The organism is Vibrio sp. 10N.247.310.23, assembly GCF_041467155.1.
In the GTDB taxonomy this organism is placed as follows: domain Bacteria; phylum Pseudomonadota; class Gammaproteobacteria; order Enterobacterales; family Vibrionaceae; genus Vibrio; species Vibrio crassostreae_C.
The window spans coordinates 1-57,671 of sequence record NZ_JBFSTZ010000031.1 but is presented as its reverse complement, the minus strand read 5'-3'; the positions used below and the strand labels follow the sequence as shown (position 1 = coordinate 57,671).

Sequence of the window (57,671 nt, the reverse complement as noted above, 5' to 3'; positions counted from 1 at the left end):
GTCTGAGATACGTGCCCATTCGCCTTGTTTCTCGAGTACCTCCACCTTTTCTCCTTTATAGAGGTAATCTGTTATCAAGCCATCAATTTCAGGTTGCTCGACCACTTCAAGCTTTCTCTCCAAAACGTAAAATTCCGTCTGCTCGGGTTCAGGCTGAAGATCCATGGTAGGTACAAGGTCAGATTCAGATTGCTCGGTAGCTTCTAACGCCGGCTCTTCCGTTTTCTCTTGTGGGATTGGTGCTTTATTCATGACCAAGAAGTAGTATGCCGCTCCTCCCCCTCCGCCCAACATCAACAACAACACAAGTAAAGCGATCAGCGCTTTTTTCATCAAATCCACCAGCTCTTCCGTTATAGGTATGTCTCAAGTGTACATCAACTCATGCTGCTGCTCATCTATACTCTCAATAGAGCGCACGGTAAGTAGAGGAAAGTCATGAGTTTTTGGGGGAAGATTATCATTGTAAGCGTAACTTTGAGTGCCAAGGTCGCTCTAGCGAATCATTGTGACCGTGAAAACTGGCAAACACTGTTGGATCGTCAGCTCTCTTTTGAAGGTCGCTATAATCAGTACACCAAAGAGTTCAACCAAGTTCTTTCAACCTATGAGTCACAGACATTGTTATCTAAACACTTTAATGAAAAGCAGATCATTGAGCTTTGGGCAAAGTATGAAGAAAGGTTTAATGTGCAGCTCAATAGTCATATGAATACCGCGTATGACGTCTCCGAGGTTTTGCTACAACAGGCGTATGTTGTGTCTAGTGAACTTGAAGGCGCTGACTCTCTAGCGTATTCATGGCAAGCCGTCGCCAAACACTGCACCAAAGCAAGACTCCCGCGCCAGGCAGAAAGCGCAAAGGTGCACGTACAAAGCTCACAATCACTCTCCCGAGATCTCCATACACTCAGTGAAAAATTCCGTCAGCTGTCTTCAAAATACCGCAGAGAAGCGACGATGATTGATGAAGCGCGCCACATAAACCAACCAGCAAACGATGCATCAAACTGAAATCACCATTAGATTCTCTCACTCGTTCGACTGGACTTTTTCGATAAATATGCTCAATCCCATTCATAATATTCTAAGAACTCGTTAATCAAAGCTTTATCAATAGGTTGTAAAAGTAATGTGCTATCTATCAACAATGAAGTTCAATTTCCGACCAATGCAAGCGAGTATGTGAGATATTCATCACAAAATAGATTTACAAACGCCAGAAAATTGTTATCATGAATCTTCATATAACTTAATAACAAGAAACATTTTGGCTAGGTAATATGCAAAAGACTATGGCTTTCAACTGCTTGAGTAACACGGAATGGACTGCAGAGATAAGAGGTAAACTTTTATCTGTAGCTAAACACATGGAAGAGTTCGGTTCAGTAAGTGAGCTAGAGCTATGTAAGATATTTGGAGAGACAATTTGGAATGACGGCGTGGATTATCATTCACATGCTTTTTCATTCAGAATTAATGCACAAACTGGGGATTGTTCAATCTCTAACTTTAAGTATCACTAAGTTTTGCACCTATCATATACGGAGTACCTTTCACGAGGTGCTCCGTTTTTTATTGCCTGAAGCCTGACACTTAATGGATGATTTTTGATATTGACCGCGCTTCTACTTCAGGAGTAAACCATTTCGTTTTCAGCTCATTCTGCCTTCGTGTTACTGCTCAGAGTTTGGCTTAATCGGTATAAATTGGCAGTGGTGCATTGCCTTTTACTTGTCTTATCGCAAGGTGGGTATGAATATCTTTCACGTTAGAGAGCCTTTGAAGTTTTCTTGTAAATGCCTCGTAGGCCATCAAGTTCGGGCTAACCACTTCTAGCAAATAGTCATAAGCCCCAGATACAACGTGGCAACTGATCACCTCTTCCATCTCTACAACAGCCGCCTCAAACTTATCTATCGACACTTCTTGGTGGTTGTTTAGGCTCACCTCAACAAACACACTCATTGCGATGCCGACTTGTTCTCGTGACAAGCTCACACGATAACCGTCAATAATGCCCTTTTCTTCTAGCCTTTTGACTCGTCTTGCACAAGGCGAAGGTGATAAACCCACTTCATCAGCAAGTTCAGCCGTGGTTAACCTGCCATCTTTTTGTAGCAGTTCGAGAAGATGCCTATCAATTCTATCCATAGTAAATGCCAAACATTAGTTAAATCCGTTAATTATTTGGTGAATATTAGCAGAAATCATCAACGATAGTTCAAGTTTAGCCAAAACTTGCCAACCTGTGGCACACCAACTGTTCCATAATGAGTCATCACCCACTCTCCTTCTATATTATGAATCTTGGCTACTTATCTATTACTGTCACCCTACTCATTTGGGCGAGCTTTTTTCTTTCTCTTAAAGGCGGCGCAAATTCAGATTTAACACCTGCCGATATCGCTCTCACAAGATTTCTCATACCGGCTTTGGTGTTATTGCCTTTGATGTGGAAAGCACGCAGCGCAATTGCCGTCGTCCCTAAACGGTATCTAACGGGTATGTTCGTAGGTAGCGGATTACCTTATCTGCTTGTTGCCGGAACGGCCATGCAGTTTGTTCCGGTATCTCATGGCAGTGCTCTTGTTCCGGGCACGCTTCCTCTGTTCGTTACAGGAATTGCGGTACTCTTTTTTAAGCAGCCACTCAGCCGACATCGTGTTGTTGGTTTAGGTTTGGTTTTGCTCGGCATACTGTTGTTTTTAGGGAGTAGCTTAAGCAGCTTCAACTTCGAATACACCAAAGGTCATTTGTTGTTTTTATGCGGAAGCTTAATGTGGGCGATGTTCACCATCTCAGCCCGTGTCGCTAATCTTAATGCGTTAGTCAGTGCCGGTTTTATTTCTCTCTGTTCTACTTTGCTTTTACTCGTCCTAATCCTGACTGGAACCCTCCCAAGCCACCTAATGGACACACCAATCGCTAATTGGCCCTTCACGGAGCTTGCCGTTCATTCAACAGTGCAAGGCGTTGGGGCGGGTTTAATCGCTGCGTTCACTTACCTTTATGCGGTTAATACCTTAGGGGCTGAACGCTCTGCCGCTTTTGGCAGTGCAACACCCGCAGTGGCGACCTTGTTGGCGATCCCACTATTCAACGAGATTCCTGATGCGATGACTTGGCTCGCCCTTGGTTCTATTTGCATCGGCAGTTTGGTCGCGAGCAACATATTCATGAGAAACGACCAGTCGATGCAGTACCAACCGCCAAGCCATAGCAAAGCCTGATACTGCGTTCAAACCTAAATACAGTTCCCCTAAGCATCGATTTTAGGGCTTGTAGTACACAGATAAGCCTGCCAACGCAGGCTTATCTAAAATCTGCTTTTTCTAAACTCGCTTCTCCATTAAACTGTCCGACCTTTTTGCAGATCCAAGAGAACACCATGCAACGCGACTACACCTTAAATTGCTTAATCACCATGCCTCGCCATGAACTAGAAGAATTTAGTTTAAGAATGATTCATCGCCTTGTACCTGAAGATGCAATGACGGAATTGTTTACGTTCGAGCAAGAAGAAGTCACCAGCGAAGAACGCATGCAATCAGCGAAATTTGACGCAATGCTTCGAATGACAGCTATCGCGCTTGGTGAAGTAAACCTAGCCTTCTCAGAGTCGGATAACTCGCAACAGAACATCGAGCGAATGACTCGCCTACTGCTTTGGCACTTCTACTCAATTTCTTTCAACCTTGAAGAAGCAATCGCAATCGAAGTGCACTGTGAGAAAGTAGAAAAGATCTTAAACAACGCACCTAAAGATGCGTTTGGCTGGGTTAAAGAATTAACTGAGCTACTTCACTTCTACGCGAAAGTGAACGAAGGCAACGAAGGCAACGAAGACAGAAAAGACGCTTAACGTTAGTTCTACGTAAGTATACATCGAGCTAAACGAAGGCAGACAGAGCTATACCGAAGGCAAATAAAAGCTTTGCTGAAAGGAGTTCTCTGCCTTTGTTGTTTCTAGCACGCTGTGATGTAACATCAGTATCGACTGCGCGATCTTGGTTCCTATTCCCAAAGAACCATTCGGCGCTTCCAGTTCAACCTCATTATGAATCACCACCTTCACCCGTTTGGAATCCGCTTCAAAACCAACATCTAACGACACCACAGTGCCACTTGGGCTATGCCTCAATGCATTATCTAACAGATTCAAAATCAACCTCTCAAGCAGATCACTGTCACCCACAGCCTTGATTCCAATAGGCATATTAATGTTCAACTCAACATTTTTATGGCGATATTTGCTTTGTATCGTTTCTAAGCATTCGCTCATCAGCCCATTGAAATCGATTGAAGCGTATTGATATGTGGGTACCGGGTTATCTTTCTTGGCGCTATCTAACAGCGAATGGAGCTGTTCAGATAACTTGTTGCCATTGCGATATGCCACATCTATGAGTGGATCCGAATGTGGGTTTTGAATCCTCCACGTTTCTAGATACCCCAATACACTCGACAATGGCGTTTTCAAATCATGACTGAGCTGTAATAAGCTTTGTCTGCGGTGTGACGACTGATATTCAAGTTGCAAAAATTGCTGTTGAATGTGCTTCGCCATCAACTGATACGAGCGTGCAATCGGCACCAATTCTGGTACTTGATGAATGAAGTTCGGGTCCAATCGAAAATCTTGCTCTGCTTGTTGTTGCAGCTTGTTTGTAACTTCTTCGATAGGGTTTAAGAGGCTGCGCTTCACGAGCAGGTAAGCCCCAATCGCAAAACCTAAGATAGAGATCAGCATAAGTCCTGCTAGCGCCATATAAGGTGTGTCGACTTGCGAATTAGCAATCACGGTATGGCGATTACTGCCAATCAACACATACAGATAGCCAACGGTCGAACCTAGCTCTTCAATCGCTGCCACGGAAAATACCTTGCGAGCCCCCGGATTTATCGGATCTTCCCCCAGAATGGGATAAGGCTCGTCGTTTAAAAACTGTTGAATGGGTGCTAAGTCTATCTGGTTGGCTAACACAGTGCCTTCTGGCGCAGCGTGCGTCGTGATGTTTCCTTGGCTGTCGAGAAAATAAATGTCGAAATCGGGACCAATCAACATCAAGGTATGAAATATGGATTTAAGGGCTTTGGGGTTGTAGTCAGTCCCTATCATCAGAGGGTTATCATCGCGCATATGAACCGCGAGCTCTTTGTGTAAGCTCTGCTTAGTTCTTTGTTCTATGGTCTCTTTTTGCCAATTATAGGTATAAGCAATCACCACACTCACGAGCAGAAACCACAAACTGGTGAACAACACTAAACGCGATTTGAAACTCATGTTCTCTCCTCGATGGCTCTTAGGTCTTACTGGCCTTTTAGTAAACTTCGGACGCGACACATAGGCCTAAGCTTTCGACTCAAACTTATAACCAACACCCCAAACGGTTTTAATGAAATCATCATCACTATTCGGCATCGCAAGCTTGGTTCTTAGACGGTTGACTGTGCTACACACGGTATGGTGATAGCCAGAGTGATGAGTATTCCAAACATGATCGAGCAGCTCGTCTTTGCTATACACACGCCCCGGGCGGGTTGCTAAGAAATGAAGTAAGGTAAACTCGGTAGCTGTCAGCGGTACGTCTTGGTTATTGAGTGACACCTGATGGCGTTCAGGTTGAATAGTGAGCACACCAAAATTCATAATCGATTCTGCTGTCACAACCTCTTGAGTCGCTGATTCGACATGGCTTAAACGGCGAAGCACGTTCCTCACTCTTGCTTGAAACTCGAGAACGCTGAAAGGTTTCGTTATGTAGTCATCAACACCGGCTTCTAAGCCTGACACCTTATCTAACTCAGCGTCTCTTGCGGTTAGCATGAGTACTGGCGTCCAATCCTCTTGCTGACGCAACATTCGACAGAAATCGAGTCCGTCACCGTCTGGTAAGCCACGATCCAGTACGATCAAATCGAAATGACCCTCTTTATAGAGCGCCTGAGCCTTTTCAATCACATTAGCTCTGATTACGTTATGCCCTTGGAACTTAAGATGCATCTGCACCAGTTCAGCCAAGTCATCATCGTCTTCAACCAACAATATGTTTGCCATCAAATTTACCGCAGCACTATTCATGATCCCTGCTCTATTCTGAGTCCGCCCACCTTTCAATTGACCGGAACAGAGCAGGAATTCTTTCATCGTGCTTTCAACCTGTTACTGAGTTCGAGTAATGGTGATTCTTGCACCGGGGTTAAGGAAACGATGATTTGCACTTAAAGTAGAGGTCGTAAGGCCATCATCTTGGCTGATTACGCCAGAGTGAAAACTCACTATATCGGTGTCGTCTCGTGTGGTATTAAAACCTTCACCACCGCCTGCTGGTCCCGGAATGGTTGCAGCAAGCTCATCGTTCAGCTCAGTTCCCGAATCCCAAACATTCATGTTCATGGTAAAGGTATCACCCACCGCTAATGACTTGAGCGATAATCCGGATTCGCCGACAAACGCATCATTGGTGTTCACCAACATGGAAGCAACTGAGATATATCCTTCTTGATTTGGGTCGACACGAATCGACACCGTGTCTTGCTCACCTGAAAGAATCAGTCCATTGCCTGAGGTGCCTTGATAAACATTGGCGTCACTGTCACTGAGCGCAAGCAATTGTGCATTACTACCCCCTTCCGCCAAGTATTCCAGATCGACAGAGGCACTTTGCCCAACTTCAAACAGATCAAAATTCGTATTGTGAGTCAACACCGCGAGTGGTGACATTGGTTGATTGGGGGTGAGGTTAGTAACACTCACATCATAGCGATAGTAATCGTCGTCATCGTCCGGACAACCCGCTAACACAGCTACTGATGCAGCGATAAATAGAATTCTAGCTTTCATACATCCCCCTTACTTCACAACAATGGTGATAGTTGCAACAGGGTTTAACCATCGATGGCTACTGCTATCGAGGTCACTGATGCCGCCCGCCGCATCACCATCACCAATGTTACCTGGATGAATATGAACCTTAGCGTTTGATACTGCCGTTTCTACACCGGTGCCACCAGCGCCAAAGGTAATGAATGGAGGGTTCGGCATACTGCCCGCCAGCTCATCATTGGCTTCTGTGCCTGCGTCATAACCATTTAGAGTCGCTTTGTAGGTGCCCGCTTGAGTTGGGATCTTCCAGCTATCTAGACCAACAAAGCCGTCGTTTGTCGGCAGCAACATTGCACCCAATGATAGGTACTCTAAATCACCAGTACTGATATCAAACGTAGTTGCGACGCCTGGATTGAGGATGCCGGCCGCTGGGTTCTCAACCACCACGCCTCCCGCGTTGGCAATGACACCAGATAAACCTGAAATATCGCCACCTTCGGCCATGGACTCTAGTTCCGAAGAAGCCGTTTCACCCGTTCTAAACATGAACAAGCTTGAGTCATGAGCCGCCGCTAAGATAGGCGTAAAGTAGATCCCTTTCGTTGCATTAGTGACAGTGACTTCAAGCTCAGCAGCCTGAACTTGAGCCGCTCCGAAGGCCAACATAGCCGAGCTGATCACTAAGCTGATTTGAGTACGTTTATTCATTTTGATTCCATCCTTTATCGAGTCCTATCGTTGCCAACAAAACGAATAACAGCGATATACCGTTACCTTTGCCAGAACGAACTGTGGTGTTGTTGACTCTAAGAATAACGATCAAATCTATCAGCAACTTCATTGAATTCTCATAAAACTCTCACAAGTTTATCCAAACTTATTACTGCAAATAAAAATAGCGATAAAGTACTAATATTTAATCGAAAAATATCAATTTATCATTTACGTCAGAAGGGATAGAAAAGAAGATAAAGAATAGAAATGGAACGAATAAAACGCAAAAAGGCCGAATCGATTTAACGATTCGGCCTTTATTCTAGCGTACTGTTGTTACTCTTTCCTAAGCCGTATTTGGCCTTTCAATCGAGCTAACAACACAACATCAAATTAGAACGCGTAGTTTGCGTCAATCAGTTCGCTAACTTCCACTTTGCTTACTTCAGCACGAGCTTCAAGCCATTGAGCAACTTGCAGTTGTTCTGCTTCTGTTACTGAACGGTAGCGCTCAATTGAGCATAAGAAACCTTCAAACAGCTCAAGGCCGCCGCCACCAAAGCACAGACCGATGCTGTCGATGAAATCGATAAATTCATCGATGAACACATCGTATTGGTCAAAATCAGCAATCGAAGTCGTGCAGCTTACTTCAAAACCTAGAATAGCGAATTCACCTAGGTATAGCTTTTTGCGTAGGCGACGATTTTTGTTTTCGATTTTATCTAATTTCATAACTGCCTCTCTTTTCGTTTGATAAAGAATTTATACACAGTTCCACATCAATCCCCAAGAGTTTTGTATTACACAAGGGTGTTAATGGCAAAAATCGTGCTACAGAAACAAAACCTTAATCAAATCTATAAAAATCTGTCACTTAACTGCTTCACGATTAGTCACACATTGACCCAACTTATTAACCAATTAGTTAGTAGGTGGGTAAGTCATGAATAACGAATAATAAAATCAGCCAATAGGAAGCAGTAAAGATGAGCAAGGAAACATTTGATAGCACTCGTTTTAATAAGAGCAAAAACAAACCCTTCGAAGAAGTTTTAGATGCGAACCTTTCAAGAAGAAATGTTCTCAAAGGCGGTTTAGGCATCAGTGCAATGACGGCGTTTGGTGCTTTTGGTTTAGCAGGCCACAGCACAGCGCACGCGGCGACAGCATCATCTAGCGCACCGCAAAAAAGCACTGCTACACTTGCATTCGAATCGGTTAAAGGCTCACTGACAGACAGTGTCGTTGTGCCAAAAGGCTATACAGCACAAGTATTGGTTCCTTGGGGTACTCCACTTAACAAGCAAGGCAATGCTTGGTTAAAAGATGGAACCAACAACGCACAAGATCAAGCAAACTCACTGGGCATGCACCACGACGGCATGCACTTCTTCCCGCTTAATGGCAACAGCAACGACGGTTTGTTGGTGATTAATCACGAATACATCGACCAAAAAGCACTGCACGCTAATGGTCCTACATACGATGAAGGCAACCGCCCTAGCCTTGATGAAGTACGTAAAGAGATCAACGCACACGGCGTGAGTGTGGTTCGTGTAAAACTTGAAGGCAACCAATGGGTGATGGTCGATAACGATCCACTTAACCGCCGCTACACAGGCGCGACCGTAATGGATCTGTCTGGTCCTGTTGCTCACAGTGAATTTACCAAAACCAAGTTCTCACAAGACGGCAGCCAAGCTCGTGGCACGTTGAACAACTGTGGTAATGGCTACACACCATGGGGCACTTACCTAACGTGTGAAGAAAACTGGCCGGGTTATTTCGTTAACAAAGGCGAGACAACACCAGCGCAAGAACGTATTGGTATCGCTACTGACAAAACACGTTACGGTTGGGACACGCTTTCAGGTAACAAACAAGAACGCCTAGACGAATTTGCTCGCTTTGACGTAACACCAACAGGTGAGTCAGCAATGGACGATTACCGTAACGAAGCACACGGTCACGGCTACATTGTTGAAATAGACCCATACACAGCAAACTCTCGCGCTAAGAAACGTTCTGCACTGGGTTGTTTCCGTCACGAAGGCTGTACGTTTGGTAAGTTGACCGAAGGCGAGCCAATCGTATTCTACTCTGGTCACGATTCTCGCTTTGAATACCTATACAAATTTGTTTCTGAAGAGAAATGGGACCCGCGTGACGCAGAACCGAGTAATCGCCTAAGTGCGGGTGACAAGTACATGGATAAAGGCACGCTGTATGTGGCTAAGTTCAACGATGATGGTTCAGGTACTTGGCTACCACTAACGTTGGGCAGCAAGACTACAAACGGCGGTAAGCTAGGTGATTCATTTGACTCTCAAGCAGCGCTTATCATCAATACAGCAGGCGCTGCCGACCTTGTTGGTGCAACGCCAATGGATCGCCCTGAATGGTGCTCTGTTGACCCAATGACGGGTACGGCTTACCTAACGCTGACTAATAACAACAAGCGTAAAGAAGCGAACTCTGCGAACCCTCGCGTAGACAACAAGTTCGGTCATGTTATCCGTTGGGATGAAGGCAAAACGGCAGGCGAGTTCGATTGGGATATCTTCGTATTTGGTTCACCAGCAGTGGAAGACAAGTCTATTAACCGCTCTGGTCTAACAGACATGAACCAATTCGCGAGCCCTGACGGCTTAGCGTTTGATGCTCGTGGCATCTTGTGGATTCAGACAGATAACGGCGCAGACGAAGTCACTGGCTACACCAATGACCAAATGCTGGCAGTGGTTCCATCTCAGTTAACGGATGACAACGGCAACAGTGCGGTGATTGATGCAAACAACCAAGCACAGCTTAAACGCTTCTTTGTGGGTCCAAACGGTTGTGAAGTGACTGGCTTTACCATCAGCCCAGATTTCAAATCACTGTTTGTGAACATTCAACACCCTGCAAACTGGCCATCGTCTGAAGATGCAACAGCACAAACTCAAGGCAATGTTCGTCCAAGAGCATCTACGGTTGTGATTCGTCGTGAAGACGGCGGTGAAATCGCGGTTTAATACGCAAATCTAGCTAAGATCAGAAACATTTCTGTTATCTAGTTTCTGTTCGCTAGCTCAGTAAAATCAAAAAGAGCGATAAGGCCAAATGCCCTATTGCTCTTTTTATATTCTATGCATTCTTCGGTTTAAGTAAGGAACCAAGCCTTAAAAACTTATCATCATCCAAAGAGCTCGTCATACCAAGCTCTAGTCATCCTCGAGAAGGAGGGACGACTGAGTCGGAGATCTCTAACCGTTATCGCTTTTCAGAATTAACTCACGAACAGCCACACACCAACACCCATCATCAACGTACCAGCAATACGGTTCATCAACTTAACGTTATCCGCCTTGCCGAGCATATGTTTTAAGCTCTTACCGCCGGTCGCGTATAAAGTCATGCAAACAAACTCAGAAACCAGAATGATCGACACGAGAATGAGTAACTGCGGTGCTAAGTCTTTATTGCTGTTAATAAAAGGAGGCAGCAAAGAAATCATAAACGCCCAGCCTTTTGGGTTCGCAATTGCAGTGACAAAACCTTGAACCACCAAGTCCCAATCATTGCTGACTTTTGTTGTTTGGTTGTCAGTACTGATCGCCAGTTTGCCTCTCGAACGCCACATCTGAACGCCTAAATAAAACAGGTAACCCGCACCAACAAATTTAAAGCCCGTAAATAGCCATGGGTAATTCAACATGATCGAAGCGATACCCAATACCGCGGCAATAGAAACCACAGCGACACCAGCCAGTTCACCGATCATCATCCATAATGTACGCTTGTATCCAACACTCATTCCAAGTGTCAACGCCAAAGTCATACACATACCAGGCGTGATTGACACGAAGAAAAACGTGGGAATAAAAGCCCAAAGTAGTGCGCTATCCATATTATTACCTTATCGACTTATTTTTATTTAATAGTTCTTGTTTCTTGATCGGGCTTGAAATGAAGCGAGGTTGAAACGAAGCAGTAATGACAATAAACAATATTGCGATCAATACAAACAAAAAGAGCCACATAACAGTGGCTCTTTTTCATTACCAACCGTAATTTTACTTACGACGGTTTTTAATTCGCTTCATCATAGTCAAACGACGTTCAGCGCTTGCTTGATCTTGTGGCTCTTCGTTCGCGTTGTTCTTACGACCCTGACGGTTTTTGTAAGCCGATTTAGTGTTCAGCTTCTCGATGTAAGCATCACGTTTCTTCGGTTCGTAACCCGGTTGTTCAACACGGCGAATACGTTGTTGAATCAGTTTTTCAACTTGAACAACAGTCAGCTCTTCTTCGCGGTTAACGAAAGAGATTGCGTGACCTTGTTTACCAGCACGACCTGTACGGCCAATACGGTGAACGTAATCTTCCGCTAGGAAAGGCATGTCGTAGTTAATTACGTGTGGTAAGTCTTCGATATCAAGACCACGAGCTGCAACGTCGGTTGCTACCATCACACGTGCTCTACCTTCTTTGAAATCATCCAAAGCACGACGACGAGCACTTTGCGCTTTATCACCGTGACAAAGTACCGCTTTAATACCGTCAAGCTTAAGCTCTTTAACTACATCATTCGCTGTTTCTTTATAGTTCACGAACACAAGCACTTGGCGCCAGTTTTTACGGCCAATAAGCTCAGAAAGCAGTTCAGTTTTACGTTCTTGATCCACTGGGTAAACCACGTGACCAACAGTAGCAGCCGTAGAGTTTTCGCGCTCAACACTAATACGTTTTGGTTTACGCAGAATATCAACAGACAGTTGGTTTAACTGAGTAGAAGTCGTTGCAGAGAACATCATGATTTGCGGTGATGTTTCTACATCCAACATGATCTTACGAACGGCATTGATAAAGCCCATATCAAGGATACGGTCAGCTTCATCAAATACTAGGAATTCTAGGTTAGCAATAGACACGTTACCCGCTTCTAAGTGCTCTTCTAAACGGCCAGGGGTTGCAACCAAAATATCCACACCCAGTTCTAGTTGACGAACTTGTGAAGACATCTTGTTACCACCGTAAACCGCAGAAACGCTTAGATCCGTGTATTTAACGTAGTCTTTAATGTTTTGAGCGATCTGCGCAGCAAGCTCACGAGTTGGAGCAAGAATAAGGCCGCGAGCCGTTCCTCTAGACGCTTTTTTACCGCTGTTCAAAAGGTGTTGAATAACAGGCAATGAAAATGCCGCTGTTTTACCCGTGCCGGTTTGAGCAGTAGCAAAAATATCATGGCCTTTACGAGCCATTGGAATCGCTTTTTGTTGAATTGGAGTGAGTTTTTCATAACCACACTCAGTCAACGCTTTGACTAATTCAGGAGCAAAACCTTGAGAGGAAAATGACATTGTTACGGGTTCCTTAAGCAGACAGCCTACATTCTTATTTCAGCCGAGCACTATAAAGTAATTAGAGTGATTTATCTCACATTTATCGTGATATAACGCAAACTTTCTCATTTAATCTGGTGTTTATCCCGCCTTCAACGAAGTAAACACCAAGATCCTTGGTTCAAACAGCAAAAACTGGGCTATTTGATGCCACACAGCTTGAGTAGAATCTGCTCTAGATCGCCCCATGGCATGAGCTGCGAGTCGATCACTTCCAATCGAGATTCAAAGCCATCCAGTGTAATTTCGTTCACAGACACGACTTGATTCGCCACATTGAATGCGTAGCAACCTTGGTCGGTGTTCACGACGGCTTTTACACGCTCGGCCGTTAGATCCGACAACATAGAGAATAGCGCATCGAAGTCGAACTTATGCTCTGCGCCAAACAACCAACCACAACTGAAATAGCCCTGTCCTTTATTCTCTTTACGGATGAAAGCTTCACCAGGAGGAAGTTGGAATTGAGGCTCTTGTTCAGCGTGATCGTGATGATGCGCTTCAATATGAGAGGAAGCACTGCCGTATACTCTTTCAATGTCTAACACTTCCAATGGCACTTCACCATCGTGAATTAGCTTATGGAAGACTTTTGCTGGCGTTTGATCCGTCACCCAATCATTGAACACATCGATGTCTTCAGAATGAACAAGGTCAACCTTAGTACCAAGAATCACATCTGCACTATTTAGTTGATCATTAAAACTCTGATTCGAGGTGTACTTTTCATTAGACAGATTTCGTGGGTCAACCAAACCAAGCGTCGCTTTTAAATCGACATATGGTGTGTACTGATCGGAAGTCAGTGTCGCTATAACCTGTTTAGGGTGACCAAGCCCTGTCGGCTCAATCAATAAACGGTCTGGCTTTTGGCGAAGTAAGGCATTAATACCCACTGACATAGGCACGCCCGCAGTACAGCACATGCATCCACCCGGCACTTCTTTAATCAAAGCGCCTTGATCTGTCATTAATGCACCGTCAATACCGATTTCCCCGAACTCATTAACCAGAACAGCCCAGTTTTCATTCTCAGGTTTATTTTTTAGCAGGTTCAAGATGGCTGTCGTTTTACCAACACCCAAGAAACCCGTAATGATGTTCGTAGGAACTTTTTTAGTCATATCAGTTCTCCTTTTTAAGGGAGTATATACTCAATCACCAAAAAGTTGACCCCAATCGATTGTTTACACTGAGATTCGTTAATAGAGGTTGGCGCGAAAATAATCAGAAGAGATAAACAGTAGAGGCAGAATGTGGAAATGGGATGCTCCAGACGAACTAAAGGCGTACTTACTCAGTACGCCTCACCCTCGTTACTCAATCGTGAGTTCGCGAATCAGGAAGCCTTAAATATCGACCTGAACATTTAACGAGGAACTAAAACTTTGTTTCTGAATCCATCCAAATTGTGTGTAAAACCTCACTTCTCCTTGCGGTTCGTTATGTTGCTTTACGATTTAACTATGGTTCATTTTTGGGGATATTCAAGCCGCCGCCAGAGAATCGATCAAAACTGTGACGGTGATTCCACTATTGAGCATATATTCTATTTATGTAACACGTACATTCCATAAATGAAATTCAACTTTTCAACTTTGTTGCTATAGGATATGCAGAGGAAGCGTATAATTTAATGCAACCCCGCCTTAACTCATTCAGGAAACTTATCTTTATGATCAGAAGAGAGAAAATTAAGCAATCCTTATTAGCCAAAATGCCAAGGGATGCTATTAATCAATTTCTCTCAAGAGATAAGACACCCGCTTCCGTTCTCTTTCTTTCTTGTATTGTAGGTGTACTTGCTGGCGTAGTGGGTACCTATTTCGAAGTCGCGGTTCATTTCATCACAGAAACTCGTACCGATTGGCTTAAAGATGAAATCGGTAGCTATTTACCCCTTTGGTTGGCCGCTTTCCTTATTAGTGCTGCATTTGCCTTTATTGGTTACTTCCTCGTTCACCGCTTTGCTCCAGAGGCTGCCGGTTCAGGTATCCCTGAAATCGAAGGTGCAATGGACGGCATGCGCCCTGTTCGATGGTGGAGAGTATTACCCGTAAAATTCTTTGGCGGCATGGGCGCGTTAGGCTCTGGTATGGTTTTAGGCCGTGAAGGGCCAACCGTTCAAATGGGCGGCAGTATCGGTCGTATGGTCACTGATATCTTTCGAGTCAAAGACGATGACACTCGCCACTCACTGTTGGCTTCAGGTGCCGCTGGTGGCTTAGCCGCCGCATTTAACGCACCACTGGCAGGAATCATGTTTGTGGTTGAGGAGATGAGACCACAGTTTCGCTACTCACTCATATCAATCAAAGCTGTCATCATCTCAGCAGTTTCAGCCAACATTGTATTTCGTTCTATCAATGGCCAATCTGCCGTTATCACAATGCCTCAGTACCAGCCGCCTGAACTCGACGCACTTTGGTTATTCTTATTATTAGGTGTGTTGTTCGGCCTGTTTGGTGTGATTTTCAATAAACTGATTACGCTTTCCCAAGACCTGTTTGTGGCGATCCACAAGAATGACCGTAAACGCTACTTGATGACAGGCACCCTACTTGGCGGTTGCTTTGGCTTGTTGCTCCTTTATATACCTGAATTAACTGGTGGTGGTATTGGTATCATCCCGAACATCACGAATGGCAGCTACAGCGCCAATGTGTTGTTGTTGATTTTCTTAGGCCGAGTCCTCACTACCCTGCTTTGTTTCGGCTCTGGTGCGCCAGGCGGTATCTTTGCACCAATGCTTGCGCTAGGAACACTCTTTGGTTATGCGTTCGGGCTTATCGCAGCGGCATTCTTTCCCGAACTGAATATTGAACCGGGTATGTTTGCAATTGCTGGCATGGGAGCATTATTTGCCGCCACCGTGCGAGCGCCTATCACTGGCATACTGTTGGTTATCGAAATGACCAATAACTACTACCTGATCCTGCCGTTGATCATCACCTGCTTAGGTGCGGTAATCATTGCTCAAATGTTAGGTGGGCAGCCAATTTACAGTCAACTGCTTAACCGTACGCTGAAAAACGAAAAACTAAGACAACAAGATCTCCCTCAACAAGAGGAAGTACGTTAATTACAAATGACTCATGAAACAAAAGCACACATTCAACGTGCTTAATCTCCCGATTCCGTATCAAAATCAAAAAAGCAAACGTTAAACTTGGTATCATCCACTCAAAATTAGTTGAGTGCCCTCAAAATCTATTGATGGAAGACCTACACACTCTAACTAAGGCAAATAGTCCAATATTCTGTAATTAACTAAGTCGGAGCAAGTCGTTGAACTGGAGAAGATTAACCCAAGTAAAAAATGTGCCGCCATCTCAGGCGTCTTTAGCACTTGGCGTTATTGGGTTAGGACAAGCTTGGGCGTTATATATCCCGGGCATTGGTGAGATAATTCGTCCCTACCTCGCTGCATTCGGCGCGCTATTATTGCTGCCTGTTTTACTGCGCTATTTAACGAGCTTTAATACCTTCCTTAATGATATTCGCCACCCGTTAAGCGGAAGCTTGATGGCACCAATGAGCATGGCTTTACTGATTCTGTGCGACTATTTAGCCGAGATATCGCCAGCTATCGCCTACCCAGTTTGGTTCTGCGCGCTATTGCTGCACTTTACCATGATGGTGTTGTTCTTCAGTTTTCAGATCATCAACTTCAAAATGTCGAACATTGTACCGAGTTGGTTTCTGTATCCGGTCGGTTTGATCAGCAGTTCCTTAGCTGGCACACAGTTCGGGCACACCGTATTTTCAGAAACACTTGCGGTCACTTGTATTGGTATCTATTTCCTTATGTTGCCAGTGGTGTTGTACCGCTTGGTGTTCGAAGGCAATCTTCCTCGCCGAGCAAGACCAACACTCGCTATCATGGCAGCTCCGGTTAACTTATCTTTAGCCGCTTACTTGGTTAACTTCGACAACCCAGACCCGATTCTAACAGGTGCATTGGCGGGCATTGCCATCACCATGACTTTGTTGATTTACTTGTGTTACATCCGCCTGATGCGTTTGAAGTTCCAACCTTCGATTGCTGCCGTCACCTTCCCATCTGTGATCAGCGCTATTGCCATGCATCGTCTAACTACATTTTTCGGCGCGGAATACCCACAATGGTATTGGCTACACAAGTTTGGTTTCTTTGAGCTAACCATCGCCACCATTCTAGTGATTTGGGTTGCCGGTGGTTACGTAAAAATGTACTGGCCTGAGTTTTTCGATTCCGACTACATGTCCAAGAAGATGAAACGTTCTTAGATAGAAGCGAAAAGATCTTAGCTGAACCATCGTGTTCTGCAGTAGTCGATGATGTCAGACAAAACCAACCAAACCCAAAAAGGCCTCACACTGTGAGGCCTTTGAATAGGCAAGGTATTAATAGTTCAGGCGAGTGTTACTAGAAATGCCGAGACCTATTAGAAGTTAGCGTGAGGGCCGAATACTTCGTAGTGAACGCGTGAACGGTCAACTTTCATTGCATCTAGCTGCTCTACGATATTCTTCATGAAACCAACAGGACCACAGATGTAGAAATCGCTCTCTTCAAAGCCTTTAGTATCAGAGATAGACGCTAGATCCATGTGACCTTGATGCGTGTTTTCACATGCAGATTCATCTTTGTTCATGTACCACGTTTTCGCTTCCCAACCTTTGTCGGCAACAATATCTTTAACACGAGTCGTGAAAGAGTGTTGGCCTACGTTCTCACAAGCGTGAAGGTAAAGTACTGGCTCGTTTTTATCTTCCGTGTTTAGGAACTCAAGCATAGACTGCATTGGCGTTACACCAACACCTGCAGAGATAAGTGTTACTGGCTTGCTGCGCTCTTGATACATGAAGTCACCCGCTGGTGCGTATAGGCTAACCTCATCACCAACAGCAACCGTATCGTGTAGGTGGTTAGATACAACGCCTTGTGTCTCTTGGCCTTGTCCTTCACGTTTAACAGAAATACGGTATTGCTTGCCGTTTGGCTTATCAGACAGTGAGTATTGACGAATCTCGCTGTATTGAGAGCCTTCTGGTTTCACTTCGATACCGATGTATTGACCTGGTGTGTAATCCAGAACTTCACCGCCGTCTTTTGGCTGAAGGATAAAGCTTGTTACTAGCGCTGACTCTTCGATTTTGTCTGCAATCACAAACGCACGCGCTGCTTCCCAACCACCAACAGCTTGCTTACGCTGTAGGTAAAGTTCAGCTTCACGATCGATGAATACTTGCGCCAAGAATAGGTAAGCGGCTGTCCATGCTTCTTCCACTTCTGGAGTAAAGGCGTCAGCAGCTAGTTCACGTAATGTCTCAATCAGGTGCAAACCAACAATTTGGTAGTGCTCTGGTTGAATGTTAAAGCTTGTGTGTTTCTGAGCAATACGTTCAACGGCAGTTGTTAACGCTGCTAGATTTTCAATGTTCTTTGCATATGCCGCGATAGCTTCAAACAGTGCTACGCCTTGGCGACCTGTTCTTTGGTGAGTCATATTGAAGATATCTTTCAACTCAGGGTTATGCGTGAACATACGTTGATAAAAATGCTGAGTTAAAGCTGGGCCTGCGCTCTCAAGTAGAGGAATAGTAGATTTGATGATTTCGATATGTGCATTGTTAAGCATGAATTTACTCCGAACACTGAGCCTTATGACCTATATGTCATTTTGACTACTAAAAATTAAGAATGACTTATCGATTTTCTGAAACCTTAGTTATTTTTAGAAACTGAGTTATTTTGACTCGTTTTCATTTCAAAAAATCGCGAAACCTGATTAATGCAACCTGATTGATTGAGATCAAGAATAGTCTGTTTAATCAGCGCTATAATTGGGCTTCTCTGTATCTTATGCACAATCAGTGCCAACTTTATCAATCCCCGTCATTACTGGTTTTCTTCTCAAAACTCATCTTATAAAAATGTCAAAAAGACCTTTTTTTTAAGTCAATAAGACTCTATTATGTAGATAAACACACAGTTAGAGTTTTTTATGCAAGATATCTCCGCATCTACCCTCATGGAAATGACCATTGGCCTCGCAAGTGGTGTCAACGATCAAGATCGTTTCAATCGCCTGATCGATGCCATTCGCAAAACCATAACGTGTGATTGTGTCGCGCTTTTAAGCCTTCAAGGCGACACGCTAGTACCTATCGCAATGCAAGGGCTCAGCCGAGATACATTCGGTCGTCGCTTTATCATTTCAGAACACCCACGATTTGAAGAGATCTGCGCGTCTCGCTCTCCTGTTCGTTTCGATGCTGACAGCTCCCTACCCGATCCTTTCGATGGTTTGCTTATTGACCATGATGGCGATTTACCAATGCATGCTTGTATGGGCTTGCCTTTGCTATTTGGCGACAAGTTATTGGGCATTCTGACTCTAGATAGCTTGAAACCTGATGTCTTCGCGAATATTCCGGCGCGGAACCTTGAAGTACTGGCAGCTATTGCAGCCTCAACCATGCAGATGGCACTGACCTTCTCGCAACTTGAGCATCAAGCAAAACAGTCAAAGCAATTACTCGAAGAATTGAACGTAGAAGCGTGGGAACGTGACGGCGGTGAGTTGATTGGTAACAGTGACACCATGGTCGCGCTTAAGAACGACATCGCTGTTGTAGCTCCATCTGAGTTTAATATCTTGATTCATGGTGACACCGGGGTTGGTAAAGAGCTTGTGGCTCGCACCCTGCACCACCAATCTCAACGTAAACGTAACCCACTCGTCTACGTAAACTGTGCTGCAATTTCTGAAAACTTAGTAGAGAGTGAACTGTTTGGTCACGTTCGTGGCGCGTTCACTGGCGCAGACAAAAACCGCTTAGGTAAATTTGCTTTAGCCGATGGTGGCACACTGTTCCTTGATGAGATTGGTGAATTGCCTTTGGCCGCTCAAAGTAAGCTCCTACGTGCGCTGCAAAACAACGAAATCCAACCGGTTGGCCAAGACAACATTCAAACCATTGATGTGCGAGTATTGGCAGCGACAAACCGAGATCTAAAACAAGAAGTTGAAGACGGTCGATTCAGAGCCGATTTGTACCACCGATTGAGTGTGTATCCTATCGCGGTGCCAGCACTGAAAGATCGTGGTGACGACATCAGCCTATTAGCGGGTTTCTTCTTAGAACAAGCGCGTCGTAAGCTTGGTATCAACCAAGTTAAGTTCCGCTCCGACGTTCTTTCTTTCCTAAACCGTTATGGTTGGCCGGGTAACGTGCGTGAACTTGAGCATGTGATCAGTCGTTCCGCATTGAAAGCGTTAGCGCGCAGCACCAATAAAAACCTGGTGACAATCACCAAGGAAGATTGTGGTCCTCTAGACCAAGATCAGCCAATTGCGACGACTCAGGTGAAAAACACACCATTATCGACACCAACGATCGACCTTTCTGCAGGGCTACGTGGTGCAACGGACGATTTTCAACGCAGTATCATTACTGAGGTGTTGGAAGATGCCAACTTTAACTGGGCACAAGCAGGGCGAGTTCTGAAAACAGACCGAGCAAATCTGACTCGACTGTCTAAGCGTTTAGGGCTAAATGTGGCTAAGTCTCATACGATCGAACGGACAAAATAGATATTAGCGGTTTGTTGCGAGCATCTGACAAAACTTGTGTATATAATGCTGCAAATTGTAACGCTAATTTTAAATATGTAGAGAGAGTTATGAAGTTTATCCGTTGGTTCTTAGGTCGTGTCATCTTGTTATTGAATTTTGTTTTCAGCCCACGTGGTGTGAAGCGTTCTCAAGAAGAACAAAGCAAAGTAAATGAGCAAGCAAAAACGCACACGTTATACCAATTCGAAGCGTGCCCATTTTGTGTGAAGGTGCGCCGCGCGATGAAACGTCAGTCGGTTCAATTTGAACTTCGTGATGCAAAAAACAACGAGCAACACCGTGCTGAGCTTGAAGCTGGCGGCGGTCGTGTGAAAGTGCCTTGTCTACGTATCGAAAAAGACGGTAAAACTGAGTGGATGTACGAATCTTCAGATATCGTGACTTACTTAGAAAAGCAGTTTGCATAAGCAATAAAGCAACAAAAGTCAGATACAAAAAATCCCTCGAATGTGAGGGATTTTTTATGTCTGTTATTTGGCGTTAATCGCTTCAAATTGGGAGCGAAAACTCAAACGACTACTTCGCTACAATCAGCATCAATTCCACACGGCGGTTACACGCCTTGCCTTGCGCAGAAGCGTTCGTACAAGCTGGAACATACTCACCGAAGCCACGAGTATAAATAGAACGACTCGACACATAGTTACTCTCTAATCGAGCCTTCACTTCTTTTGCTCGTTGATCTGAAAGCGGATCATTGATTCGATCTGTGCCCGTGTTATCGGTGTGCCCTTCAATCACCACATCAATATCTTGGCGCTGAGCAAGGTAGCTGCCTAGCGTATCTAGCCATTGATTATAAGCTGGCTCAGGGAATGCTGAACCTGTTTTAAAGTTCACGTGCTGCTCAAGCTTTACCATCACATGGTTGCCCGGCAACACTTCAAAATCGATACGGTTTTGTCTTAAAAAGACTTCCAGTGGATCGTTAGTCGAAACGCCACGTCCGTAGTTGGTCGTGATGGTTCTGTGTTGATGAGTGCTGCTCTGAATCGAGTAGCCACGATTACTTGCTACATGAGTCGTTTGAACCACACCCCATTCAGGATGCATCAAGTCGTAATCGGTTTGTGGTGCAGTCTCTAGCATGTCACCGCCAAGTAAGTCAGTTGGTGACGTGGCTTCACACCCAGCCAAAGCTATGCTTAACATTATCGCTAAATATCTCATTACTTCACCAACCACTCATGCAGATAAACCATTCACTAATGTCTATATCGGCACCGAGGGAAAAACTTTAGACGAAAAGAAAGCAGAACCCAAAAAAGTGCTGTTGATCACAGTTAACCGTCTACTAGCTTGTCTTCAGCCGCTAGTTCGAACTGTTTGCATTTATTTACCTTATAATTGTTTTCCAATTCGTACTAAATAGTTAGAATCTCACGACTTCTCAACGCTAGAGCAAACATTATGTTTAAACCATTTACTAAATTCATCACAGCACTCGCTGCCGTACTCATTATCGCGGGTTGTAGTGAAACAGACGAGCCACAAAAAGGCGTTCAATACGAAGCGCTTCCTACTGCTCTAACAGAATTTAACTTGTCTCCGATCACTGAAATCTTCTCTCTTAACTGTGGTCACTGCCGTCAAATGGAAAGTGCCATTCCAGAGATTGAATCTCTAACAGACCAAACTATTGGCAAGATGCACGTGACGTTCAACGAAAGCGCTCAAATCAGCGCAATGATCTACTACACAGCAGTGATGCAGCTTGATGCGACGCCTGACCACGCATTCATGGACGACCTATTTGGTGCCGTTCAAATGGGTGCAGATGCAACACCTGAGCAGCGTCAACAAGCACTAGAGACAGCGTTTACTTCTCGTGGTTTGGTTAGCCCATACCAGCTGAATAAAGAACAGCAAGTCGCTCTTTTCGACTACGTTAAGCAAGCAGAAGAGATCTCAGTAAAAGGTCAGATCAACTCAGTACCAACCTTTATCATCAACGGTAAATACCAAGTACTAACAGCAGGTCACCAAGACGTTGCTGGCATTGCAAAAACGATCAACTACCTTTTGACTCAACCATAATCACGGCTTTAGTCAACTGATTAACACATTTTGTATTAACTACGAAATTCAGCACTCAATATAAATAGGTTTTACTATGTCTAAATTTGTCATCCCGGTCATTGTCTTTCTTTTGGCGGGTTTCATGATTTACCGTACTTGGACGAATCATAAGTCTGGCGGAGAAAACTTCGAACAAGGCCAACAATTTCTAATTGAAAACGGCACTAAAGAAGGCGTGATTACGACTGAAAGCGGTCTTCAATACCTTGTTCTTGAAGAAGGTACAGGCACAGAGCACCCAACTAAGAACAGCAAAGTAACGGTTCACTACCACGGTACGCTAATCGACGGCACTGTTTTCGACAGCTCTGTTGAGCGCGGCGAGCCAATCTCATTTGCTCTTAAGCAAGTAATTAAAGGCTGGCAAGAAGGTTTGACTTACATGGTTGAAGGCCAAAAAGTTCGTCTATTTATTCCAAGCACTCTAGCTTACGGTAAAGGCGGTTCAGGCCCTATCCCACCATCATCGACTCTGATTTTTGATGTAGAACTCATCTCTATCAAATAATCGAAGTTACTGATTTAAGCCCCAACATACGCGCTATGTCGGGGCTTTTTTATATCTGAACATTTGAAGCCTCTTTAGATATTGAGCTATTTAGCTATTTAGCTATTTAGCTACTGTAACAACGACCAAATATACCCTCGAAAACCGACCACTAGACGACTGGTCTAATTTAACTTATAGTACCGCCCATGAACGAAAAAACGAATGACACACGCCTGCATGTTTTAGATGTTGGCTACCAATTAATAGTGAACAACGGCTTTAACGGCGTTGGCTTATCGCAATTGCTTAAAGAAGCGGACGTGCCGAAAGGGTCGTTTTACCACTACTTTAAATCGAAAGAGCAATTTGGCGAGGCTCTGATCCAGCACTATTTTGAGACCTACATCAGCAGAGTTGAAACTATTTTGGTTCATGGTGAAGGCAACCATTACCAGAGAATTGTCAGTTATTTCACTCGATGGTCACAGATTGAAAACGGCACCTGCAATGCTCATAAATGCTTGGTCGTTAAACTCAGCGCGGAAGTTTCTGATCTTTCTGATCCTATGCGCCAAGCGCTATTAAAGGGTGCAGAAAAAGTGACGAATACCATCGAACAGTGCATTGTCGGCGGTATTGAAGATGGCTCCATAAAGGTTGAAGAGAGCCAAGAAGCAGCTCAGAACCTATACTCAATGTGGTTAGGCGCCAGCTTATTGAGCAAGCTGAGCCAAAGCTCACATAGCTTACAGTCAGCTTTGAGCCTTACCGAACGAATTTTAAAAGGTGAAAGCTAATAACGCGCAGCGCGCTTTATTGGCTTTAACTTAAAAAAATCACCCGCCCTCTTATCAATTTGATGACGGCGGGATTTTTAGACAACAAGACTAGACGACTGGTCTAATTCTAAATGTATAAAATACACAATTAAGGACATCCAATGACTCAACAAGACAATCGCCGAATCGTATTGGCTTCTCGCCCAGTTGGCGCACCGACTCAAGACAACTTCCGTTTAGAGACAATAGCTGCGCCAAGCATCAAAGACGGCGAGATGTTACTTCGCTCAGTTTACCTTTCTCTAGACCCATACATGCGTGGTCGTATGAGCGATGCTAAATCCTACGCAGATCCCGTTGCGATTGATGAAGTGATGGTAGGCGCAACCGTATGTCAGGTTGAAGAATCAAACCACGCTGATTACGAAATTGGCGAGTGGGTACTGGCTTACACAGGTTGGCAAGATCTTGGTGTGTCTAACGGTGAAGGCCTTATCAAACTAGGTAAAGAACCAACGCACCCTTCTTACGCGCTTGGCATCATGGGTATGCCTGGTTTTACTGCTTACATGGGCTTGCTTGATATCGGCCAACCTAAAGAAGGCGACACGCTAGTCGTTGCAGCAGCAACAGGTGCTGTAGGCGCAACCGTTGGACAAATCGGCAAACTAAAAGGCTGTCGTGTTATCGGCGTTGCAGGCGGTCAAGAGAAGTGTCAGTACGCGAAAGAGATTCTTGGCTTTGATGAATGCATCGACCACAAAGCTGACGACTTCGCGGAGCAATTGGCTAAAGCGTGTGACAACGGCATCGACGTTTACTTTGAAAACGTTGGCGGCAAGGTATTCGATGCAGTAATGCCTCTGCTTAACACAGGTGCTCGTATTCCTGTGTGTGGCCTTATCTCTCAATACAATGCGACTTCACTGCCTGAAGGACCAGATCGTATGTCTAGCCTGATGGGTATGCTGCTTGTTAAAAGAATTAAGATGCAAGGTTTCATCATCTTTGATGACTACGCACACCGTTACAACGAATTTGCTGTTCAAATGACAGAATGGTTGTCTCAAGGCAAGATGCACTATCGTGAGCACCTGGTTGAAGGTCTAGAAAATGCGCCACAAGCATTCATGGGCCTATTGGAAGGTCAGAACTTCGGTAAGCTTGTTATCAAAACGAACGAAGCTAAATAAATTCAATAAACTGAACCCGTTAACTAGGTAGAATCATGATTACTTTGCATCACCTGAATAAGTCGCGCTCAAAGCGCATCATCTGGCTATTGGAAGAGCTTGGGGTAGATTACCAAATCAAACCCTACCAACGAGACAGTGTCACTTTTCTTGCACCACCAGAACTCAAATCCATTCACCCATTGGGTAAATCTCCTGTCATTGAAGACGATGGCGTCGTGATCACTGAGTCTGGTGCTATCACGGAATACCTAATCGACAAATACGGTCAGGGTAAGTTCGCACCTACACGCGGCACCGCAAACTACGTTGAGTATTCGCAATGGCTTCACTTCGCTGAGAGTTCAGGTATTTTGCCAATGCTGCTTAAGATCTTTGTAATGAAGGACGGCTGCGAAACTAACTTCCTAGGCGGTTATGCAGACGATGAAAACCAAAAGATCTTAACTTACGTGAATAATGCACTTGAAGGTAAAACCTACTTGGTTGCAGACACACTAACAGGTGCAGATTTTATGATGTCGTTCATCGTAGAAATCGTTGGTAACTTTGGTGCAACTGCGCTTTACCCTAACATCGCTAAATACGGTGAACTTTTAAAGAGCCACCCTGCTTACCAAAAAGCTGAGCAAGTAGAGCTAGAACACTCGAACTGATCGAGTTTCACTCAAACACGTGCTTGCTAGAGTAAACACAAGAAACTAAATGAAGCCAAAGCCGATTTATCTTCTGCTTTGGCTTCTCATTTGTCTTCATTTCGACAACAATACCGAACTCTAACTGAACAGCCATAGAGTTTGATCTTAATGCCAACAAACGTCGCTCAATACACACCTCTGCACCTAGCAAACACGAATGTCGATTTAGCGCTACCGACTCGTTTTACGTTTCCGTATTACTATACCCCGCACCCTGTGTGTGAATTCGCTATGCTGCAGCTTCAGCAATCACTTGTCGACTGTGGTGTGAATGAAACCTCGCAAGGTAATCTCTACGCTGTGCTTCTTGTTCAGAATCCAACCACACAAGGGTTAGGTTACCTTTCTGCGTTTTCAGGCTTGCAGTTAGATCCGGCTTTGGTCTCTCAGTTAAACAACATTCACTTTGTTCCACCAGCCTTCGATTCAAAACAGTTTCAATCTCAAAACAGTGCGAACCTTGCTCGACAATTGCAGCTCTCGGACGACATTGAAAAGCTGCAACAGTCGCACAATCTAGACACATTATTGGCCGAGCTTGAAGGGTTAAAAATCGAATCAGCAAAAGCTATCGAAGCCTTTCAGTTAGCAATGGCCGCAAACAAAGCTCAGCGTAACGAACTCAGAGAACAAGCCAATCAAGAAAAAGCATTAGGGAATCTAGAGTCAGCGGCGAATTTGCTCAAACAACTGGGCAATCAAAGTAGCCAAGAGAAACGTGACCTAAAAGCACTTCGTATTGAGTGGAAACAGAAGATCGCAGAGCGCCAATCACAAATTGATTTGATTGAAAGCGAACTGAAAAACCGTAAGCAAGATCACCAAGCAGTTTCACAACAGTTGGAAACTCAACGCCTCTCTCACTATCGCTTTATCAATCAAGCCAAGCAATCTAAGAATTTACTCGAGTTGCTCGATGGTAAAGACGCGCTTGAAGGCTCTGGTGACTGCTGCCTACCAAAGCTGCTTAACTTCGCCTTTGAACACGGGTTCAAGCCGTTAGCTTTGTCTGAATTTTGGTGGGGATTACCGCCTACAGACATCATTCGACAACACGCAAACCTCTACCCTGTTTGTCAGAGTAAAAGCTTTGAGATCCTCGAACACCAGTTAAGTGGCATAGAGCTAGAAGATAACCCGCTTATCGTGAACCCTGCGGTTGGTAAGTCTTTTAATATTGTTTATGAAGACGATGAAATCGTAGTCGTCAATAAGCCAGAAGAGTTCTTGTCGGTTCCCGGTAAGTTCATCGAAGATTCAGTTTATACCCGCATAAAAGCGCGTTACCCGGATGCGACTGGTCCTTTGATTATCCATAGGTTGGATATGTCGACGTCAGGTTTGTTGATCTTGGCGCTCACGGCGGAATCAAACAAGCATATTCAGAAGCAGTTCATTAATAGAACCGTAGAGAAACGCTACACCGCTTTGTTAGATGGCGAGATAACGGGCGAATCTGGCAATATCAGCCTTCCTTTGCGCGGCGACATCACGGACAGACCAAGACAACTGGTTTGTCACCAACACGGCCGAAATGCAGAGACCCATTGGCAAGTGGTTAGCACTCACAATGGCAAAACCAAGGTTCACTTGTACCCTAAAACAGGGCGAACCCACCAGCTGCGAGTGCACTGTGCTCATCCATTAGGGCTTGCTGTACCTATTCGTGGTGACGACTTATACGGATACAAACGCGAGCGCTTACACCTGCACGCTGGCTACTTAAAGTTGATTCACCCGACAACCGGTGAATGGATGGAGTTTGAAGTGCCTTCCGAGTTCTAAACTCTAACTTATCGAGCTAAGACTCTTATCTCACTCAATATTTGATCTCATAAAACGCATCAAGGTTCTACAACTGCTTAAGGTATAGAACCCTGATATTTAATTTTAATGTGATTATCACAGTTCATTAGCGTACTTTAGTTACTGAGTTCAATACTGCAGACGCCTAGCCCATCACATCTTTGCGCTGGTCAACACATTCGAAAGAGCCCATTTCGAACTCGCGACAGATCCATGGTCGGTTTTCGTAGATAGTACACATCAGTGTTTCTCTATCTACCGCAGAACACCAGCCGTCGTCTAAGCGCTTCATGGTTTCACCGCCCCATTCATCATAAGCGATGTGCTCTTCAGGTACGCCCGTATCTGTGATGATCATAACCTCTAAACGACAACAGCATGCCTGACAATTTGCACAGGTTACTTCGGGTTCGGTTACGTTCTTTATATCTATCGTCATAAGTGACTACACTGCTAAATTTTGCGTATAGTAATCGAAACCGCCCGCTACGGCTAATAAAGATAGTGCGGCGCGGCGTTTTCATTGATGTAGAAATAACAAAGGGCGCTGTGATTCACTCACAACACCCATAATATTTCGACTTTTCAGCGCGGCTTATCGCCACAGGCTCTATTTAGAACAGGCTCGCGAAGAACAGCTTAACGTAGTCTATTAAACGTTTGAACAAACCGCCCTGTTCAACCGCTTCAAGCGCGATCAAAGGCTGAGTTTGAACATCTTCGCCATCAACGGTGTAATGAACCACACCTAGAGTTTGACCTTCTGCAATTGGCGCTTTCAGTTCAGAGTTAAGCTCGATAGATGCAGTCAGCTTTTTACTGTCTGACTTAGGCAACGTAATGAACGTGTCTTCTGCCACACCTAATTTCAATGTGTCTTGCTCACCAAACCATACCTTCTCTTCAGCCACTTGATCGCCGCCTTTATGCGGGTTTAGTGTATCGAAGAAACGGAAACCGTAGCTCAACAGCTGTTTGCTGTCTGATTCACGGCTCTTAACGCTTGATGCGCCCATCACAACCGCGATAAGTCTCATCTCACCTTGTGTCGCTGAACTCGCCAAACTGTAGCCAGCACCAGAGGTGTAGCCCGTTTTCATGCCATCAACGGTTAAGCTTCTATCACGCAACAAGCCATTACGGTTATGTTGAGTGATGCCGTTGTAACTGAAAGAGCGTTCGCTGTATAAGCCATACACATCCGGTAAATCACGAATAATGGCACGACCGAGTAACGCGATATCGTAAGGAGTCGAATAGAGGTCGTCTGCATCCAAACCATGTGCATTGGCAAAATGGGTGTTTTCTAGCTTCAGAGAGGTAGCCCAAGAGTTCATCAGGTCAACGAATGCATCTTGTGAGCCTGCAACATGCTCTGCAATCGCAACGCTAGCATCATTACCGGATTGAATAATCAAGCCACGATAAAGATCCATCATTGCTACATCGGTGTTTACTTCGATGAACATTTTTGAAGAGTCTGGGAAGTTCTTCGCCCACGCGTTCTCACTGATTCGTACCTGATCATCAGCAGAGATGTTGCCTCGCTTCATCTCTTGACCTGCCACATAACTGGTCATCAGTTTGGTCAAGCTTGCTGGGTTTAACTTCGTATGTGCGTTTTTTTCTACCAGCACATCACCAGAATTAAAATCAATTAACACATACCCTTTTGCGCCTAGGCTAGGTGGGCTTGGTACTATAGAAGGTGCTGCGATAGCTGCATTACTTACCATCGCGGCGTTACTTACAATGAATATACTTAATAGAGGGAGAGAGTATTTGGAAAACAGTTTCATTGAATCAAACCTAAGTTAACGTTTTGAGCAGTATAGACAAATGCTAGCAAAAGAAGCGCGAACTTTACGTTGCTTTACGTATTTGTACCATTCGTTACAAATAAAAAAGTATAATCTGCGATCTGACCATATTTTCCACAACTAATATTTACTCCACGAATGCATTCAACGCCTAATGCTATCGCTCAGGCATGCGTCTAAATAACATTTCAACAAAGCCAGTAATACGCTGTTTGCTCTCGCTTGGCTCTAAATCAGGTTGGATGCCAGACTGTGCTAATGCTTGCCATTGTACGACCTCTGAGTTAGGTACGAAAAACGCAATGTACAACGACCCTTTCTCCGCGACTTTACCTTCACCATCGTAAAATGGCACACCAGTAAATAGCTTAATCGCATCGAAGATAGACTCATCGTTCAGTTCCGATTCTTCCGCTAATCCAAAGCCTACAACAACATCACCGACACCATCCTGCTTTAACTGATAACCTTTACTTGAGAGCTGTTCTTGAATCGAATCACGCACTAAATCGGTTACCACGGTTTCATCGTATTTTTGAGAAAGGTAAACCTTTTCTGACTCAGGGTGCCAGGAGTACGTCATCACGCCGTGTTTCATGAAACCAAAGTCACCGCTAGTGACCACACCATAATTGTGTGTGGGTGGTATTTCTTGCGTAGAGCATGCGGTCAGCCCAATAGCCATCAAAGCCAATAGTGCTGCTTTTTTTATGCTTTTTGTTGCACAAATGGATCGTTTTATCATTCGAGGCTTCCTTACCTATATAAGAATAACTATCAATTCAACCTCCAACATAAATAGTAATTATGTTAATAGAAAGGTCATTAAACGTTTGCGTAATCGCTAACCTTCACCTCTGTCTGTTTTGGGGGTTTAATCACAAAAACAGAGTTGGTATAGTTCTCCCCGTTAAACAAAACCAGACCATTCGAGGCACGGAGCTTCCTCAATCATCTCATGAAGAGAAGAATTGGTACCGACAAAGTATCGGCAAATTTAAGAGGGTCAAACAATGGAATTCAATATGGTTGAAATTTTAGGTTACGCTGCGTCTATTATGGTCGCAATTTCATTAACAATGAAAGATATCGTTCGTCTGCGTGTCCTTAACTTTATTGGCTGTGCACTCTTCACAGCATACGGCATCATGATTGACGCATGGCCAGTTGCAGCCACCAACGGCTTTATCGCTTGTGTAAACATCTACTTCCTTGCAAAAATGCAAAAGGAAAAAAAAACGGAAGCGATGAAAGCAGCGAAAGCTTAAATTAACGATTAGCCTTTCAAATAATTCTGAAAAAGCCCAAATAGAGCGATCTATTTGGGCTTTTTTGTGTTTGTCGTTCTCAAGAGCTCGATTTGTGTGAACAAAACTTTTCAATTCAATGAGGCTTTCAACCGATCACATGTAAGCAACGTGATATTCGTTCTCTCGATACGCTTGAGTGTTGTTACGTCCACTCTCTTTTGCTTGATAAAGCGCTTTGTCGGCTTTATCGATAGCGGTTTCAATGTCAGTCAGTGCTTGAGCATGGCAACAACCAGCGCTGATTGTTACTGGCGACACTAAGCCTTGAAGTTGCTCAACACATAACCGTAACGCCTCTGATAATTCGAATAACTCATGTTCATCACAATCAAACGTCACCAAAATAAACTCTTCACCGCCATAGCGTGCAATCAAACGACGACGGTTAACAAATCTCTTCAGTGATTTTGCGACCTCACAGATAACCCTATCGCCTTGAGCATGACCATATTGATCGTTCACCCGCTTGAAATGGTCAATATCCAGCAAAATGACACCGACATTTGTTAGCGGATAAGGTGACCTTTGAGTAATTTTCAGTTTTAGCTGCTCGATAAAACTCCGTCGGCTAGGAAGGCCTGTGAGGTAATCGAGGCTCGCAACATCCAATATTTTGAGATGACGATGCCGCAGGTAAAGCACCAGAACAACAATGATACTCAGTAGACTAACAACCAACGTCATCAAACTTGCCAACAATAAGCTGTGGTTCTTGTTGAGCTCTTGTTCTAAGACACCAGCAGAAATAACCCAATTAAGATACGGATAAAACTTGTAGAAGATGTTTTTACTCGTCGTGCCATCTGCCGTAGAGATAGAGTAACTAAAGTGACCTTCAGGTTCATCGACGACTTTATCGATAAGCAACTCTGAAGAGTCATCAATCAAGGTTTTTAAGTGCTCGTGTTCAAAGTTAGGTTGAAGGACTAACGTGCCTTGTAAATCAACGATATATACATAGCCACTATCGCCATACGAGTACTTTCTCAATTTGTCTTTAAGTGCTTCGAGATCAACCAGGTACATCAGTTCATCTTTATAGGTGGTCGCCACCAATGTATTGCCACTCGGTAGCCTCACTGAATATGCGACCTTCGCACGCTTGCCAACTTCATGTGGATTGGCGTGCGAGTATTGGGTCATTCCAGACTGTAAGCTCAGTTGTTGTTGAATATGGGTTAAATGCGCGCGATTTTTCCCTTGTAAAAACGGGTGATATAGATGAATACCTTGTGGTGACATCAGGTAGATATAACCAGACTCTCCAATCACCAATTCGTTGGCAATTCGAATGACTTCTTCAACTTCTTGTTCTGGAGAGACACGCAGTGCGTGAGAGGCGACGGTATCAGTCACACCTTTTAGATAGGTTTTGATCGCTTCGTTGACTGTGGTGTCTACGATGTCGTAACTCGCGTTCACAATAGTACGAAAGAAGAATTGGTTGGAATCTAATAATGATTCTTTCGTCCGGTTGAATTGAACAGCAGAGAGGATCAGAGAAACTACGGCCAGCACAATTGAGAAACTAAGAATGTATTTACGTCTGACTTTCAAGATTACCCCGTAGATTTATAATTTCAGGTAACGCTGTGACTTCTCTTATATACAGACTGTTTTATATCATGTTTTTATTTTTTACTGAACGAGTGTCGATATTTTTAAGGGTTTCTATACGTAATCTGTGACTTATAACAAAAACGCCGAACTGGATTCAGTTCGGCTTTTTGATTTTACGTCTAGATTGATTACTTAATTGATACTAATTCCTGATAAATAGACTTAAAAGCATTTGTGTTTATTACCTATTACTACACTCTATTGTCTATAAATAGTTTGCTTAGCATTAAATTAAGAACAAACTTGAGTCCAGCTACCATCGCTACCCGGTTCAGAACTTGTCCACCAGTTTGCTTGGTAAACACTACCGTTGTGAACCACTTGGTCTCCTGTGTTTGCATGGCTTGGGTTACCTGCCCAATCTTTCTGAGGTAAGTCTGGGTAAACCGCTAAACCTGCCGTATCACATGTACCTGGATTGGTGCCACCATCGCCAGGGTTACCGCCACCTGAACTGATATCACCTAATGGTAGATCTGGCTGCTCGAAGCTAAACGCGTAATCAACGCCACCGACATTCACCGCGTAGTTAGCAGGGCCAGAAATTGGCAAGTAATACACCATGTCTAACTCATACACACCGCCAGCAGGAAGCTCTTCCCATGTCGGCAACGTAAACGCCACTCGGTGCATGGTTCCATCTAGTCCACCGATGTTATCCGCGCGAGTATGACCTGAAGCAATCACGGTCAAACCACCACCCGATTGATCTTTCGCGTTATCAGGTGCAGATACTGGGATATCGAATTGGAACTCAGTTCCACCCGGAAGAGCTTGCCCTGTGTTGTTCGTGAACGTGATCTTAGGGTTGATTGGGTAGTTTTGGTCACCGACTTTGAAGCCACCAACCGATACCGCGATATCTAGCGCTTCTGTTGGAATAGCACCCGTCGCTACTTTGTTTCCATATGGTGTTGCAGACTTAAACTTATCGTAGATAGCTTTCGTCATGGTGTTACCCATGTGGAACTCACCGTTACCGCTGTTACACGCTTGCTCAGTCGTATCGATAGAGCTTCGGTTGCCATTCGCATCGAGAACATAACAGTTATAATCCCCTGCTAGTTCCCAGAACATAATGCCGCCGATCTCTTTGTCGATAACGTAGTCCGCTTTCACGTCGATAGACTGTTTATCTTCTGTTGAAAGGAATACGCCCTTCTCTGCGTTCCACAACCAAGGGGCAACCGCCACACTGTCGTAGTTTCTCGTGTAAGTGCCCGTTAGAACATCTGAAGGATCATTCACAGGATCAAGCTTGTAAGCTTCAGCGTAAGAGCCCCAAATACCCTTCTCTAGGTTCTTCGCGTGCCACATAGGGTTAGAACCCGCGCCCATTTCGTTACCTTTTGGATCGGTATCGTGCCACATGTTGTCGATACCAATAGCGCCATGGCCACAGTTGTTTTTCTCGCCTTCACCCGTACCCGCTGAACATTCAGATTGGTTTGGCAGTGCTGCTCGGCCCCAAAGACCATTCTCACCACCCGTTACGCCTTGCCAACCACGAGTGTAGTAAGGCACACCGATGTTAATACGGCCTGCTGGCATAGAACCACGGAAGTAATGGTAAGCCCAATCCGTGTTCAGATAACCAATACCACCGTAAGCCGCCGTGTCGTATACGTTCCACTGCGCTAGCTCTGAATCTTTACCCGTATCAAACAAGGCTGCGTTATGACCTACGTGATCGTTCCACGCACCGTGAAGGTCGTAAGACATGATGTTTACGTAATCGAGGTACTTGGTTACATCGAATGTTTCCATACCGCGTAATAGGTAACCAGAAGAAGGCGCTGCGATCGTTAACATGTAGTGATTGCCATCTTGCGCAGACGCCGCATCGAGCTTCTCACGTAGCACTTTCATCAACACTTGGTACGACGCCCACAGGTATTGACGACGCGGCTCCATGAAGTCTTTGTCGTATGGGTTACCTGCGCCAGCCATAGAAGTTGGGTATTCGTAATCGATATCTAGACCATCGAACTGGTACTTACGCAGCATTTCGACCGCTGAAGTCGCGAATGTTTCGATACCTTGATGGTTGATAGAACCATCAGCATTGGTCGTCATGGTGTAGAAACCACCATCAGCCACGCGGCTGCCATCAGTCGCGAAGTGACCACCTGTTTCAGCCCAACCACCGATTGAGATTAACGTTTTCACGCCGTGTTTTTTCTTCGCTGTCGCTAATGCACCGAAGTGACCTTTGAAGCCTAATGCCGGATCAACTTCCACACCCGGCCACTCTTTACCAACCGCTGCGTTATTTGGATCGTTTACATCACCGACGTTTACTTTGCCATCTGAACCGATGCTCACGAAAGCGTAGTTAATGTGTGTGAGTTGTTCCCAAGGAATATCATTTACTAGGTAAGCTGCTTGTGGGTCATCCCCTGCACGCCAACTTGTGAAGTAACCAATGACACGACGGGGATGGTCTGCGCCCATTTTCTCACGGCCTTCATCATCGTAAATTGTACAGTAAGGAACATCGACACCTTGAGTTTGATATAAGCCATCAGGGCGACATGTGCTCACTGTTGGAGCGCCGTTCACGGTCAAAGATGCCAACGCAGAATCTGCAGTCGCACCTTGGTCGTCTGTTGCTTTCGCGTAAACCGCTAAAGAACCCGCTTGAGTTGTTGTGTAATCTAACGTGTAAGGGCTCGTTGCAGCAGTGCCCACAAGAGCACCCGCTACGTAGAAATCAACCTTATCAACCGTGCCATCGCTATCTGCTGCCGTTGCTGTCAGTGTGACTACACCACCAACATCAACAGATGTCACTGAAAGTGCAACTGAAACTGTCGGTGCTTCATTCCCTGGTTGTGCTGAATCAACAGAAACAGAAACCGCACTTGCAACACTTGCTGCGCCTTCATTATCCGTTGCAACAACAGAAACCTGATGATTACCCGACGTTGCAGCCCAAGTCGCTTCGAAAGGTGCCGCTGTGACTACCGCAACAGATGCGCCATCAACAAAGAACTCAACCGAAGCCACACTGCCATCAGAATCTAGTGCTGTTGCACTCAATACAACATTATCGCCTTCAGTAATCACGTCAGAAGCAGAGGGTGCCGTTAATGAAGCCGTTGGTACTTCATTTGGCGTACCGCCACCTCCGCCACCACTACACACATCAATCTTTTTCCATTGTGCATAGTCACCCTCAAATTGGCTCGGGTTGTTATTTTGATTCCAGTAATTCGCTGAGTACGCGCTGCCGTCATGTGAAACCTGATCACCACCGGTGTACACCGTGGCGGAATCCCACGCTTCTAACGTTGAACAATCCACAGCCGCGTAGCTGTTGAACGCCATTAAGCATGACGCGGTGAGAGTACTGAGTGTAAAAACCTTCTTGGCCACTCTTCCTTGGTTTAGGTGCATGTTAGCTGTCCCTTAAGTTATTGTTTCAAGATGCTTAATTTAAGTGTCATATTTCTCATCACTTAAATCTCTTCGCAAAACAACTGTAGGTAACAGTGCCAATTTAACACCTAATATATTCGATATTTATAAAATGACTCGCATTAATTTGTTTATAGCATGCAATGAGTCGACACTTATTTTGCACGAACAACTAATATTAAATTTATTTCGGTACGCTAAAAAATATCGCCTAATTCGTATCCTTAATTACAAAACTCTATTCATATCTGCTTTATTTGTTCGTTCTGAAATTTCGTTTTAAAACTAACCAAAAGGGATTGATTTCGCCGTAGAACTGATTTCTTTTCTAAATTTGCCCACTTTTTCTTAACAATTGTGGTAGTATCGCGGATTTTTTTGACGAACCTCACATTTCCAATGCAAGTGTGGGAGAAATACATAGGCTCGAAAGAGCCAAATATAGCGAAGAAATAATGTCCAACTTGACGCAAGTCGCCAACGAAAACATCAACGCAGAATCTACTTCTATCGATTTCAATAAAGCTCAATCTTTGGGTGAAAAACTGGAACTCGGAAACCCAGTCTTTTGGCTTAGTGGCAGTTTTTTAACCCTCTTTGTCATCCTAGCCTTCACCAACACCTCCGTGTTGTCCGAACTTGTAAACATCGGCTTTAGTTATTCAACTAAGTGGTTCGGTGCTTTCTGGCAAGTCCTACTACTTCTCAACTTCATTATCGGTTTAGTGCTTGCACTAGGTCGCACCGGCCACGTTCGCTTAGGAACGCTTGCCCTACCTGAAATGACCACCTTTAAATGGATGTCTATCGTCCTATGTACGCTGCTAGCCGGCGGTGGTGTGTTCTGGGCAGCCGCAGAGCCTATCGCTCACTTTGTTTCAGCTCCGCCACTGTATGGCAACGCAGATCCTCAAGCGATGGCGTTCAATGCTCTATCACAATCTTTCATGCACTGGGGTTTCCTTGCATGGGCAATCTTAGGTGGTTTGTCTTCCATCGTGTTAATGCACTTGCATTACGACAAAGGCCTTCCTCTTAAGCCTCGCACTCTGCTTTACCCAGTACTTGGCGACAAAGCGATTAACAGTTGGGTTGGTAACGTTGTCGACGCATGCAGCATCGTGGCTGTAGCCGCAGGTACTATCGGCCCTATCGGCTTCCTTGGCCTACAAATCAGCTACGCACTGAGCGAACTGTTTGGCATTTCAGACAGCTTTGCAACTCAAAGTGTTGTTATTATCTTTGCTATCGCAATGTACACGCTTTCTGCTTTGAGCGGCGTGAACAAAGGTATCCAACTGGTAAGCCGTTACAACATCATCTTGTCTGTGTGTCTAATCGGCTACATCCTTCTTGTTGGCCCAACGAGCTTCATCGTTGATGGCTACCTGCAAGGTATGGGCGAAATGGTTGATAACTTCATCCCAATGGCGCTATACCGCCAAGATACAGCATGGCTAGGTGGCTGGACTGTGTTCTTCTGGGGTTGGTTCTTAGGTTATGGCCCAATGATGGCGATCTTCATTGCTCGTATCTCACGTGGCCGTACTATTCGCCAAATGATCGTTTCTATTAGCATCGTTGCACCGCTTGTAACGTGTTTCTGGTTCAGCATCGTTGGTGGTAGTGGTCTAGCGTTTGAATTAGAGAACCCAGGTGTGATTTCTAGTGCGTTCGAAGGCTTCAACCTTCCGGCGGTTCTTCTAGCAATTACCGCGCAACTGCCGTTCCCAACTCTGATTGCAATTCTGTTCCTGATCCTGACGACCACGTTCATCGTGACAACAGGTGACTCAATGACTTACACCATCAGTGTGGTAATGACGGGTACGACAGAGCCAAACGCAGCGGTACGTACTTTCTGGGGTATCATCATGGGTGCGGTAGCGATCGCACTTATCTCAATGGGTTCAGGCGGCATCTCCGCTCTACAGTCGTTCATTGTAATCACAGCGGTTCCGGTATCGTTTATCTTGCTCCCGTGTCTATGGCACGCGCCGAAGATCGCGAAGCAGATGGCAAGAGATCAAGGTATCGCTTAATACCTGACCCGATTTAGTTTCGGGTAGCGTAGAACACTAAAAAGCCACTCAAGTGATTCACCTGAGTGGCTTTGTTTTATCTGTTCGTTACTTCTATCTACGATAGCTTATTTCAATCGATAGTTCGGCTTATTGAAACTTTTCACCCGCAGCAACCATAAACGACATCTCAACCAGTAGCTCAGGATTAGCAAGTTCTGCTTTCACGCATGCACGGCTTGGCGCGCAGCCTTCAGGGAACCACGCTTCCCAAACTTCATTGAGTGCATCAAAGTTAGCGAAATCCGTGAGATAAATAGTCACTGACAATACGCGAGATTTGTCGCTGTCTACCAAACTCATCATTTCTTCGGCTTGTTCGAAGATTTGCTGAACCTGACTCTTAATTCCTGCTGTTGTATCCGTCTCTGCCACTTCCACAAAGCTTGCAATACCGTTAAAAACAGTTACATCAGACCAGCGTTTGGTCGGGTTAATTCTATGAATTTTCACTGGTTATACTCTTCTTATAATTAGGGTGAACATCAGCGTAATCTAATCCAAATCATGAATATTGAAAACAAAAATTAGAAAGCTCGCGTTACCTTTTGAACAGCACTATCGCCTACCCATTGCTTTGGTTCTCAACATCACTAGCCTTTGAGTTCCTATCGAGACAATAAGTCGCTACCTATTAAGTTTTTAGATAAATATATTAATTATTATTCTCAATGCGAAATTTAATCTGAGCTATTGCGGTCATATTCAGGGAGTTTATTAAATTGAGTACTTTTATGCATGTTCAAACCTATGATTTAAAACAGAGTAATGTGGGATATAACCTAGGCGTGATTGGCGTAGCGTTGGTGTTAGCTTGGATTGGTATTTACAAGTTTACGCCAACCGAAGCAATGCTTATCGAGCCTTTAATCGCAAACCATCCTGCAATGAACTGGCTTTACAATCTGTTCTCAGTCCAAGCTGTGTCTAACATGGTGGGTGGCGCGGAGATCATTGTCGCGATTGGACTGATCGTTGGATTTAAGAAACCGACAGTTGCCTTCTACTCAGGCATTGCTGCAGCGGCTATCTTTGTTGTGACACTCAGCTTCCTGATTACAACGCCAAACGCTTGGAAAGTATCGGATGGCATCTTAGTCACTAACTTCTTCCTAGTGAAAGACATCCTGTTTTTGGCAATCGCAATTAGCGTAATCGAACGCAATAAACCTCAGAAGTAACTGTATAACTAGAAGTGGCCATAACCCTAGAAGTAACCTTAAACCTTGAAAATAAAGGCTCGAAGCTGGCTAGAAGGACGCTGCCAGCTTCTAATGTATAAGGCACTGATAGTCACCTAGTCAGCTAAAACCTTACGATAATAATGAGCATCTTGATGTTCTCCTTTAAACACCGCGTAGCTCTCAACATACTCGACCAATTCAAAACCGGTATTGGATAAGATTTTGTTGGAACCGATATTGCCCACTAACGCATAGGCATCAACATATTTAAGGTTGGTCTGTTCCTCCAAATAGAGTAGAAACTGCTTTACTGCGTTAGACGCAATGCCTTTTGAAGCAAAGGAACGACCTACTCGATACCCTAGCTCTCCACTATGGGCGATCTGGTCGATATCGCGGATGTTGATTCTTCCACAGACAGTGCCATTGGCATCTTTGATCAACATAGGAATCATCTCACCATTCTCGTATTCAGTTAGAAAGCTGGTGATTTGCTCGGTCACACCTGCATTTGAATAGAAGCTATCACCCCTAACTGGAATAAATTGCTCAAACCACTCTCGATTTTCGACCTCAAAATCCAAAAGCGCACTCGCGTCATTCGGTTGAAGTAAGTGTAAAAATACATCCATGACAAATACTCTAATGTTTCCCTAAAAAGCCGCACCTTATGATTCATGAACCACGGCTTATTAATACGGTTACGGTAAACCTCTCAATTTCTTGGCTGGGTTACCTGCGTAGATACCTTTTTCGGTGATGTCTTTCGTTACCACACTGCCCGCGCCGATTACTGCACCTTCGCAAATGCTGACAGACAGAACCGTAGCGTTAGAACCGACCGTGACGTTGTCAGCTATCAAGGTACGCCCCCAACTTTCAGGATTAGGATCTGGCTTGCCCTCTTTGAATAAGTCGTTGGCAAACATGACTCCGTGACCAACAAAGCAGTCACTTCCAATGGTCACATACTCACAGATAAAGGTGTGAGATTGAATCTTGCTTCTCGCACCTATCACGGTGTTCTTTTGAATCTCAACAAAGGGGCCAACTAACACATCATCTTTAAGCTCACAGCCATAAACGTTACTTGGCTCGATGATAGTGACATTCTCGCCACAGGTAATATCAGTAATCTGTGACTTTAATACTCTTGGACTTGCCATACTTCACTTCCTCTCGACATTAGCGTCACAATTCAACCTAAGAGATTGTGCCGTAGCCATTAAAGTGCAGCAAATAGATATGTTGAGAGTTGGCAATGGATCAGAAATTCTGCATAAATTAAAACAGTCCTACCAGCACAACTGACAACAGCACCCCACCGATAAAACTTGGGGCGTGGAATGGCTGAGCTTTAGATCTAACGTACTCTTTTTGAAGGTCTTCTTGGTAAGTTTTAACGGCGAGTTCTTTTACGTAGTTATTTTGCATAATAAGCTCCTTCTTAATCAGTAAGAGAAGCTTAAGACTTGAAGTTAGGTTGAGGTAAAGCAAAAAATCAGATTAATTGAACACTTTATTTTTGTTACTCGAGGATTACCCTGAACACATCGTTATTCACGCCGCCAACATCTACTAACTCTCCCGGTTTCATTAGAAGCGAGGTGTTAAGCTGTCGTGTTGAACGTGGCTCTTTTGTTTCTCGAATCACTAACATATCGACAAAATAGCCAGACTCTTTCTTTGATATTGAGCCCGAAAACGTAACGCTTTCAACCCTATCGGCAAGGACTGAATTGAATGTTTTATCCTCTAAAACACCTGCGGCGATGGATGTATCACCATAAAATAGCGTGATGGTTGTTGGGTCGGGTACCAACTCTTGATTGGACGAACACCCTATTAGGGTAAGGCATAGCAGTAAAATGGCTCGAAATTGCATAAACTGGTTTTCTTTATTACGTTAAGCGTCTGTTTTTCATATTAAAACACTTCAACCTTATAAATACCATGTTTACGGGATAAGCTTAGGTGTGTCGCTTCGATGGACTTGAGTAATGAAGTGAACGGATCAGATCTCGGCCTGTTGAGTTTGCTCCCTATTTGGAAGCTAAACCGAGATCTGATCGATATTATCGAGAAGGGTTCAATTGATTTATGCAACAACGTCTTGTGGAGGTGTCCCTTCACAGTTAGAAACGACAGCATCAATTTGTACTAAAGCATTCATTGGGATTTCTGAAACCCCTACTACCGTTCTTGCAGGCAGCTCAGCATTAAAGAATGTGGTGTAGACTTCGTTTACCACATCAATATCTGAAATATCCTTAAGTTGAATATTAATTTTCACCGTATCGTCCATGCTATGGTCAACGCTTTCAATTATCGCCTTAATATTGTTTAAACATTGTTCCACTTGTTCTTTTACCCCGCCAGCAACGATTTCATTTGTTTTCGGATCTAAAGGTAATTGGGCTGAAATATGATTGTAGTGAGAGAAAGCAACAGTATGCGAATAAGGCATGAATGGTGCAGAAACAGTATTATTGGTTTCAATAACCAGTAAGCGAGTGTCTTCTGGTAATTGCGGCGGTGTACCGTCGCCATGTGAAATGGATGTATCAATTTGAATTAAAGCACCCATTGGTAATTCAGCTGCGTTAACAACAGTACGAGCAGGAACGTAGCTTGGGAAGAATTTAGCACATACTTCATTTACCACTTCCGCATCTGCGATATTTTTTAGGTAGATAGTCGTTTTAACCACATCATTCATGACGTGTCCGATGCTTTCTAAAATAGCTTTAATGTTTGATAGACATTGCGCTGTTTGCGCTTTGATACCACCATCAACCAACTCACCTGTGGCTACATCTATAGGCAACTGAGCTGAAAGATTGTTGTAGTGAGAAAAGGCTGCAGTCTGCGTAGACACAGCACTTTGAGGTGCGTTATCCGTATTTCTTGAGACCTTAATTAGCGCGCAAGGAGCTTGTGGTTTAGTGCCTTCACCGTTAGAAATGAGAGCATCCATTTGAACCAGCGCATCGCTGCTTGGCAGTGCAGTGACACCCACGACAGTGCGTGTTGGAAGGCTGTTGTGGAAGAAGTTTTTGTAAACTTCATCAATAGCATCGATATCAGAAATATTCTTAACGAAAACATTAATCTTCACGACATCATCCATAACATGGTCGATGCTTTCAACAATCGCTTTAATATTATTCAAACATTGTGCTGCTTGATCTTTAATATCACCGATGACTATTTCACCCGTTTTAGGGTCAACAGGTAATTGAGCTGAAAAGTTATTATAATGAGAAAAAGCGACCGTTTGTGTAGATACAGAATTAATTGGTGCGTTTTCAGTATTTCTTGAAATTTTAATGATATCGCTACTCATCGGAATTATCCTTTTAATAATATAGTCATACGTATTTATATTTAACAATCGTATTGGAAAGAATGATTAAAGTAGCGCCATATTAAGTGAATTATTTTAAGGTAAACGTGATATCAATCAGACTCTCAGTTGACTACAAATCAGCAAGTTACAGAATAATTAGTCATCAAACGACTAATTATCCGTCGTACTAGGCTTTATCAACTGCTAAATTATCTTTAATTTTAAGTCTATTCAATAATCCTGAATACTCTCTCTGATAGTACGGTGAGTAATTCCAGAATTTTAGATAATATTTGATAGGTTGTTCACACTAAAACTTCGTTAATAGCTAAGTTAGTGAGTTTCTCCCCTATACCTGTGCATAAACTCTTAGGCTATTTAATTAATTATTTTCGAGAGCTTATTTTATATAAGTACGTTAATAATATATTCGAGAATCAAATACCTACAATCTGACAATGCCTATGATTAGATACATTTACTCATATAATTCAACAAATATGAGCAATCGTCACCATAGCTTTTGGCATTATAGCTCTCAACACATAGTTTCGTTGAAAGAAGAACTAAACCGCTCTTGGAGTAGTATTGAAGTGGCGCTTAAATTCGCGGCTAAATTGAGATGGGCTGGAGTAACCGACTCGACGTGCAGCATCACTAATACGAAGGCCTTCTAGTTGAATCAGCTCTTTGGCTTTATTAAGTCTAACCTTTTTCAAGTATTGAAGAGGTGATTCAAAGGTGACATTACGGAATGCATTGTGGAAGGCAGACACGCTCATGTTGGCTTCGTCAGCAAGCGATTGAACGGTGATGGTTTGGTCGTACTCTTCATGCACTTTAGACAGCGCTTTGGCAACACGTGCGTAATGGCCATCATGATGAGCTAAATCAAACAGCACACGCCCTTCTGAACCGGTTAATGCGCGGTAGACAATCTCCGTTACCATGGCATCGCCCAATATGTTGGCTTCAATGTCGCAATGCAGCGTTTTCACCAATCGGGTAAAGCTCTCTAGCATTTGCTCTTCCATTGGCGTCGATTCTAAGCCACTCGAGTTCTGTTTGTGCTTGTTGCAGTAGCTCTCTAAGAAGCCTTGATCTTCGAGCTTTTTGACTAAGCTATGCAAGCGTTGAGAATCAATGCTAATCGACAAGCCAAGCAATGGTTCACCATTAACAGGCAAGGCTTCGCACTCTAACGGCATTGGCACACCCACGACAAGATAATCACCTGCAGCGTAAGTCACTGGCCTTTCGCCAATGTAGATGTTCTTTTTACCCTGTCCGAGCATGATAATGCCAGACTGGTAAGTAAATGGCTGACGCTGATTCCCTCCACTGCTTCTATACAACCACACGCCGCTAATTTCAGTTTCTCTGATCCCTTCGAGATCATCCCAACCTTTGTGTTCTACATATGACTGTAACAACTGAGCGAGTGTTTTCATAAGTGGCGACTTTCCATTCCAAGTGCTAAGAGTAAGTAAGCTAAAGCAGAGGAAGAATATCAAGTTTGTAGAAATAGGCAATTTATTTGGAGGAACAGCTCTTCATTGACCTAGATTACTGTACTAATATGCAAATATAGAAATTGAGCAATAAACCAAAATAACAAATTTCGCTTTACACAAGGAATCTCTGATGCAATTTACTTACGTTAACCCTACTGTTATCCATTTCGGCCAAGGCCAAATCAACGCTATCAGCCAAGCGGTTGATACTTCGAAGAAAGTACTGGTCATCTATGGTGGCGGTTCAATCAAGAGCAACGGTGTTTACGACCAAGTTGTAGAAGCTTTAAAAGATCACTCTTGGATTGAGTTCTCTGGCGTTGAAGCAAACCCTACCAAAGAGACGCTAGACAAAGCAGTCGCTCTTGTTAAAGAAGAAAACGCAGAGTTCATTATCGCTGTTGGCGGTGGTTCGGTAATCGACGGTTCTAAATACGTTGCTGCAGCGGCTAAATACGACGGCGACGGTTGGGACATTCTAGCGGGCAAACACCAAGTAACTGAAGCGACGCCAATCGGTGCGGTGCTGACTCTTCCTGCGACAGGTTCTGAATCTAACATGGGCGCGGTAATCACGCGTAAAGCGACTCAAGAGAAGCTTGCTTTCCTTAACCCTGCAGTACAGCCTAAGTTTGCGGTTATGGACCCAGATGTAATGAAGTCTCTACCTGAGCGCCAGCTGATCAACGGATTAGTTGATGCGTGGGTTCACGTATGTGAGCAATACATCACGATGCCAACAGACGCAATGGTTCAAGACGGTTACGCAGAAACACTGCTTAAGAACCTACTTGTACTGGGTAAGCAATACGACGAGCGTGACAACGATGCATGGCGTGCAAACCTAATGTGGACAGCAAACCAAGCGCTTAACGGCCTGATTGGTACAGGTGTTCCTCAAGATTGGGCAACTCACATGATTGGCCACGAATTCACTGCACTATGGCATGTAGATCACGCACGTTCGCTTGCGATTGTTCAACCTTCACTACTTCGTAACCAAATCGAAGCGAAGCGCGGCAAGCTAGAGCAAATGGGTCGTAACGTATTTGGCCTAGAAGCGGGTGCTGATTTAGCAGAACGCACAATCGCTGCAATCGAAGCGTTCTACCACAGCCTAGACGTAGCAACCATGTTCGACGGCTACGAAACAAACAAAGCAACGGCGATTGACAATGTTGTCGCTCAACTTGAATCACACGGTTACCTGCAACTTGGCGAAAACCAAGCAATCACGCCAGAGAAAACGCGTGAGATTTTAGAGTCTGCGATTCACTAAGAATCGGAAAAGAGAGAGAAAATAAAGATAGTGGTTATACAACGATGAATTTTCACATCTGACTGAGCCCATTACTTTTTTCTTTCGTACAACAGAAGCAGCGTTCATTTTGGGCGCTGCTTTTTAATTTGCCCTACAAGATGCTATTAAATTCTCATAAGTCCCTAATTTTATGTGCAATCATATTTCTATATTGTTAAGGTAAACCTGTCTCTTTACTAGGTATGAACAACGATTTGAACAATCTCAAGGAAATGGTTAAGTTTAAGTCACTTAACAAGTGGTATGGTGATTTTCATGCCCTAAAGGATATCGATTTAAATATTGAACAAGGAGAGATAGTGGTGATTTGCGGGCCGTCTGGTTCGGGTAAATCAACATTGATCCGTTGTATCAATCAGCTAGAACCTTTCGAAAGTGGCGAACTTTCCGTGCTAGAACAAGTACTCCCGAGTAAGTTCAACACACCGGGCCAAGTCGGAATGGTGTTTCAGCACTTTCATTTATTCCCCCATCTTACCGTGCTTGAGAACCTAACTCTGTCGCCAATTCGTACGCTTAAAAAAAGCAAACAAGAAGCCGAGAAGATAGCAATGCACTATCTAGAGCGTGTGCACATTGCAGAACAAGCCAACAAATACCCAGTGCAACTTTCTGGCGGCCAGCAACAACGCGTGGCTATCGCCCGTTCCCTGTGTATGAAGCCGGAATTACTCTTGTTTGACGAACCCACTTCAGCGCTTGATCCGGAGATGATCAACGAAGTGCTCGATGTGATGGTTGAACTGGCGAGCGAAGGCATCACTATGGTGTGTGTGACCCACGAAATGGGCTTTGCAAAACAAGTGGCCGACCGCGTTATCTTCATGGATGAAGGACAAATTGTGGAATCGAATACTCCACAATCGCTTTTTGAAACCCCTCAACATGAACGTACTCAAGCGTTCCTAAATCAGATCCTGACTTATTGATGTTGATTCGAATTATTAAACCCGCCCTATCTGCTTTGGTACAGATTGTTGTACTGGTGGCTGCTGTTGTTTGGATTCTCGACTCTGGTGCACAAACCATGGGATACAGCTGGCAATGGGAGCGTGTGCCGGACTATATTGCTTTCTATGAAAATGGCAAATGGTGGCCTGCAGAGTTAGTTGAAGGGCTACTGGTTACCATCAATATCTCTCTGATTTCTTTGGTCGCGACACTGATCATCGGCTTAACGACGGCGCTATTGAGAAACTCAAATTCTGTAGTTGGACGCACCTTAGCCACCAGCTATGTTGAGTTAATTCGTAACACGCCGTTATTAGTACAAATTTATTTGCTCTATTTTGTGTTTGGCCCCGTGTTAGGGCTGGATCGTTTTAGCACTGCCGTTTTAGCCTTGGCACTTTTCCAAGGCGCTTACACCGCCGAAATCTTCCGTGCAGGTTTAAATGGTATTGCGAGAGGACAATTTGAAGCAGCTCAATCTTTGGGTTTATCAAAGACCTATACTTACTGGGATGTGATTCTTCCTCAGGTGGTGCAACGCACCTTGCCACCTTTGACCAACGAAGTGATCTCTCTTATCAAAAACTCTTCGATTGTGAGTGTCATGGCTATCTTTGACCTAACAACCGAAGCCAGAAACATCGTTTCTGAAACCGCGATGCCATTTGAGATTTGGTTCTCTGTGGCGAGCATTTATCTTGCACTTACACTTTCACTTTCTGCCGTTGCAGCTTGGCTTGAGCATAAGCTCGGAGCTAACTGGCGAACACAATAAGGATTTATCAGCATGAAGCTATTTAAAACCGCAATTACAGCCCTACTTGCGCTTGCCGTCAGTTTGCCTGCACTTGCTTCTGAAACGCCTAACCTAGACAAAATCAACGAACGTGGCTCTATACGCGTTGGTATGTCGACGTTTGTTCCTTGGGCGATGCGTAACAAACAAGGCGATCTTGTTGGCTTTGAAATCGATGTGGCAAAACGCCTTGCCGAAGATTCAGGTTGGAAAGTCGAATTTGTACCTACGGCATGGGACGGCATTATCCCTTCTCTATTATCGAAGAAGTTTGATGTGATCATCGGCGGTATGTCTATTACTGAAGCGCGAGCTAAAAGCGTGCTGTTCACTGAACCATACTCTCACTCTGGTGTTCAACTGGCGGCTAATAAAGAGCTAGCGGAAGGTTTTACTCAAATCTCTGATTTTGATTCTCGCCGCGTGAAAATTGCTGCTCGTCGTGGTGCGTTCACAGTTCAAGTGGCTCGTGAAACCTTCCCTAAAGCGAAAGTTCTACAGTTCGATGACGATGCTCAAGCATTCCAAGAAGTGTTAAACGGCAACGCGCACGCAGTTATCGCGTCTAGCCCGAAACCAGAACATGAAGCGATCAAAAACGCAGACACGCTATTTATTCCATTTGAAGAGCGTCTATCCAAAGGTAATGAAGCATTTGCAGTTCGCCTAGGTGAAACTGACAAGGCAGAATTCTTCAACGAGTGGATCAAAGCACGTACTGAAGACGGTTGGTTGAAAGAGCGCTACGAGTACTGGTTCTCAACTCTAGATTGGCAAGACCAGATTGCTCAAGGTCAGTAATCAGAACTGTTGCTAGTGAATCAAGGCAGTGCATTGTTTGCGCTGCCTTGTTTAAAACACCCGAGATAGCTATAAACTCATAGCCACCTCTCACAACACATTAATTATCATCGTTTAAACAGGAATGACGTGAGTAGTACTAGCGCATTAACAACACCTAAGCCCAACGTTCATATGAAGCCTTGGTATCAACGCCTTACTCTTTTAGATGGCGTGTTACTCGCCGTTATTTGTGTGTTTGCAGGCTGGCTTTATTATCGTTCCGCTGTTGGTATTAACTACCAGTGGCGCTGGGAAGATGCGTTTACCCTAATTTTCATTCCACCTTCTCAAGGCAGTATTCCCTACTTTTTCCAAGGCTTGATCGCTACACTGCGCTTGAGTGTCTGGAGCATGGTGTTAGCTCTTTCTTTTGGGACATTACTTGGCGTCGCAAGGCACTCCAAAATCGCTTTCTTCAGAACGCCTGCACTGATTTTTATCCAGTTGGTTCGAAATATTCCGCCACTGGTGTTTGTCTTCATATTCTATTTCTTCGTTTCTAACCAACTGATTCCATTACTTGGTTTAGAAAGTATCTTACGTGAACACAATGGCGAGATTAACGCTGTTCAAGGTTTCCTGTTCGGCCCAGCTAACCTTTGGGAAAACTTAGCGTCTGGTGTGATTTGTATTGGTTTGCTCTCTTCGGCTTACATCGCAGAAGTGATTCGAGCTGGCTTAGAAAGTATTCCAAAAGGCCAATGGGAAGCGGCCGATTCACTCGGCTTATCGGCATTGTCTAAGTATCGATTTGTGGTTGGCCCGCAAGTATTAACGGCCATCACACCGCCATTGGCTGGCCAAGCAATCTCTTTGGTTAAAGACACGTCGATTGTGTCTCTGATTTCTATCCAAGAGATGACTTTCGTTGGTACTGAAATGGCAAACTCGTCAGGTTTGATCTTCGAGATCTGGCTGATTGTAGGCTTCGTATATTTTGCTTTATGCTTTGTGCTTTCGCGTCTGTTCAAAGTGATTGAGCAACGTTCTAGTGCTTACCTTAACCATCAGTAACGTCATTAATAAGAAGTACCGACTCGCCCAGCTATTCATCACCCTTACCCATTTCACCTGATTGGTTTAAGTCATTGATCAGTCAGGATTTATTCCTTCATATTTCTTCTTAGAAACACAGCAAAATGCTCGACTAATCACTATACTTAACGTATCGAACTACGTTGATTCATCTCAAGGACATCGCTCAACATGGACAATCATAAAGAAAGAGCTTTTTACGCCGTTGTCGGCGCATTAGTTGGAGACGCTGCTTCAATGGGGCTGCACTGGCTATATGACCAAGAGAGGATCTTACACGTAGCAGGTTTTGAGCCAGAATTTCGCTCACCGAATCAGTTCGATTATCAAGACAAGGGCTACTTTGCTCACCAAGGAAAAACCGCAGGTGAACAATCACAGTATGGTGCTCAGCTATTGGCGATGGTCGACAGTTTAGTCGACAACCAACAGTACGATGAAGCGAGCTACATCAAGCACTTCCGATTCTGGTTTGATTTTGGTGGTAGTTGGCGAGGCTATATTGATAAAGCGACTCGTATGAGCTTGTTGAACATCCATCAATTAGAATTGGCAAATGCCCCGATTACTGCCTGTGGCGCGGATGATACACAGCTCCCCGCAGTCTCAAAGATCATTCCATTAGTGGCGTGTACTTACACCTCTCACACCTTACCTGCAATGGTAGAGAGTGCGGTACGAGTCACTAATAATAATGATAAAGCGGTAGAGTGGGCACAAGCCATCACCCTACTGATTCAAGCCGCGATACAAGGCAATTCACCATTACAATCAGTAGAGATGGTACGACAAACCTGCAGCAAGTTTATACACGATCAAATCGATGAAGCCCTCTCAGCGCCTGAGCTTTCAATAACAGATGCCGCGAAAAAGTTCGGGTTGCATTGCGAATTGAGTGCCGCGTTCCCGCTGCTGATTCGCATCATTGCTGGCGCTCAGAGCTTTAAACAAGGTATCCGCGACAACATTTTATGTGGGGGCGATAGCTGCGGGCGTGCAATTGTAATTGGCGCGGTATTAGCGGCGTGTTTCTACGAGGAAGATGGAGGCATTCCAACCGAATGGCTAAAACAAGTCGAACTCAATGGCGGTGTGCTGTCTTTGCCTATTGAGTGATTTCCACAACAACGAACTAGAGCCTGACATAAGACAAGCACACTTCTAGGTCGGATGTCGTTCCTATAAAGTTGGAACACACTGCGATAACTCATTCTTCAGCCAAACAACAAACGGGCTTTCTGGCTCTTCATGGTTGCTATCTTGCGTGAGCAATATGTACTGATGACCGGAAGGCACAAAGCCGAACGGTGCGATTAAGTTGCCTCTATTCAAATCATCAACCACCAATGGATAAGAACCAAGAGCCGCTCCTAGCCCATCAACAGCCGCTTGAAAGCAGAAATAGAAGTGTGCAAAGGTCTGGTTTGATATAGTTTGTGACACCAATCGGCGTTCAAATTCACTATCTTTGGTGATGGATGCCCAGTGGCTCCAAGCGTTTGGTCGCGTGCTGCTGTGCAGTAATTTTACATCGGCTAGCTTGTCTTTGACCTGTTGCCAGTAATCAGGCGAGAACACAGGGCCAACCCACTCTTCAACTAACGGTATCTGTTTGTAATGCTCGGTTACGTTGAAGTCGTCTCGGCGAATGGCCATATCTAATCCAGTTGCGCCTAATGTCACAGGCCCACCTGCGGTAGACAATCGAACATCAATTCCGGATTCGTTATAGAAATCACCGAGTCGAGGCATTAACCAACGCATGGTCAATGTGGGTTCGCATGAAACTTCCAACGCTTGATGATTCAGCTGATTAAGCTTATGGACTCCAGTCTCCAAGGCTTGGAACGCTTGCTCTGTGTAACCTTTGAGTAATTCCCCTTCTTTGGTGAGACACACATTCCTGCCCTGTTTGTAGAACAAAACTTGGGATAAGTGATTTTCCAATACCTTGATCTGCTTACTCACCGCGCCATGTGTGATATTGAGTTTATCCGCCGCTTCACTGTAACTACTCGAATGCGCTGCTACGTGGAAAATATGAAATGCTTTCAAATGTCTCATGTGTGATTTTTTCTCACAGATAGGTAGAATTCATTTCGATTATAGGCAGCAATAAAAAACCATACAATGCTGGCTCATCAAATATAAAGAGTTGGAGTCATTATGGAGTGGTTAAGCCTAGCAGTATTGGGACTATTGATTGTTATCAGCCCAGGCGCTGATTTCGTTTTAGTTTTGAAAAACAGTGTCAATCAAGGAAGACAAGCAGGGATTTGGACTGCAATCGGTGTGAGTTTAGCGATTTGTGTTCACATCAGTTATTCAATGCTTGGGATCAGTTACTTAATCTCACAGAATGAGCAGCTGTTTGACATGATTAGATACGCAGGTGCAACCTACCTTATTTATCTAGGGCTAAAAGGTATCTTGAGTGCGGACAACAAGCTTGCACCGATGGAAGATGCAAAGCAAAGCACCAGTGTTTGGCGCTATTTAGCCCAAGGCTTCTTATGTAACGTGCTCAACCCCAAAACCATGTTGTTCTTTTTGAGCATCTTCAGCCAAGTCATCTCACCTGATGCAGAAAACCAGCATGTCGCGCTCGGCTATGGGCTTTACATGATCGTTCTTCACGGTTTATGGTTTGGCGTTGTCGCTATGCTGTTTACTTCGAATACATTGCAAAAGCATCTATTGAGAGCAAAGAAAAGGCTTAATCAAGCATGTGGATTTGGCTTAGTGACGTTCGGAGCACTGTTGGCGATTAAATCGTAAACAAGCGAGTCACAAATTGAGAGCGATTCAAACGACTGAATCGCATCTAACTGGGTCTTGGTAAAACTCTAAACAAGATTCATCGGTCTAATATCGGCACTATCAGGGAAGATAGCGTTAAGTTGTTTCACTTCTATCGATAAATGTCGGTTGAGCACACCCTTGATAACCGAACGCATATCAGTCGTTGGACTAAGGTCTCGGCCTTCATATAGCTGGCTTTGGCTCAAGCCCGGCCAATTGGTAATAACCTTACCACCCGCTCCTTTCAACGATGGCAGCGCACCACCCGCAACAAACATGACGTTGCCAGTGCCATGGTCGGTGCCTTTGGTGCCGTTTTCTTTTGCTGTTCGACCAAATTCACTGGCTGCAATGATCACTGTCTTCTGCCAACGATCACCAAGTGAAGCCTTGAGAGCCGCTAACCCAACATCCAAAGTTTTAAGCTGATTACTCAACCGTCCATTTACGTTACCTTGATTGGCGTGAGTGTCCCATCCACCGAGTTCTAACGCTGCGATGTTTGGTCCGTTATCAGCCGACAATATGTCGCCTGTTTTACCCATCAATGATTTAAACTGTTTGCCGACACCTTGGTCGCCTACCAGTTGATCTATCTTCATGACACTTTCAAAGTTTGAAGACAGCATTTGGTCACTTTGAAACAACTCTTCCAGCAGTTCCGTTTGTTTATCACGTGTTTTTAAGCGGTTTGGGTACCAACTTGCAACGGTCGATTCGCCCTGCATGATGAGTGGTAAGCCCGAATCAATCGCTATTCCATCGTATTTTTCTGAGCTCAACGTGAGTAAACGGTTAATCCACCCTACGGTGTTAAACGGGTCGGAAGTGCCATTCTCCAATATCTTCTGTCCATCAAAATGTGAGCGCTCGCGATAAGCGGTTGAACAAGCGTGTACAAAGCTGAGTTCGTTACTCTCATACCATTGATGGCATTGCTTTAGGGACGGATGGAGCCCAAAGAAATCATCCAACTTCACTAGCTGTTCAGGTTTTAATCCGATGTTGGGTCTCAAATTAGAGTAATCCGGATCGGCATGCGGCACTACAACATTTAAACCATCCATCGCGCCACGCAGTGATACCCAAATGAAGATATTGTCTGAACCTGTTTTGGCAAAGCTTGGAAATGGCAGCATCGCACTGACGCCAACAGCCGCCGCAATACCCATGAACTGGCGGCGGTTAATACTATGTGGCGCTTTATTCTGAGAACAATCTGACTTTTTCATACCCACTCCTAACGATATTGAAACTGCGGACTTAGCCACAACAGGGAAAGTTGCATTGCAGCGCTGTCGGCTTTGTTCAATACAATTTGGGTGTGTTCATCAATAGCATCGCCATATAAACCCGCGATCACTTTATCCACTACCGCTTTCGGCTTAACTCCTGACGCTTTAGCCGATTTTATTGCAGCAGACGCAAGCCTATTCGCAACTTGCATACGTTGAGTCAACGCCGAAGGGCTATTGTAGTCTCTGTCTTGATCCGACCAGCCTGCAGGTGAACCCGGTTTAAAAGGAGGCTGCCCTAAATTGTTGAGTGCATTGAATGCCTGTTTCTCGTTTAAAGAAATATCGGCACTACGAAGAACGGCAAACAGCCACTCCTTCGGCGGTCTAAAACGATTAGGGTTAGGTTTACTCGCCTCAGCGCTGTTCAATAACAAGCGATAGATAGGCAGTAAATCTCCCTCGCCTTTCAGATATTCAGCAACCATTTGCTCTGAGAGTTCTTTAGATATGTCGCCAATGAAATGCTGGCAAAGCTTATCAACCAAGTGCGCAGCAGTGTCTTTGTGGGTCGCTAAGGTTTTTAAACACGACTCTCCTTGCGAGACCCCGGATTGAGAATAGGACTTTCCAAGCAGTGTGATACTTCCTGGCTCATGCAGATTATTAGCGAATCGAAAACCAGCATCAGGAGATTTGAATTTAATGCCCCAGCCTGAAATGCCTTTTGCTAAAGCAATAACATCTTGCTGAGTATAAGAACCGTCAACGCCAAGAGTGTGGAGTTCTAAGATCTCACGAGCGAGGTTCTCATTGAGCCCCTTATTACGGCGCTTTCCGACTTTTGAATTGGGACCAATCGAGAGTTGATTGTCGAGATACAGAAGCATCGCAGGATGTTTAGAAGAAGCCATCAGCATCTCGCCAAAGTTACCATTCCAATGCTGGCGAACCACATCGTTTTCAATGCTGGCGGCCAAGGGCATCAGTTTTCGATTATCGACCGAGATGGCGAAGTGATTGCTCCAAAACTGAATGATGCGCTCTTGAAAACCATAAGGAGTTTCAACACTTTGTAGGTGGCGAGCTTGAGCTTGTTGTCGATACTGCGTTCGAAGAAAAGACTGCGCTTCTTTCTTCGTGGCTTGCATCTGTTGTTCGTCACCCTTGGCCTTCATTCGTTGTACACGATTCTCTCCTACTTTAATCAGAGTAGATTCAGTACTCGGTAAGTCTTGTATAGCTTGGTGAACGAATGGCTTTTTATCCAACTGTTCTACAGGAGAATAATAGGTTGTTTGACCTAGTTTGGGCCCAAAGCCAAACCTTTGTTCACCCACGATTTTTGAAGTCGGGTAATAATTCATTGCACACTCCCTTACGCTCGATCTTTTCTAAGTGTAATCGCTTAGTCATCAAGCATAGGGAGCTTTACAAGGTTTTACGTTAGATAAGTGTCAGGTGCCTATCAAGTTACCGACACGGTGTGATCATTTTGAATGAGTGTCTATTTACGCCACATATAGACAAACTGCTCGTTTTGCGAGGTGATTTCAAAGCCAAACCTCAAGTACAACTCCCCAACTCGATTACCTTGCAGGTAACAAAGTTCGACGGGTTTATTGAGGCTGTCAGCCTTAGTTAAGCAATCTTTCAGTACTTGGCTGCCGATGCCCTTTCCATGATACTCAGGCAATAAGAAGAATCGGCAAAAATAGAAGTACTCGCCTTTGTCTTGCAACAACACACTGCCAATCGCTTGACCTTGATATTCAATGATTTCAGGCCGTTCTTCTGCCCACTCTTCAGCGTGTATATCTCGTTGAACCTGCTCATCCCAGCCAAATACGGCCTTGATAGGTTCGAACTCAGCGGCCCTCTTAAGCTCGAACAGAAATTCATAATCTGATGACTGAGCAGCTCTTGTTGAATGCGAAAGAGCAGCTTTAACCATGTCCATATGATGTTGATTCCTGTTACTTTTCTACCGGGTTTAGTTATCAAGCTTAAGATAAGTGCATGGTGTATTCTTGATGTCCTGTGTGCTCATCAGTTTGTTCGCTCACAATAGAGAAACCTTGAGACAAGTAGAACTCAATGGTCGCTTGGTTCTCTTTATACACATTCAAAGACAGATTCGGGCATTCAAGCTTCGCGTGTTGGATAAGTTGCTTACCAACACCACAGCCTTGATGCTGTGGGCTCACAAATATCGCCGCTAAGATACCTTCATAAAGCGAATAAAAGCCACAAACCTCACCGTCTACTTGATACACGTAAGTTATTGATGCAGGAATGTATATGTCGCGCATATTACCTACTTGAGACTCCCAGAACTCAGGAGCCACAAAGTCATGCGCCTTGATCGAGGCGGTTAACCAAATATCTAAAACGACCTCAATATCAGCTGGGTTGTACTCTCTAATCATCTTAATTCTCTAAAATTATTGCGTTTTAATATGCGAATCAGTATGTCGAGAAGCGACTTAAACTTATTGAAGATTTACGACAATTATTTGAAACAATGGTTACTGCTTCTTAACGTACTTCGCCGTAACCAGCATTTCACCGCCACCATCCAGCTTGCAATCTAGTTGGTGATCTTTGCCTTCATTGATGCGTCGAATCACAGCTTTAGTACCAATTTTCAATACGCTAGAACTGCCTTTAATTTTTAGATCTTTAATGAAGGTAACTTTATCGCCACTTTCCAATACAACGCCATTCACGTCCTTAACACGCGCGGCTTCTCTTTCTAAACGCTCTTCTTCTGGGTTCCATTCGTAGGCGCACTCAGGGCAGATTAGGTTGTTTTGGTCTGGGTAAACATATTCAGATTGGCATTGCGGGCAAGGAGGTAGAGACATACGTTAATACTTAATTTAAATAGAATTTGTTCCATTTTAATGGCTCTTGTCAGGCTTAGCGAGCATAAATCTAACAAGTTTTACGGAGAGCTAATTGTCTTCAAAAAAGAGCAGCACCTAAAACGAACAAACACAGCCGCTAAGCTGTGTTTGTTTAAAGGTTTGAAAAGCGGAACGGCTTAACGTTCGACTTTTGGTGAGTAAATCGAGTAAGCGGTAATTTGCCCTGCCACGATTGCCGAGAACATGAATAACGCCGATAAACCAATACTCGGGATAGGCAAAATCGATTGTTCAAACACCGACTGGCTGGCACTCACTAATACTCGGCTACCCGGAACCAAGATGATGATCCCTTGCACGATATAAATAGAACCCGTGAGCTCCATCTTCTTGGCAATCCAAGTTCCGTACAAAGTAATAAGAACCGTCGTCACCCAAGTGCCGACAACCCAACCACTATCAAAACCTAGATAGAATGGGCCCCACATACCGAGAACGGCAACTGGCAAACCAAGTAAGATGTCTTTAGGGCGAGCATTGAACATCACACCGATAGACACAGAGATCAGCACCAAGCCAGATATGTGCATCCACATCGGTACCGCGTTGGTATAGTCGATGGAGACCGCTTGTCCCCATATCGCTTCACCGATGTTGAGCCCCATGATAATCCCGACAAACAGCTTAATCAGGGTTAAGGCGCTCTGCCCTAGCAAGCTGGTACCAGAAACCAAGTCATTAAACGCCAAACATTCTAATGCGTTAGCTATGGATAACCCGGGGACAAACAAGACAATCGAGGCGATACACAACGCCCACACCGGAATCGGCAACCCTGTGCTCGCCAGAAACGCCACGAAGATACCGGTTAGCAGTGCCGAGATGAACTCAACCGCGATAGCACGACGTGAATGAAGAACTTGCTGACATACCCACACCATCAAACCCAATAACGCAGAAAAGCCCACCGCTTCCAACGTACTGCCCACCAGCATCAAATAAGCAGGCGGAATACCCATATTGGCAAGTGCAGTCACAAATTTTGAGTAACCGACAGGTTCTGGTACAGGCTCACTGCTTGGCTGGTTAATACGAATGATCGTATTGGCCAACAAACTCAGGTTAATTGACGCAGGCTTTAGACGCTTAAGAATAACGGCGTTGTTATCGTCTGGAAATTGATAGTTAATCGCAGTTGGCGTTGCTTGGATCATCACATCCACACCATGCTTTTTTGCATAGAATTGAGTGTATTTCTCTAGCTTGTAAGGAGCACAACCACTGCGGTGAAGAGTGTCACCAATTTCAACAATTTTGTTAATTCGGAACTGAGAAGGCATGGGAATTTTAGGGGAGACAAAATGTGCGGCAAATGTACCAAACGATAGACGGAATGACGAGACTTTTGCGTGAATTATCAACTGAACTCGTTACTTTTTTCTGCAAAGGCTTATAAGTGCCTATAACTCTACTCATTTGGGATTAGTTTACTGAATGTTTTGACAGGCTGATAAGTTAAATTTATGCATTCAGATTGTTATTAGTGGACGCCAAAACACAAATAAAAATCAGTTTATGTTAACACTCCAAATTCCTTAATTTTCATGAGATTTATGACAACTAAGCACCACCAAAGCGTGTTTATAAATTGACTCGGATTTATCGCAAAAAGCAGCATGACATCTACTAATATTTCTCGCCCTCCTTTTAACGAGATTTTAGTCACGTTTTATTCACTCTGAAAGCGCCGAACATGATGGAAAAACTAGCGGAGTGGTGGTTATGCGAGCACTTAGAATAAAAATGAAAGAAAAAGGTTTCGTTTTCAGTTAGATGTGGCATTATCAAACTCGTTAAGACGATGTGCGTGCATCGTATAATGGCTATTACCTCAGCCTTCCAAGCTGATGATGCGGG

The 57,671-nt window shown here is 44.3% G+C and carries 57 protein-coding genes (1 of these 57 running past the window's edge); 25 read left to right on the top strand and 32 right to left on the bottom strand.

Features of this window, described 5'->3' with window-relative positions; all coding sequences use genetic code 11:
- A protein-coding gene (locus AB6D93_RS20285) for an SH3 domain-containing protein (RefSeq protein ID WP_102333501.1) crosses the window boundary here: on the bottom strand, positions 1-342 show its beginning. Its footprint begins 345 nt before the window's first position; 342 of the gene's 687 nt are visible here — the first part of the coding sequence; it begins with the start codon at positions 340-342; the stop codon falls past the left edge of the window.
- Positions 343-438: 96 nt separating this feature from the next.
- Between AB6D93_RS20285 and AB6D93_RS20280 the strand changes: the two genes are divergently transcribed.
- Together AB6D93_RS20280 and AB6D93_RS20275 are read left to right on the top strand one after the other, a co-directional pair.
- A complete protein-coding gene (locus AB6D93_RS20280; protein ID WP_102333500.1) occupies positions 439-1,014 on the top strand; it encodes a hypothetical protein in 576 nt (191 codons plus the stop codon).
- A gap of 269 nt (positions 1,015-1,283) precedes the next feature.
- Complete coding sequence (locus AB6D93_RS20275; protein WP_017062621.1) at positions 1,284-1,526, top strand: hypothetical protein; 243 nt, start codon at positions 1,284-1,286, stop codon at positions 1,524-1,526.
- Positions 1,527-1,695: 169 nt separating this feature from the next.
- Here AB6D93_RS20275 and AB6D93_RS20270 read toward each other — a convergent pair whose 3' ends face one another.
- Positions 1,696-2,154, bottom strand: coding sequence for an Lrp/AsnC family transcriptional regulator (locus AB6D93_RS20270; protein WP_017062622.1), 459 nt, complete (start codon positions 2,152-2,154; stop codon positions 1,696-1,698).
- Positions 2,155-2,303: 149 nt separating this feature from the next.
- On the opposite strand from AB6D93_RS20270, the gene AB6D93_RS20265 reads away from it, so the two are divergent.
- Positions 2,304-3,233, top strand: coding sequence for a DMT family transporter (locus AB6D93_RS20265; RefSeq protein WP_017064490.1), 930 nt, complete (start codon positions 2,304-2,306; stop codon positions 3,231-3,233).
- 158 nt (positions 3,234-3,391) lie between these two features.
- A complete protein-coding gene (locus AB6D93_RS20260) occupies positions 3,392-3,865 on the top strand; it encodes an exoribonuclease R (protein ID WP_102333499.1) in 474 nt (157 codons plus the stop codon).
- A gap of 48 nt (positions 3,866-3,913) precedes the next feature.
- Here AB6D93_RS20260 and AB6D93_RS20255 read toward each other — a convergent pair whose 3' ends face one another.
- From AB6D93_RS20255 to AB6D93_RS20230, 6 genes are all read right to left on the bottom strand, one after another.
- Entirely contained in the window at positions 3,914-5,287 is a 1,374-nt protein-coding gene (locus AB6D93_RS20255) for a HAMP domain-containing sensor histidine kinase (RefSeq protein ID WP_102333498.1), read from the bottom strand.
- A 66-nt stretch (positions 5,288-5,353) separates the two neighbouring features.
- Positions 5,354-6,085 (bottom strand): response regulator transcription factor, encoded by a 732-nt coding sequence (locus AB6D93_RS20250; RefSeq protein ID WP_017067448.1) that lies wholly within the window; start codon positions 6,083-6,085, stop codon positions 5,354-5,356.
- 81 nt (positions 6,086-6,166) lie between these two features.
- Positions 6,167-6,847, bottom strand: coding sequence for a spondin domain-containing protein (locus AB6D93_RS20245; RefSeq protein ID WP_102333497.1), 681 nt, complete (start codon positions 6,845-6,847; stop codon positions 6,167-6,169).
- 9 nt (positions 6,848-6,856) lie between these two features.
- Positions 6,857-7,540, bottom strand: a complete 684-nt coding sequence (locus AB6D93_RS20240; RefSeq protein WP_065583911.1) for a spondin domain-containing protein — start codon at positions 7,538-7,540, stop codon at positions 6,857-6,859.
- A complete protein-coding gene (locus tag AB6D93_RS20235) occupies positions 7,533-7,673 on the bottom strand; it encodes a hypothetical protein (protein WP_017067451.1) in 141 nt (46 codons plus the stop codon). The genes AB6D93_RS20240 and AB6D93_RS20235 overlap by 8 nt, the downstream gene beginning before the upstream one ends.
- Before the next feature lie 266 nt (positions 7,674-7,939).
- Complete coding sequence (locus tag AB6D93_RS20230; protein WP_102333496.1) at positions 7,940-8,281, bottom strand: YggL family protein; 342 nt, start codon at positions 8,279-8,281, stop codon at positions 7,940-7,942.
- Between the two features lie 254 nt (positions 8,282-8,535).
- On the opposite strand from AB6D93_RS20230, the gene AB6D93_RS20225 reads away from it, so the two are divergent.
- Positions 8,536-10,563 (top strand): PhoX family phosphatase, encoded by a 2,028-nt coding sequence (locus AB6D93_RS20225; protein WP_017067452.1) that lies wholly within the window; start codon positions 8,536-8,538, stop codon positions 10,561-10,563.
- 254 nt (positions 10,564-10,817) lie between these two features.
- On the opposite strand, the gene AB6D93_RS20220 is transcribed toward AB6D93_RS20225, so the two are convergent.
- The 3 genes from AB6D93_RS20220 to AB6D93_RS20210 form a co-directional block, all read right to left on the bottom strand.
- Positions 10,818-11,438, bottom strand: coding sequence for a LysE family translocator (locus AB6D93_RS20220; RefSeq protein WP_017062631.1), 621 nt, complete (start codon positions 11,436-11,438; stop codon positions 10,818-10,820).
- A 166-nt stretch (positions 11,439-11,604) separates the two neighbouring features.
- A complete protein-coding gene (locus AB6D93_RS20215) occupies positions 11,605-12,891 on the bottom strand; it encodes a DEAD/DEAH box helicase (protein WP_019821956.1) in 1,287 nt (428 codons plus the stop codon).
- A 182-nt stretch (positions 12,892-13,073) separates the two neighbouring features.
- Entirely contained in the window at positions 13,074-14,057 is a 984-nt protein-coding gene (locus AB6D93_RS20210) for a GTP-binding protein (RefSeq protein ID WP_102333495.1), read from the bottom strand.
- 551 nt (positions 14,058-14,608) lie between these two features.
- Between AB6D93_RS20210 and clcA the strand changes: the two genes are divergently transcribed.
- Positions 14,609-16,015 (top strand): H(+)/Cl(-) exchange transporter ClcA, encoded by a 1,407-nt coding sequence (gene clcA, locus AB6D93_RS20205; protein ID WP_102333494.1) that lies wholly within the window; start codon positions 14,609-14,611, stop codon positions 16,013-16,015.
- 206 nt (positions 16,016-16,221) lie between these two features.
- Positions 16,222-17,202 (top strand): TDT family transporter, encoded by a 981-nt coding sequence (locus AB6D93_RS20200; RefSeq protein ID WP_104216296.1) that lies wholly within the window; start codon positions 16,222-16,224, stop codon positions 17,200-17,202.
- A 158-nt stretch (positions 17,203-17,360) separates the two neighbouring features.
- Here AB6D93_RS20200 and hmpA read toward each other — a convergent pair whose 3' ends face one another.
- Positions 17,361-18,557 carry an NO-inducible flavohemoprotein gene (gene hmpA / locus AB6D93_RS20195; RefSeq protein ID WP_102333493.1) on the bottom strand — a complete coding sequence of 399 codons (1,197 nt, stop codon included), beginning with the start codon at positions 18,555-18,557 and terminating at the stop codon, positions 17,361-17,363.
- A 366-nt stretch (positions 18,558-18,923) separates the two neighbouring features.
- Here hmpA and norR point away from each other — a divergent pair, with 366 nt between their 5' ends.
- Positions 18,924-20,516: a nitric oxide reductase transcriptional regulator NorR gene (norR, locus tag AB6D93_RS20190; protein WP_017062637.1), complete on the top strand. Its 1,593-nt coding sequence runs from the start codon at positions 18,924-18,926 to the stop codon at positions 20,514-20,516.
- Between the two features lie 89 nt (positions 20,517-20,605).
- Positions 20,606-20,965, top strand: a complete 360-nt coding sequence (locus tag AB6D93_RS20185; RefSeq protein ID WP_017062638.1) for a glutaredoxin — start codon at positions 20,606-20,608, stop codon at positions 20,963-20,965.
- Positions 20,966-21,074: 109 nt separating this feature from the next.
- On the opposite strand, the gene AB6D93_RS20180 is transcribed toward AB6D93_RS20185, so the two are convergent.
- Positions 21,075-21,710 carry an OmpA family protein gene (locus tag AB6D93_RS20180; RefSeq protein WP_102333492.1) on the bottom strand — a complete coding sequence of 212 codons (636 nt, stop codon included), beginning with the start codon at positions 21,708-21,710 and terminating at the stop codon, positions 21,075-21,077.
- A 258-nt stretch (positions 21,711-21,968) separates the two neighbouring features.
- On the opposite strand from AB6D93_RS20180, the gene AB6D93_RS20175 reads away from it, so the two are divergent.
- From AB6D93_RS20175 to AB6D93_RS20150, 6 genes are all read left to right on the top strand, one after another.
- The gene (locus AB6D93_RS20175; RefSeq protein ID WP_017062641.1) at positions 21,969-22,595 is read left to right on the top strand and encodes a thioredoxin domain-containing protein; all 627 of its coding nucleotides are present in this window, start codon (positions 21,969-21,971) and stop codon (positions 22,593-22,595) included.
- Between the two features lie 76 nt (positions 22,596-22,671).
- A complete protein-coding gene (locus AB6D93_RS20170; RefSeq protein WP_017062642.1) occupies positions 22,672-23,145 on the top strand; it encodes an FKBP-type peptidyl-prolyl cis-trans isomerase in 474 nt (157 codons plus the stop codon).
- A 188-nt stretch (positions 23,146-23,333) separates the two neighbouring features.
- Positions 23,334-23,924: a TetR/AcrR family transcriptional regulator gene (locus AB6D93_RS20165; RefSeq protein WP_017062643.1), complete on the top strand. Its 591-nt coding sequence runs from the start codon at positions 23,334-23,336 to the stop codon at positions 23,922-23,924.
- A gap of 143 nt (positions 23,925-24,067) precedes the next feature.
- A complete protein-coding gene (locus AB6D93_RS20160) occupies positions 24,068-25,099 on the top strand; it encodes an NADP-dependent oxidoreductase (protein ID WP_017062644.1) in 1,032 nt (343 codons plus the stop codon).
- Positions 25,100-25,134: 35 nt separating this feature from the next.
- A complete protein-coding gene (locus tag AB6D93_RS20155) occupies positions 25,135-25,755 on the top strand; it encodes a glutathione S-transferase family protein (protein WP_017064479.1) in 621 nt (206 codons plus the stop codon).
- Positions 25,756-25,905: 150 nt separating this feature from the next.
- A complete protein-coding gene (locus AB6D93_RS20150; RefSeq protein WP_102333491.1) occupies positions 25,906-27,582 on the top strand; it encodes an RluA family pseudouridine synthase in 1,677 nt (558 codons plus the stop codon).
- Positions 27,583-27,748: 166 nt separating this feature from the next.
- On the opposite strand, the gene AB6D93_RS20145 is transcribed toward AB6D93_RS20150, so the two are convergent.
- The 3 genes from AB6D93_RS20145 to AB6D93_RS20135 form a co-directional block, all read right to left on the bottom strand.
- Positions 27,749-28,042, bottom strand: coding sequence for a YkgJ family cysteine cluster protein (locus AB6D93_RS20145; RefSeq protein WP_080582263.1), 294 nt, complete (start codon positions 28,040-28,042; stop codon positions 27,749-27,751).
- A gap of 175 nt (positions 28,043-28,217) precedes the next feature.
- Entirely contained in the window at positions 28,218-29,402 is a 1,185-nt protein-coding gene (locus tag AB6D93_RS20140; protein WP_017064476.1) for a D-alanyl-D-alanine carboxypeptidase family protein, read from the bottom strand.
- A 178-nt stretch (positions 29,403-29,580) separates the two neighbouring features.
- Positions 29,581-30,168 carry a DUF4136 domain-containing protein gene (locus AB6D93_RS20135; RefSeq protein WP_102333490.1) on the bottom strand — a complete coding sequence of 196 codons (588 nt, stop codon included), beginning with the start codon at positions 30,166-30,168 and terminating at the stop codon, positions 29,581-29,583.
- A 268-nt stretch (positions 30,169-30,436) separates the two neighbouring features.
- Between AB6D93_RS20135 and AB6D93_RS20130 the strand changes: the two genes are divergently transcribed.
- Positions 30,437-30,691: a YgjV family protein gene (locus AB6D93_RS20130; RefSeq protein WP_017068159.1), complete on the top strand. Its 255-nt coding sequence runs from the start codon at positions 30,437-30,439 to the stop codon at positions 30,689-30,691.
- Positions 30,692-30,826: 135 nt separating this feature from the next.
- Here AB6D93_RS20130 and AB6D93_RS20125 read toward each other — a convergent pair whose 3' ends face one another.
- Positions 30,827-32,290, bottom strand: a complete 1,464-nt coding sequence (locus AB6D93_RS20125) for a sensor domain-containing diguanylate cyclase (protein WP_102333489.1) — start codon at positions 32,288-32,290, stop codon at positions 30,827-30,829.
- 294 nt (positions 32,291-32,584) lie between these two features.
- The gene (locus AB6D93_RS20120) at positions 32,585-35,752 is read right to left on the bottom strand and encodes a chitinase C-terminal domain-containing protein (RefSeq protein ID WP_017072213.1); all 3,168 of its coding nucleotides are present in this window, start codon (positions 35,750-35,752) and stop codon (positions 32,585-32,587) included.
- Between the two features lie 476 nt (positions 35,753-36,228).
- On the opposite strand from AB6D93_RS20120, the gene AB6D93_RS20115 reads away from it, so the two are divergent.
- The gene (locus AB6D93_RS20115; protein ID WP_017072212.1) at positions 36,229-37,815 is read left to right on the top strand and encodes a BCCT family transporter; all 1,587 of its coding nucleotides are present in this window, start codon (positions 36,229-36,231) and stop codon (positions 37,813-37,815) included.
- A 129-nt stretch (positions 37,816-37,944) separates the two neighbouring features.
- Here AB6D93_RS20115 and AB6D93_RS20110 read toward each other — a convergent pair whose 3' ends face one another.
- Positions 37,945-38,307, bottom strand: a complete 363-nt coding sequence (locus tag AB6D93_RS20110) for a RidA family protein (RefSeq protein WP_017062654.1) — start codon at positions 38,305-38,307, stop codon at positions 37,945-37,947.
- Between the two features lie 281 nt (positions 38,308-38,588).
- Between AB6D93_RS20110 and AB6D93_RS20105 the strand changes: the two genes are divergently transcribed.
- The gene (locus AB6D93_RS20105) at positions 38,589-39,035 is read left to right on the top strand and encodes a DUF417 family protein (protein WP_017108085.1); all 447 of its coding nucleotides are present in this window, start codon (positions 38,589-38,591) and stop codon (positions 39,033-39,035) included.
- Positions 39,036-39,151: 116 nt separating this feature from the next.
- Here AB6D93_RS20105 and AB6D93_RS20100 read toward each other — a convergent pair whose 3' ends face one another.
- From AB6D93_RS20100 to AB6D93_RS20075, 6 genes are all read right to left on the bottom strand, one after another.
- Positions 39,152-39,670, bottom strand: a complete 519-nt coding sequence (locus tag AB6D93_RS20100; RefSeq protein WP_102333488.1) for a GNAT family N-acetyltransferase — start codon at positions 39,668-39,670, stop codon at positions 39,152-39,154.
- Positions 39,671-39,739: 69 nt separating this feature from the next.
- Positions 39,740-40,204, bottom strand: a complete 465-nt coding sequence (locus AB6D93_RS20095; RefSeq protein ID WP_102333487.1) for an acyltransferase — start codon at positions 40,202-40,204, stop codon at positions 39,740-39,742.
- A gap of 118 nt (positions 40,205-40,322) precedes the next feature.
- Positions 40,323-40,472 carry a hypothetical protein gene (locus AB6D93_RS20090; RefSeq protein WP_017062658.1) on the bottom strand — a complete coding sequence of 50 codons (150 nt, stop codon included), beginning with the start codon at positions 40,470-40,472 and terminating at the stop codon, positions 40,323-40,325.
- 94 nt (positions 40,473-40,566) lie between these two features.
- The gene (locus AB6D93_RS20085; RefSeq protein WP_102333486.1) at positions 40,567-40,923 is read right to left on the bottom strand and encodes a hypothetical protein; all 357 of its coding nucleotides are present in this window, start codon (positions 40,921-40,923) and stop codon (positions 40,567-40,569) included.
- 213 nt (positions 40,924-41,136) lie between these two features.
- A complete protein-coding gene (locus tag AB6D93_RS20080) occupies positions 41,137-42,384 on the bottom strand; it encodes a RidA family protein (protein ID WP_102333485.1) in 1,248 nt (415 codons plus the stop codon).
- Between the two features lie 569 nt (positions 42,385-42,953).
- Complete coding sequence (locus AB6D93_RS20075; RefSeq protein WP_017067592.1) at positions 42,954-43,838, bottom strand: AraC family transcriptional regulator; 885 nt, start codon at positions 43,836-43,838, stop codon at positions 42,954-42,956.
- A 193-nt stretch (positions 43,839-44,031) separates the two neighbouring features.
- Between AB6D93_RS20075 and AB6D93_RS20070 the strand changes: the two genes are divergently transcribed.
- From AB6D93_RS20070 to AB6D93_RS20045, 6 genes are all read left to right on the top strand, one after another.
- Entirely contained in the window at positions 44,032-45,180 is a 1,149-nt protein-coding gene (locus tag AB6D93_RS20070) for an iron-containing alcohol dehydrogenase (protein ID WP_102333484.1), read from the top strand.
- Between the two features lie 224 nt (positions 45,181-45,404).
- The gene (locus AB6D93_RS20065; protein WP_102333483.1) at positions 45,405-46,151 is read left to right on the top strand and encodes an amino acid ABC transporter ATP-binding protein; all 747 of its coding nucleotides are present in this window, start codon (positions 45,405-45,407) and stop codon (positions 46,149-46,151) included.
- The gene (locus AB6D93_RS20060) at positions 46,151-46,948 is read left to right on the top strand and encodes an amino acid ABC transporter permease (protein ID WP_102333482.1); all 798 of its coding nucleotides are present in this window, start codon (positions 46,151-46,153) and stop codon (positions 46,946-46,948) included. Before AB6D93_RS20065 ends, AB6D93_RS20060 begins: the two co-directional genes overlap by 1 nt.
- Before the next feature lie 12 nt (positions 46,949-46,960).
- Complete coding sequence (locus AB6D93_RS20055) at positions 46,961-47,770, top strand: transporter substrate-binding domain-containing protein (RefSeq protein ID WP_102333481.1); 810 nt, start codon at positions 46,961-46,963, stop codon at positions 47,768-47,770.
- A 129-nt stretch (positions 47,771-47,899) separates the two neighbouring features.
- The gene (locus AB6D93_RS20050) at positions 47,900-48,826 is read left to right on the top strand and encodes an amino acid ABC transporter permease (RefSeq protein ID WP_102333480.1); all 927 of its coding nucleotides are present in this window, start codon (positions 47,900-47,902) and stop codon (positions 48,824-48,826) included.
- A 192-nt stretch (positions 48,827-49,018) separates the two neighbouring features.
- Positions 49,019-49,963: an ADP-ribosylglycohydrolase family protein gene (locus tag AB6D93_RS20045; protein ID WP_102333479.1), complete on the top strand. Its 945-nt coding sequence runs from the start codon at positions 49,019-49,021 to the stop codon at positions 49,961-49,963.
- A 63-nt stretch (positions 49,964-50,026) separates the two neighbouring features.
- Here the strand turns inward: AB6D93_RS20045 and AB6D93_RS20040 are convergent, their stop codons facing one another.
- Positions 50,027-50,911: a LysR family transcriptional regulator gene (locus tag AB6D93_RS20040; RefSeq protein WP_102333478.1), complete on the bottom strand. Its 885-nt coding sequence runs from the start codon at positions 50,909-50,911 to the stop codon at positions 50,027-50,029.
- Between the two features lie 102 nt (positions 50,912-51,013).
- Here AB6D93_RS20040 and AB6D93_RS20035 point away from each other — a divergent pair, with 102 nt between their 5' ends.
- The gene (locus tag AB6D93_RS20035; RefSeq protein ID WP_102333477.1) at positions 51,014-51,625 is read left to right on the top strand and encodes a LysE family translocator; all 612 of its coding nucleotides are present in this window, start codon (positions 51,014-51,016) and stop codon (positions 51,623-51,625) included.
- A 68-nt stretch (positions 51,626-51,693) separates the two neighbouring features.
- Here AB6D93_RS20035 and AB6D93_RS20030 read toward each other — a convergent pair whose 3' ends face one another.
- The 6 genes from AB6D93_RS20030 to AB6D93_RS20005 all read right to left on the bottom strand — a co-directional run bounded on the left by AB6D93_RS20030 (position 51,694) and on the right by AB6D93_RS20005 (position 57,094).
- Positions 51,694-52,881, bottom strand: coding sequence for a DUF1501 domain-containing protein (locus tag AB6D93_RS20030; RefSeq protein ID WP_102333476.1), 1,188 nt, complete (start codon positions 52,879-52,881; stop codon positions 51,694-51,696).
- A gap of 8 nt (positions 52,882-52,889) precedes the next feature.
- On the bottom strand, positions 52,890-54,251 hold the full coding sequence (locus AB6D93_RS20025) for a DUF1800 family protein (protein ID WP_017081500.1): 1,362 nt from the start codon (positions 54,249-54,251) through the stop codon (positions 52,890-52,892).
- Between the two features lie 140 nt (positions 54,252-54,391).
- On the bottom strand, positions 54,392-54,844 hold the full coding sequence (locus AB6D93_RS20020) for a GNAT family N-acetyltransferase (protein WP_102333475.1): 453 nt from the start codon (positions 54,842-54,844) through the stop codon (positions 54,392-54,394).
- A 46-nt stretch (positions 54,845-54,890) separates the two neighbouring features.
- Entirely contained in the window at positions 54,891-55,313 is a 423-nt protein-coding gene (locus AB6D93_RS20015; protein ID WP_017067098.1) for an N-acetyltransferase, read from the bottom strand.
- A gap of 99 nt (positions 55,314-55,412) precedes the next feature.
- Complete coding sequence (locus AB6D93_RS20010) at positions 55,413-55,751, bottom strand: zinc ribbon domain-containing protein YjdM (protein ID WP_004731484.1); 339 nt, start codon at positions 55,749-55,751, stop codon at positions 55,413-55,415.
- Between the two features lie 179 nt (positions 55,752-55,930).
- The gene (locus tag AB6D93_RS20005) at positions 55,931-57,094 is read right to left on the bottom strand and encodes a threonine/serine exporter family protein (RefSeq protein WP_004731486.1); all 1,164 of its coding nucleotides are present in this window, start codon (positions 57,092-57,094) and stop codon (positions 55,931-55,933) included.
- Positions 57,095-57,671: the final 577 nt, after the last annotated feature.

Excerpts from the sequence above, each read along its gene's own strand:
- AB6D93_RS20280 (WP_102333500.1), top strand. The coding sequence starts at position 439 with ATGAGTTTTTGGGGGAAGATTATCATTGTAAGCGTAACTTTGAGTGCC.
- AB6D93_RS20275 (WP_017062621.1), top strand. The coding sequence starts at position 1,284 with ATGCAAAAGACTATGGCTTTCAACTGCTTGAGTAACACGGAATGGACT.
- AB6D93_RS20270 (WP_017062622.1), bottom strand. The coding sequence starts at position 2,154 with ATGGATAGAATTGATAGGCATCTTCTCGAACTGCTACAAAAAGATGGC.
- AB6D93_RS20265 (WP_017064490.1), top strand. The coding sequence starts at position 2,304 with ATGAATCTTGGCTACTTATCTATTACTGTCACCCTACTCATTTGGGCG.
- AB6D93_RS20260 (WP_102333499.1), top strand. The coding sequence starts at position 3,392 with ATGCAACGCGACTACACCTTAAATTGCTTAATCACCATGCCTCGCCAT.
- AB6D93_RS20255 (WP_102333498.1), bottom strand. The coding sequence starts at position 5,287 with ATGAGTTTCAAATCGCGTTTAGTGTTGTTCACCAGTTTGTGGTTTCTG.
- AB6D93_RS20250 (WP_017067448.1), bottom strand. The coding sequence starts at position 6,085 with ATGAATAGTGCTGCGGTAAATTTGATGGCAAACATATTGTTGGTTGAA.
- AB6D93_RS20245 (WP_102333497.1), bottom strand. The coding sequence starts at position 6,847 with ATGAAAGCTAGAATTCTATTTATCGCTGCATCAGTAGCTGTGTTAGCG.
- AB6D93_RS20240 (WP_065583911.1), bottom strand. The coding sequence starts at position 7,540 with ATGAATAAACGTACTCAAATCAGCTTAGTGATCAGCTCGGCTATGTTG.
- AB6D93_RS20235 (WP_017067451.1), bottom strand. The coding sequence starts at position 7,673 with ATGAAGTTGCTGATAGATTTGATCGTTATTCTTAGAGTCAACAACACC.
- AB6D93_RS20230 (WP_102333496.1), bottom strand. The coding sequence starts at position 8,281 with ATGAAATTAGATAAAATCGAAAACAAAAATCGTCGCCTACGCAAAAAG.
- AB6D93_RS20225 (WP_017067452.1), top strand. The coding sequence starts at position 8,536 with ATGAGCAAGGAAACATTTGATAGCACTCGTTTTAATAAGAGCAAAAAC.
- AB6D93_RS20220 (WP_017062631.1), bottom strand. The coding sequence starts at position 11,438 with ATGGATAGCGCACTACTTTGGGCTTTTATTCCCACGTTTTTCTTCGTG.
- AB6D93_RS20215 (WP_019821956.1), bottom strand. The coding sequence starts at position 12,891 with ATGTCATTTTCCTCTCAAGGTTTTGCTCCTGAATTAGTCAAAGCGTTG.
- AB6D93_RS20210 (WP_102333495.1), bottom strand. The coding sequence starts at position 14,057 with ATGACTAAAAAAGTTCCTACGAACATCATTACGGGTTTCTTGGGTGTT.
- clcA (WP_102333494.1), top strand. The coding sequence starts at position 14,609 with ATGATCAGAAGAGAGAAAATTAAGCAATCCTTATTAGCCAAAATGCCA.
- hmpA (WP_102333493.1), bottom strand. The coding sequence starts at position 18,557 with ATGCTTAACAATGCACATATCGAAATCATCAAATCTACTATTCCTCTA.
- norR (WP_017062637.1), top strand. The coding sequence starts at position 18,924 with ATGCAAGATATCTCCGCATCTACCCTCATGGAAATGACCATTGGCCTC.
- AB6D93_RS20185 (WP_017062638.1), top strand. The coding sequence starts at position 20,606 with ATGAAGTTTATCCGTTGGTTCTTAGGTCGTGTCATCTTGTTATTGAAT.
- AB6D93_RS20180 (WP_102333492.1), bottom strand. The coding sequence starts at position 21,710 with ATGTTAAGCATAGCTTTGGCTGGGTGTGAAGCCACGTCACCAACTGAC.
- AB6D93_RS20175 (WP_017062641.1), top strand. The coding sequence starts at position 21,969 with ATGTTTAAACCATTTACTAAATTCATCACAGCACTCGCTGCCGTACTC.
- AB6D93_RS20170 (WP_017062642.1), top strand. The coding sequence starts at position 22,672 with ATGTCTAAATTTGTCATCCCGGTCATTGTCTTTCTTTTGGCGGGTTTC.
- AB6D93_RS20165 (WP_017062643.1), top strand. The coding sequence starts at position 23,334 with ATGAACGAAAAAACGAATGACACACGCCTGCATGTTTTAGATGTTGGC.
- AB6D93_RS20160 (WP_017062644.1), top strand. The coding sequence starts at position 24,068 with ATGACTCAACAAGACAATCGCCGAATCGTATTGGCTTCTCGCCCAGTT.
- AB6D93_RS20155 (WP_017064479.1), top strand. The coding sequence starts at position 25,135 with ATGATTACTTTGCATCACCTGAATAAGTCGCGCTCAAAGCGCATCATC.
- AB6D93_RS20150 (WP_102333491.1), top strand. The coding sequence starts at position 25,906 with ATGCCAACAAACGTCGCTCAATACACACCTCTGCACCTAGCAAACACG.
- AB6D93_RS20145 (WP_080582263.1), bottom strand. The coding sequence starts at position 28,042 with ATGACGATAGATATAAAGAACGTAACCGAACCCGAAGTAACCTGTGCA.
- AB6D93_RS20140 (WP_017064476.1), bottom strand. The coding sequence starts at position 29,402 with ATGAAACTGTTTTCCAAATACTCTCTCCCTCTATTAAGTATATTCATT.
- AB6D93_RS20135 (WP_102333490.1), bottom strand. The coding sequence starts at position 30,168 with ATGATAAAACGATCCATTTGTGCAACAAAAAGCATAAAAAAAGCAGCA.
- AB6D93_RS20130 (WP_017068159.1), top strand. The coding sequence starts at position 30,437 with ATGGAATTCAATATGGTTGAAATTTTAGGTTACGCTGCGTCTATTATG.
- AB6D93_RS20120 (WP_017072213.1), bottom strand. The coding sequence starts at position 35,752 with ATGCACCTAAACCAAGGAAGAGTGGCCAAGAAGGTTTTTACACTCAGT.
- AB6D93_RS20115 (WP_017072212.1), top strand. The coding sequence starts at position 36,229 with ATGTCCAACTTGACGCAAGTCGCCAACGAAAACATCAACGCAGAATCT.
- AB6D93_RS20105 (WP_017108085.1), top strand. The coding sequence starts at position 38,589 with ATGCATGTTCAAACCTATGATTTAAAACAGAGTAATGTGGGATATAAC.
- AB6D93_RS20100 (WP_102333488.1), bottom strand. The coding sequence starts at position 39,670 with ATGGATGTATTTTTACACTTACTTCAACCGAATGACGCGAGTGCGCTT.
- AB6D93_RS20095 (WP_102333487.1), bottom strand. The coding sequence starts at position 40,204 with ATGGCAAGTCCAAGAGTATTAAAGTCACAGATTACTGATATTACCTGT.
- AB6D93_RS20090 (WP_017062658.1), bottom strand. The coding sequence starts at position 40,472 with ATGCAAAATAACTACGTAAAAGAACTCGCCGTTAAAACTTACCAAGAA.
- AB6D93_RS20085 (WP_102333486.1), bottom strand. The coding sequence starts at position 40,923 with ATGCAATTTCGAGCCATTTTACTGCTATGCCTTACCCTAATAGGGTGT.
- AB6D93_RS20080 (WP_102333485.1), bottom strand. The coding sequence starts at position 42,384 with ATGAGTAGCGATATCATTAAAATTTCAAGAAATACTGAAAACGCACCA.
- AB6D93_RS20075 (WP_017067592.1), bottom strand. The coding sequence starts at position 43,838 with ATGAAAACACTCGCTCAGTTGTTACAGTCATATGTAGAACACAAAGGT.
- AB6D93_RS20070 (WP_102333484.1), top strand. The coding sequence starts at position 44,032 with ATGCAATTTACTTACGTTAACCCTACTGTTATCCATTTCGGCCAAGGC.
- AB6D93_RS20065 (WP_102333483.1), top strand. The coding sequence starts at position 45,405 with ATGAACAACGATTTGAACAATCTCAAGGAAATGGTTAAGTTTAAGTCA.
- AB6D93_RS20060 (WP_102333482.1), top strand. The coding sequence starts at position 46,151 with ATGTTGATTCGAATTATTAAACCCGCCCTATCTGCTTTGGTACAGATT.
- AB6D93_RS20055 (WP_102333481.1), top strand. The coding sequence starts at position 46,961 with ATGAAGCTATTTAAAACCGCAATTACAGCCCTACTTGCGCTTGCCGTC.
- AB6D93_RS20045 (WP_102333479.1), top strand. The coding sequence starts at position 49,019 with ATGGACAATCATAAAGAAAGAGCTTTTTACGCCGTTGTCGGCGCATTA.
- AB6D93_RS20040 (WP_102333478.1), bottom strand. The coding sequence starts at position 50,911 with ATGAGACATTTGAAAGCATTTCATATTTTCCACGTAGCAGCGCATTCG.
- AB6D93_RS20035 (WP_102333477.1), top strand. The coding sequence starts at position 51,014 with ATGGAGTGGTTAAGCCTAGCAGTATTGGGACTATTGATTGTTATCAGC.
- AB6D93_RS20030 (WP_102333476.1), bottom strand. The coding sequence starts at position 52,881 with ATGAAAAAGTCAGATTGTTCTCAGAATAAAGCGCCACATAGTATTAAC.
- AB6D93_RS20025 (WP_017081500.1), bottom strand. The coding sequence starts at position 54,251 with ATGAATTATTACCCGACTTCAAAAATCGTGGGTGAACAAAGGTTTGGC.
- AB6D93_RS20020 (WP_102333475.1), bottom strand. The coding sequence starts at position 54,844 with ATGGACATGGTTAAAGCTGCTCTTTCGCATTCAACAAGAGCTGCTCAG.
- AB6D93_RS20015 (WP_017067098.1), bottom strand. The coding sequence starts at position 55,313 with ATGATTAGAGAGTACAACCCAGCTGATATTGAGGTCGTTTTAGATATT.
- AB6D93_RS20010 (WP_004731484.1), bottom strand. The coding sequence starts at position 55,751 with ATGTCTCTACCTCCTTGCCCGCAATGCCAATCTGAATATGTTTACCCA.
- AB6D93_RS20005 (WP_004731486.1), bottom strand. The coding sequence starts at position 57,094 with ATGCCTTCTCAGTTCCGAATTAACAAAATTGTTGAAATTGGTGACACT.